Genomic DNA, 57,671 nt, shown 5'->3' with positions numbered 1-57,671 from the left:
CCTGCAGGTCTACGTGTCCGCGCTACGCAAGATCGTGGGCGATCGGATCAGCTTCCAGGGGTGGGGCTACCGGATGCGCGCCGACCGCGAGGAGCTCGACCTGCTGCGCTTCCTGGAACTGAGCAGGTCGGGCCGCTCCGCCGTCCGGAGCGGCGACCTCCCCGCCGCCGCCGCGCAACTGGGCGACGCCGTCCGCATGTGGCACGAACGGCCGCTTGTGGAGTTCCGCCATGTCCCGCTCGTGGCCGCCGAGGTGGGCCGCTTCACCGAACTCTTCCTGTCGGTCTACGAGGACTGGGTGGAGCTGGAGATCGAACTGGGCCGCCACGTCGAGGCCCTGGGCTCCCTCGACGTCGTCGCCGCGCGGTTTCCCGCCCGCGAGCGCGTCGCGGCGGCCAGGATGACGGCGCTGTCGCGGTGCGGGCGGGCCGCCGAGGCGCTGGCCCATTTCGAGGGCGTCCGGCGGCACCTCGCCGCCGAGATGGGCATCGATCCCAGTCCGCTGATCCGGCAGCTCTACCAGACCATCCTTCGCGGTGACGGGCCCTCCCGCACCCGGAACCCCGGCCCGGCCGGCCCCGCCGCCCGTCCCGTACGGGCCCTGGCGAACCGGCTCCCCCGCGACGTCGACGACTTCTCCGGCCGGGCGGCGGAGGTGCGGCGCGTTCTCGAGGAGCCCGCTCCCGTCACGGTGATCACGGGCGGGCTGGGGGCCGGCAAGACCGCCCTCGCCGTACACGTCGCGCACCTGCTGGCCCCCCGCTATCCGGACGGCGCCGTGGTGATCCCGCTGCGGCGCCACGGCGTCCCCCGGCCGGCCGCCGGCGTCCAGCGGGAGATCCTGGAGGGCGTGGGGCTGGAGGTCGCCGGCGTGCGCGAGGACGACGCGCTGGCGTCCGTCTGGCGGTCGTGGCTCGCCGACCGGAAGGTCCTGCTGGTCCTCGACGACGCGCCGGACGAGGCGAGCGTCCGCACGCTGCTTCCCGGCACCACGTCGAGCAGGGTCCTGGTGACGAGCCGGAGCAGGCTCAGCGGGCTGGAGTCGGTGGCCCGGATCGGGCTCGGGGACCTGTCCACGAGCGAGGGCGTCGAGTTCCTGAGCCGGATGATCGGCCGCGACCGGGTGGCCGGCGATCTGCCCGCCGTCCTGCGGATCTTCCGGAGGTACGGCCTGTCGCCGCTGGTCCTGCGCCTGCTGGGGGCCCGGCTCGCCGGGCTCTGGCACCTGCCGCTCGGTCCGCTGGCCGAGCGGCTGGACCGGACCGAGAACGTGCTGGACGAGTTCGCCGCGGGGGACGTGTCGCTGCGCCGGCGGTTCGAGGAGTCCTACGCGCACCCGTCGTGGCCGCACCGCGCCGCGTTCCTCGCCCTGGGCGCGCTCGGCGGCCCGGTCTTCGGGCACGACGAGCTCGTCGAGGCCCTGGACGGCACCGGTGAGCCGGGCGAACGGGTCGTCGAGTCCCTTCTGGAGGCGGGCGTCCTGTCGATCTCGCAGACCCCGGCCGACGCCGAGGTGACCGCCCACTCCCTGTCGTACGCGATGTCACCGCTCGCCCACCGGTTCGCGGCCGAACTGCACGCCGGACCGCGCGGAAACCGGGAACGCTGAGACCGCGTACGCGGCCGGTATGGCGGCGGCATGGCGTCGCCATACTGGCCCTGAACCCCGCGTCCCTACCCTTGGCGGCGTACCACACTGGCCGTCAGGCCAGGCACGACCAGGAGGTGGGCCGTTGCACAGCCACGACGTTCAGACCGGGCCGGCGCCGTTCGACCCGCTGACGGCCCTGCGCGAGGCGGGCCACCCGGTGGACCTGCTCAACGAGCGGCAGCGGCAGGTGTTCGCCGAGCTCAGCAGGCCGGAGGTCGAGCTGCTGAACTCGATCAAGACCCGCCTGGACGAGGCGGCGGGTGAGGTCGAGGGCCAGGAGCTCAAGCTCGTTTGACCACCGGGGCGGCACGCCCTGCGCGCCGGAACGTCGTGGTCGTCTTCATCGACCTGGTGGGCTCGACGGAGCTGGCCGAACGGCTCGACCCCGAGCTCCTCAGGGACGTCCTCGACCGGTACTACCAGGCGTGCACCTCCGGGATCAGCGAGCACGGCGGCGTCGTGGAGAAGTACATCGGGGACGCGATCATGGCGGTCTTCGGCATCCCCGCAAACCGTGAGGACGACGCGCTCCGGGCGGTCCGCGCCGCCCACGCGGCGCTGCAGAGGGTGCGGGAGCTGAGCGACGGCCTCGCTCCCACGCACGGCATCCAGCTCGACGTGCACTGCGGCGTCAGCGCCGGGCAGGCGGTGGTCATCGCCACTCCGGGAGCCGACCTGCGCGTCATCGGCGACACCGTCAACACGGCCGCCCGCCTGCAGTCCGCCGCGGACGTCGGCGAGATCCTCGTCGGGGACGAGGTCGCGCGCCTGGTCCGCGCCCAGGCGCGGCTGGAGCCCGTGCCGCCGCTCACGCTGAAGGGCAAGAGCAACCCCGTGCGGGCCTGGCGGGTGACCTCGCTGGAGCCGGACGCCGGGGACGGCGACGCCCAGATCCCGCTCATCGGCCGCGCCGCGGAGACCGCGCGGCTCCGGGCGGCGTACCGCGAGGCGGTGCGGGACCACCGGTGCCGGGTGGTGACCGTGCTCGGCGTGCCGGGCATCGGCAAGTCCCGGCTCGTGCGCGACTTCGTCCACGAACTGCCCGCCGGGGTCGTCGTGCTCGCCGGGAGGTGCCGCTCGTACGGCGCCGGGATCACCTACCGCCCCATCGCGGAGATGGTCGAGTCACTCGGCGACGACTGGCCGGACACGCTGGAGGAGGCGAGCGGCGCCGCCCTGCGCGGCCTGGTGACCGGGGACGCCGCACGCGCGCCGCGTACGGGAGAGGACGCGGGCGTCGAGGAGATCGCGCGGGCGGTGTGCGCGCTGTTCGAGGCGCTGGCCCGGCGTGAGCCGCTGGTGGTGGTCTGGGAGGACCTGCACTGGGCCGAGCCGACCCTCCTCGACCTGATCGACGACCTCACGACGTGGCTGGTCGACGTGCCGGTCCTGGTCGTACGGGTGGCCCGCCCCGAGTTGCTGGAGGCGCGGCCCTCGTGGGGGATCGACGTCGGCCGGGCCGTCGCGTTCGAGCTCGGGGCGCTGGACGCGGCGCGGATGGAGCGGCTGGTCGCCGAGCTCGCCGCGCTCCGGTCGCCGGATGACGAGGTGGTCGCCCACGCCCTGGCCGCGAGCCCGGCCCTGTGCCGGCGGGTCGCGGAGAGCTCCGACGGCAACCCGCTGTTCGCCGAACTGCTGCTGGAGACGCTGGCCGAGGAGGGAGAGGACGCCCCGCTGCCGCGCACCATCCAGGCGCTGCTCGGCGCGCGGCTCGACCTGCTCGACGACGGTGAGCGCGACGTGCTCGAACGGGCCGCGACGATCGGCCATGCCTTCACCCTCGACCAGCTCGGCGGCCTCTGCGCGGTCCGGCCGGAGGCCCGGCTCGACGTCGACGAGACGGTCGGGCTCCTGATCCGCAGACGCCTGGTCCGGCGCGGGGAGGCGGCGGGGTCGTTCCACTTCACCCAGACGCTGACCCGCGACACGGTCTACGCCATGACCCGCAAGGACCTGCGGGCCACCTGGCATCTCGCTCTCGCCGACCGGATCTCCGAGCAGATCACCGAGCAGATCTCCGGGCCTGCGGAGGTCTCCGTCTGGTCCTCGTCCGGGGAGGAGTCGTCGCACGGCGACCTGACCCAGCATCTGGAGACCGCCTGCCTGCTCAAACGCGAGGTGCGGCCGGACGACCCGCTGCTGCCGGCGCTGACCGAGCGGGCCGCCCGCGCCCTCGTCGGGGAGGGCACCCGGGCCCTGCACCGCAAGGACCTGCCCGCGGCCATCGCCCTGCTGGAGCGGGGGCGCGACCTGCTGCCGGCCGGGCACCCCGACCACCGGCCACTGGCCGTACGCATCTGCGACGCCGGGCTGGCCCGCGGCGAGTCCGACCGGCCGTACGCCGCGCTGGACGTGGCCGAGCGGATGCTGCCGGGCGACCCGCGCACCCGGCTCACGTGCGCCGTCCAGCGCGAGACGCTGGCGGTGCGCTTCGGCACCCGGCCCGCCTCGGCCGGGCCGTTCCGTGACCTGCTGTCCGCCGACCCCGGCGACGACCTCGGCTGGTGCCGGCTCCACCACCTGGAGGCGCTGCTGCGCATCGGCGAGGGCCGCTTCGGCGCGGCCGAGGCCGCGTTGCGCGACGCCCTGGCCCGGGCTCGCTCCCTCGGCGACAGGTACGAGGAGAACCGCCTGCTCAGCGGGTTGTGCGAGCTGGCGCAGTGGTCCCCCACGCCGCTGGCGGAGGGGTTGTCGCTGTGCGCCGGCCTGTCGGCCAGGTTCGGCGCCGACCGGGCGATGCTCCTGCCCGTCCTGGTCACCGAGGCGCGGCTGCTCGCGCTGGCCGGTGACGTCGCCGAGGCCTGGGCCGTTCTCCACGCCGCGGACCGGCACGCCCGGGACCTCCACCTGAACCTGGCGGCCGCCGCGGTCCTCCAGGTGCGCGGGCTGGTGGAGTCGCTCGTCGACCGGCACGCCGCGGCGGAGGAGCTGTTCCGCCGGGCGGCGGCCGACCTCCACCGGCTGGGCCAGTCCGAGCCGGCCAGGACGCTGGAGCTGTACGCGGCGCGCGAGCTGCTCCGGCAGGGGCGTCACGCCGAGGCGGCGGGAGAGCTGGCGCGGCTGCGCGCGACGGCCGCGCGGCCGCAGGCCCGCGGCGAGCTGATCCTTCTCGCGCTGAGCGCCCGGATCGCGTCCCTCGACGGCGACCACGGCGCGGCGGGCGCGCTCGCCGCCCGAGCGGAGGAACTGCTCGCCCGCACCGACGACCCCTGCCTGTGCGGGGACGTGCTGGCCGACCTGGCGCGGGTCCACCACGCGGCCGGGCGGACCGGCCCGGCGGCCGAGGCCGCGGCCCGCGCGCTGCGTGGGTACGCGGCCAAGGGAGCGGAGCTGCCCGCCCGGCGGGTACGCCGGTGGATCGAGGAGGAGAGGCTACTTTGACACAGCCCCCCTGGCGCCGGGAGCGGCGTGAGCAGTTCCCCGGCGTGCCGGCCTGGAGCCTCGCGACCTCGCGGCTGACGCCGGAGGAGTTCGGCGTCAGCCGCCTGGAGCAGGTCACCAGGGAATGGGCGTGGGGCGACGACGGGACGGGCCCCGCCGACGGGGCGGGGGTGCGCGTCTGCGTGCTCGACACCGGGGTGGACGCCTCCCACCCGCTGGTCGGCGGCCTGGAGCGTTCGCTGGTGGTCGCCGACGACGGCGGGGACCTGACGGTCGTCGACTGCGACCCGGCCGACCCGGTGGGGCACGGGACCGCGTGCGCCGGCCTGATCCGCTCGATCGCCCCGGCAGTCTCGCTGACCTCGGTGCGGGTGCTGACCGACGGCCGATCCGGCAGCGGCGCCGCCCTCCTGGCCGGTCTGCGCTGGGCCGTGGAGGAGGGGTTCGACCTCGTCAACCTCAGCCTGTCCACCACCAGGAGCCAGTTCCTGCCCGAGCTGCACGAGCTGGCCGACCGCGCGTACTTCCGGCGCTGCCTGCTCGTGGCCGCTGCGCACAACATGCCGGTGCTCAGCTTCCCCTGGACGTTCTCCTCGGTCATCTCCGTGGCCAGCCACGACGAACCCGACCCGATGACCTACTACTACAACCCCGCGCCGCCGGCCGAGTTCTACGCCCGGGGCGTGCGGGTCCGGGTGGCCTGGCGCGGCGGCAGGCAGATCCGCAGCACCGGGAACAGCTTCGCCGCGCCGCACATCACCGGAATCTGCGCGCTCGCCCTGAGCCGGCACCGGTGGATGACCCCCTTCCAGCTGAAGTCCGTGCTCTATCTGGCCGCCAGCAACGTCGTCGTATCCAAGGGAGACGCGCATGTCCGTGCATGAACGCCGCTCCGGCAGCGAGATCACCGAGCGCAGGCTGCTGCAGTCGACCGTCGAGGTCGCCCGGCACGTGTTCGCCTCCGCCGCGGCGTCGGTCTTCCTGGTCGACCAGGAGACCGGCGAGCTGGTCTTCGAGGCCGTGTCGGGCGAGGGGGAGAAGCACCTGATCGGCACGCGCTTCCCGCCCGGCACGGGCATCGCGGGCTGGGTCGCGGCGAGCGGCCAGCCGATGATCGCCGACGAGGTGACCGCCGTACCGCAGTTCGCCCACGACGCCGCCGAGTCCACGGGGTACGTCCCGCACAGCATCATGGCGGCGCCGGTCATCCGGGAGGAGACATGCATCGGTGTGCTGGAGGTGCTCGACAGGTCCTCCGACTGGCGGGGCGAGCTCGCCGACGTGGACCTCCTCGCGATGCTCGCCGCCCAGGCGGCGTACGGCCTGGAGCTTCTGCTGCGGCTGCGGCGGTCGGAGGCGGCGGGCCCGGCCACGGCCGGCGGGGACGACGTCCACCTCCTGCTGCAGCGGATCTCCGCCCGGGTGCCCCGAGGCGCCGGGCCCGCCGACCCCACCGCGCTGAAGCTCCTCGCCGTCGCCGAGGAACTGCTGCACTAGCGCTGCTCCCCTGGCGGGACTTGGCGGAGTCTGGTGGCGTCGGGGGGATTGCCGACCTGGTCAACAGCGGTATGAGCCGGGCGAAAGCCGTGACTGCCAGGGGGGACGCCACTCATGGAGATGCCCGTTGTGAACCGTTGCGAGGCCACCTCGTGCGCGTACAACCGTGACCGCAGGTGCCACGCGACCGCCATCACGGTCGGCGACCTGTCCCACGCGCACTGCGACACCTTCTTCACCACCGGGGGGCCGGGCGGCGACCAGCAGACCATGGGACGCGTGGGCGCGTGCAAGATGTTCGACTGCCGGCACAACGTGGCTCTGGAGTGCCAGGCGCCCGGCATCGACATCGGCCCCGTGCAGGACGAGGCCGACTGCATGACGTACGCGCCCGCCTGAGCGGGCGGTGCTCAGAGCGGGCGGTGTTCAGAGCGGGCGGTGTTCAGGCGGGCGGGGCGAACCGGGCGATCGGGTTGACCAGGTCACCGGCCGTCTGGAGGGCGGCCGACGGGTCGGCCAGGTCCACCATCTGCCGGTTGTCGCGCAGTTGCAGGCGGTTGATGCACGAGAGCGCGAACGTCTCCGCGAACAGGTCGTAGCGCCGAAACCGCTCGGCGAGGTGGGGCGCCGACCGCCGGTAGTCCGCCGCGCATTCGGCGACCGTCCGCCAGAACGCCTCCTCGCCGAGCACCCCGCCCGTGGCCAGGATCGCGTTGAGGAAGCGCAGGAAGCAGTCGAACACGTCCGTGAAGATCGACAGGAGGCGCATCTCCTCGGGCACCTCGGCGCGGATCCGCCGCACGCCGGGTGGCAGGTCCGTGTCCGGGTCCATCACCACGATCTCCTCGGCGATGTCCTTGAAGATCACCCGCTCCACCGCGCCGCCGTCGAGCACCAGGATCACGTTCTCGCCGTGCGGCATGAACGCCAGGCCGTACGCGTAGAAGGCGTGCAGCAGCGGGGTGAGGTAGGCGTCGAGGTAGCGCCGGAGCCACACCTCGGGCGGCAGGCCCGACTGCTCGATCAGCGCCGCCACGAACGACCGGCCCGCCTCGTCGGCGTGCAGGAGGGAGGCCATGGTGGCCAGGCGCCTGCCCGGTTCGAGGCCCGCGACCGGGCTCTCCCGCCACAGCGCCGCGAGCATCTTCCGGTACGGCGAGTGGGGGCGGGTGGCCGACTCGTACAGGCGGTCGCGGTAGCCGGCGGCGGCCCGCTCGCGAATGATCGTCAGTCGGGTCGCGCGGAAGACGTCGTCGTCCCGCAGCAGGCCGGCGAGCCAGTCGTTGATCGCCGGAGTGGCCTCCATGTAGGCCGCGGACAGGCCGCGCATGAAGCCCATGTTGAGCACCGACAGCGCGGTCTTCACGTAGTGCTTCGACGGCTCACCGGCGTTGAAGAACGTCCGCACCGACTGCTGGGGGAGGTAGTCGTCGTCGCCGGGGCCCAGGCAGACCAGGCGCCGCGTGGCGACCGCCGCGGCGAAGGTGACCGACAGCTTGTTCCACCACTGCCAGGGATGCACCGGAAGGAGCAGGTAGTCGGTCATGTCCAGGCCGAGGCCGGCGAGCGTGCCCGCGAAGCGGGCGAGGGTCTCCTCGCCGAGTTCGTCACGCGTGAGCCGGTCGTAGTCGATGTCGCCGGAACAGGAGAAGACGCAGTGGTCGCGGTGGGCGGCCAGCCAGATCAGGCGTACGGGGGCGGCGGCCTCGGGGGCGTACCGGTGGTGGTCGCCGACGCCGTAGCCGATCCGGCCGCTGTTGGCCACGAAGCACGGATGTCCCTCGGTCATTCCGGCCTCGATCTGCTGGAAGCCGGCCTTCGCCAGTTCGTTCGCGCCGGCCGCGCGCCTGGTCAGCTTGTACGCGAGGCTCGCCAGCGTGGAGGAGATCTCCTCCAGGTAGACGGGGAGGATCTCGTCGCTCAGCCCGAGGGAGCCGCGCATCTCCACGACGAGATCCAGTGCGTCGAGGGGCAGTGCCTCGGATAGTTGGGCCTCGCCCGTCGTGCGGTGCCGGGTGATCTCACCGATGTGCCAGTGGTCGAGCGACAGCACCGTGGCGGTGAAGCGGTATTCCACCGCGCCGTCGTCGGACCGCACGGCGTACCGGCCGTCGCCGAGCGGGCGCGGGACGAGCAGCCGCTCGTGGGCGAACTCGGCGAGCGCCTTGCGCACCAGCCGCCGGTTGGCCCTCTCCCAGGTCTCCGGCGTGAGATGGGCGACCGCCGCGACGGGATCGCCGGCCGGATCTCCGACGGCGGCGTGGAACCGCTCGCGGGTGCACACGCTCAGCAGGGCCTCCTTCTCCGGTTTGGCGATCACGCCGACGACCTCGAAACCGGCGGCCGCGTTCAGCGCGTGTACGGCGGTGTTGCGCACGTCGGGCTCGACGACCACCCGCCGCACCGACGGGTCGGCGAACAGCGTCTCCAGCACGGTCGTGATCACGGCCCGGGAGAAGCCGTGCACCGGGGCGCCGGTGGGCGCGCAGAGGAAGTGCATGCCCACGTCGCCGTCCCGCGCGTCGTACAGGCCCGCGAGCTCGACCCGGGCGGGGTCGTACCGCTCGGCCAGGAAGGCCGGACGCCCGTTCACCAGCCCGAGGTAGGCGTCGCGGTGCGGGTGGGCCACGATCCGGCGGTACTCCTCGGCGACCCCGGCGACGTCGGCGTCCCCCATCATCCAGAACACCGCCTTGGGGTGGGTCACCCAGGCGTGCACGATCTCCGCGTCGGCGTCGGGGTCGAGCCGGCGCACGGCCAGTTCGCCGACCCCGTCGTGGACGCGGCGGAAGACGATCCCGCTCACGCGACCACCCCCTCGGGGGCCCCGAACTCCTGGAAGGCGATCGCCTTCTCGATGGGGTAGTGCTCGCGGCCGAGGATCTGGGCGATGATCCACGAGTTGCGGTACGGGCCCATGCCCAGGTCGGGCGAGGTGACGCTGTGGGCGTGGGTCGCGCCGTTCTGCACGAAGATCCCCCGGCCGGTGACGTCGACGCTGTAGTTCCTGGCCACGTCGAACCGGCCGCGCCGGTCCCACCGGATGCGGTGCCGTACGGGATCGAGGAAGGCGGGCGGCTCGTAGCGGTAGCCGGTGGCCAGCACGAGCCCCTGGGTGACGAGCGTGAAGTCGCGCTCCTGCTCCAGGTGGCGCAGGCCGAGCGTGTACTCACCCCGGGCCGCGTCGTGGGCCGCCTCGCGCAGTTCGGTGCAGGTCAGCAGCCGCGCCGGGACCGGGCCGCCGGCGGACTTGGCGTACAGCAGGTCGTAGATCTCGTTGATCAGCGCCGCGTCGATGCCCTTGTGCAGGCCCTTCTGCTCGGCTTCGAGGCGGTAGCGGGTGTCCTCGGGCAGCGCGTGGAAGTAGTCCACGTAGTCCGGGGAGGTCATCTCCAGGGTCAGCTTGGTGTATTCCAGGGGGAAGAACCGCGGCGACCGGGTCACCCAGTTCAGCCGGTAGCCGTGGGTGTCGATGCCGGACAGCAGGTCGCGGTAGATCTCGGCGGCGCTCTGCCCGCTGCCGACGACCGTGATGCTCTCCTTGGCCAGCAGGTCCGCCTTGCGGGTGAGGTAGTCGCCGTTGTGGACGACGCCGCCGCCGAGGCCGCGGCAGGGCTCGGGCACGTACGGCGGGGTGCCGGTGCCGAGCACGAGGTGCGGGGCGCGGTGCTCGGTCCGCTCGCCCGTGTCCGTCAGCGCGTGGACGACGTAATGCCCGTCCGCCTCGTCGTACGTCACGGAGGTGACCCGGTGGCCGAAGCGGACGCTCCGCAGCCGCCCGGCGGCCCACCCGCAGTACGCGTCGTACTCCGCGCGGAGCTGGTAGAAGTTCTCCCGGATGTAGAAGGGGTAGAGCCTGCCGGTCTCCTTGAGGTAGTTGAGGAAGGAGTACGGCGAGGTCGGGTCGGCCAGCGTGACGAGGTCGGCGATGAACGGGGTCTGCAGCGTGACCGCGTCGAGCATCATCCCCGGATGCCAGGCGAAGCCGGGCCTCGCCTCCAGGAACAGCCCGTCGAGCCCGGCGACCGGCTCGGCCAGGCAGGCGAGACCCAGGTTGAACGGCCCCAGCCCGATCGCCACGAAGTCATGAGTGGACATGCGTCACCTCCCGGTGACCGGCGAGCGGGGCGAGGTCGTCCACGTGACGCTGGGCGTGACCGGCGAGGAGATCGAGGACGTACGCGACATCGTCCCGCGTGGTCTCCGGGTTGAGCAGGGTGAGCTTGAGGTGGTGGCGGCCGTCGACGGTCGTGCCCGCGACGACGGCCTCGCCCGAGGCGGCCAGCGCCTCCCGGGCGTACAGGTTGGCGTCGTCGGCCAGTTCGCGGCCCGGGCCCTCCGGCGGCAGGTAGCGGAAGACCAGCGTGCTCAGCGCCGACCGCGTGACGACCTCGAAGCGCGGGTCGGCGGCGAGCATCGCGTGCGCCTCGGCCGCGAGGTCCACCACCTGGTCGAACAGCTCGCCGACCGCGTCCGCGCCCATCACGCGCAGGGTCAGCCAGAGCTTCAGCGCGTCGAAGCGGCGGGTGGTCTGCAGGCTCTTGTCCACCTGGTTGGGGATCCCCCGCTCGGCCATCCGCAGCGGGTTGAGGTAGTCGGCGTGGTGGGCCGCGTGCCGCAGCGCCGCGCCGTCCCGCACCAGCAGGGCGCTGGAGCTGACCGGCTGGAAGAAGGACTTGTGGAAGTCGACCGTGACCGAGTCGGCCCGCTCGATCCCGTCGAGCAGGTGCCGCCGCCTTCGGGAGACCAGCAGCCCGCAGCCGTACGCCGCGTCCACGTGCAGCCACACCCCGGCCGCCGCGCACAGCCGGGCGATCTCCGGCAGCGGGTCGATCGAGCCGAAGTCGGTGGTGCCCGCGGTGGCGGCGACGGCCATGACCGTCAGCCCGGCGCGGCGGCAGCGGTCGAGCTCGCGGGCGAGCCCGCCGGGCCGCATCCGCCGCTCCGCGTCGGTCTCCACGGCGACGACCGCCTCCGGCCCGAGGCCGAGCAGGGTCGCCGCCTTGCGCACGCTGAAGTGGCCCGCCTCGGACGTGATCACGCGCAGCCGGGACAGCGGCGTCCCGGCGGCGCGGGCCTCCTCGCGGGCGAGGAACAGCGCCTGGAGGTTCGACTGGGTGCCGCCGCTGGTGAAGACGCCGTCGGCGGCGGGACCGAAGCCGATCCGGCCGGCCGTCCAGTCGACCAGGCGGCGCTCGATGAGCGTGCCGCCCGCGCTCTGGTCCCAGGTGTCGAGCGAGGAGTTGACGGCCGACAGGACCACCTCGCCCAGCAGCGCGGGGATCACCACCGGGCAGTTGAGATGGGCCAGGTAGCGGGGGTGGTGGAAGTAGACGGCGTCGCGCAGGTAGACCCGTTCGAGCTCGTCGAGCGCGGCGGCGTGGTCGTGCAACGGCCGTTCGAGGTCGATCGCGGCGATGTCCGGCGCGAGCCGCGCCGGGCCGACGCCGCTGAACGGCCGGTCGGTCCGCCCGACCCGGTCGGCCACGCGGGCGCTTCCGGCGGCCACGGCATGCCGGTATCCCTCCACGGTGTGGTCGTTGAAGAGGTACGACCGCGCGTCTGCGGCGCGGGACTGGGTCATGGTCATCCTTGGATAGTTAGGCTAGGCAAACCTAAGTTGAAAGAGCGCGGACGGAGGCCCGGGTGATTTCCCGCGGGTGCGGGTCAGCCGAGCTTCTTGGCGTTCCGGATCGCCGTCGCCAGGTTCTCCAGGATCGGCGCGGCGCCCGCGTACGAGAAGCGGGGCACCGGGTCCCAGGCGGCGACCTGGCCCGCCTTGACCGCCGGCAGCTTGGGCCAGGCGGGCTTGGCCTCGAGGTCCTTGGGCTGCAGCGCGGTGGGCCGGTTGTCGAGCAGGATCAGGTCGGCGTCGTACTTGCCGGCGTTCTCCCAGCTGAGGTTCTCGTAGTAACCGCCGTCGCCGGGCTTGTCGGGCCGGACGACCTCGACCCCCAGTTCGGCGAAGTACATCAGGTCGGTGTTGACCTCGGGATTGGAGACGTACAGCACGTCGGGGCTGCCGGAGGCGGCCATCACCCTGATCCCGGGGTTCTCGGCGACCGCCTTGCGCACGCTGCCGGCGGCGGCCTCGAACCTCGCCCTGGCCTGGGCGATCTCGGGGGCCTTCAGGTCGGCGCCGAGGCTCTCGGCGAGGGCGGCGTAGCGCTCGATCGTCTCGGTCATCGGCACCCGGGCGGCGCTGACGGCGACCGTGGGGGCGAGCTTGACGATCTTGTCCTTGCTCTCGTCCGGCACGTACCAGAGCGCGCCGGGGTCGTACATGTGGGTGACGAGCAGGTCGGGGCGCAGCGCGGCGTACTTCTCGATGTTGAACTCGCCCCAGACGTTGCCGAGGATCGTCACCTTGTCCACGTCCAGGTCGCCCGCCTGTGGCTCGGGCGAGCCGTCGGCGCGCTTGGTCTCGCCGAACACGCCGACGAGTCTGTCCTGCAACCCGTAGTCGGCGAGGGCCGCCGCCGTGCCGGTGAACGCCACGACCCGCGCCGGGACCCCCGCCGCCGTGGCCGTCTCCTTCCTGTCGTCGGTGAAGGACCACGCCCCGGTGCTCTGACCGGCAGCAGCACTCCGACCTGCACTGGAGGGGGTGGAGCCACCCGATCCGCAGGCGGCCAGCGCCAGCGTGAGAGCGGCGGCTCCGCCCGCGGCGAAGAGCCCGCGACGGGACATGGTGGTGTTCAGCTTTCGCACGGTTTGTCTTTCTCTTGCATGGTCATGCCCTGGGGTGGATACCTGGTGGGCGGATCGATTGTTAGGTTACCCTTACCTAAGTTCTTGTCCAGAGGGGCGATCGGAATTCGTCCCCCGCCCCGATGGAGCCGACCGTGGTCGTCACCGAGTCATCGCAGCTCAGCGGGCCCGCACGGGCACCGCGGAAACATCCGGAGAAGACCCGGCCGATGGCGGCGCTGCTCGGACCGGTGGTCGGGCCGGTGGTCGGGCCCGCGCTCGCGCTGCTCGCCGTCCTCGTGCTGAGCCTCGGGCTCGGCGCCCGGCCGATGTCCCCCGCCGAGGTCTGGCAGGGGCTCGTGGACACCGGGTCCGGCGCGTACACGGTGGTGCACGAGATGCGGCTGCCCCGCACCCTGCTCGGTCTGCTCGCGGGCGCGGCGCTGGGAGTGGCGGGCGGGGTCATGCAGGCGCTGACCCGCAACCCGCTCGCCGACCCCGGCCTGCTGGGGATCAACGCCGGGGCCTCCGCGGCGGTGGCGACCGCCGCCGGGCTGCTGGGGGTGGCGACGTTCCAGGGCTACGTCTGGTTCGCGCTGGCCGGAGCCGCGGCCGTCTCCGTGCTCGTGTACGGCGTGGGCGGCGGGCGCGCGGCCACCCCGGCGCGGCTGGCGCTCGCCGGAGCCGCGATCAACGCCGCGCTCTACTCGTACGTGAACGGGACGATGCTGCTCGACGCCGCCTCGCTGGAGACGATGCGCTTCTGGACGGTCGGCTCGCTGGCGAGCGCGCAGAGCGGGACGGTGGCCATGGTCGCGCCGTTCGTCGCGGCAGGGTTGCTGCTGGCCCTGGCGCTGGCCCGGCCGCTCAACGCGCTCGCCCTCGGCGACGACTCCGCCCGGTCGCTCGGCGCGCGTCCCGCCCTGATCCGTACGGCCGCCATCGTGGCCGTGACGCTGCTGTGCGGGGCCGCGACGGCGGCCTGCGGGCCGATCGTCTTCGTCGGGCTGATGGTGCCGCACCTCGTCAAGGCGCTGACCGGCCCCGACCTGCGGCGGCTGCTGCCCTGCTGCGCGGTGCTCGCGCCCGCGCTGCTGCTCGGCGCGGACGTGCTCGGGCGGATCGTGGCCCGGCCCGGCGAGTTGCAGGCGGGCATCGTCACGGCGGTGCTCGGCGGCCCGCTGTTCCTCTACTACGTGCGAAGGAAGGTGCGGGCGTGAACCCCGAATCCGCGTGCCTGCGTTCGGCGGGCTCGCGTGTGGCGGGCCTGCGTTCGGCTGGCCTGCGTGTGGCGGGTTCGCGTTCGGCGCGGGAGAGGTGCGGCCGGTGAGCGCGGTCCGCGCCGCCGCCGGGCGGCCCGTGGTGGCCGGGATCGTCGCCGTGCGCCCCCGGGCCGTGGCCGTGGGGATCGGCTGCCTGCTGCTGGCCCTCGCCTTCGGCGTGCTCGCGGTCGGCGGCGGCGACTACCCGATGAGCCCGGCCGACGTGCTGCGCACCCTCACGGGCGGCGGCGGCCCGGCGGAGGACTTCGTCGTACGCGAACTCCGGCTGCCCCGGGTGGTGACCGCGCTGGTCGTGGGCGCGGCCCTCGCACTGGCCGGCGCGATCTTCCAGTCGCTCGTACGCAATCCGCTGGGCAGCCCCGACCTGCTCGGCTTCACCCAGGGCGCCGCGACGGGCGCGCTCCTGGTGGTGGTCGCGGGCGGCGGCAGCGCGGCCCTCGCGGGCGGCGCGGTGCTCGGCGGCGTCGTCACCGGAGTGGCGATCTATCTCCTGGCCTGGCGCGGAGGCCTGCACGGCCACCGCCTCGTGCTGGTGGGCATCGGCGCGACCGCGGTCCTCACGGGAGTCAACGGCTATCTGCTGACCCGCGGACGGCTGATGGAGGCGGCCCGCGCCATGCTGTGGCTCACCGGCAGCCTGGACGGCCGGGGCTGGGAGGACGCCCTCCCGCTGCTCGCGGCGACGGCGGTGCTGGTCCCGGTGGTGCTGCTCGGCTGCGCGCGACCCCTGGCGATCACCGAGATGGGCGACGACCTCGCCCGCGGCCTCGGTGTGCGGGTGCAGGGGCTGCGGCTGGTCCTGACGGCGGCGGCCGTGCTGCTCGCCTCCCTCGCGGCGGCCGCCGCCGGGCCGGTGTCGTTCGTGGCGCTCACCGCGCCGCATCTGGCCCGGCGGATGACCCGGACCCCCGGGCCCAACCTGCTCACCGCGGCCTGCGTGGGCGCCGCGCTGCTGACCGGCGCCGACCTCGCGGCGCAACGGCTCTTCGGGGACCACCAGTTGCCGGTGGGAGTGGTGACGGGAGTGCTCGGCGGCGGCTACCTCGTCTGGCTGCTCGCCGCCCAGCGGAAGGCGGGCCGGATATGACCAGGCCAGATTCGACCAGGACGAACGCGTACGGAGACCTCGTGCGGGGCGACGGGCCCCGGTTGCGCGGCGACGCGCTGACCCTCGCGTACGACGGGCGGGTCGTCGCCGAAGGGCTGGACGTCTCCATCCCGGACCGGTCCTTCACGGTCGTCGTCGGGCCCAACGCCTGCGGCAAGTCCACCCTGCTGCGGGCGCTGGCGCGCACGCTCAGGCCGTCCGCCGGGGCGGTGCTGCTCGACGGACGGGACGTCACCTCGCTGCCGGCCCGGAAGGTCGCGCGCACCCTCGGCCTGCTGCCGCAGTCGTCGGCCGCGCCGGACGGGATCACGGTCGCCGAGCTGGTCGGCCGCGGCCGATATCCCCACCAGCGGCTGCTGCGCCAATGGTCGGCGGACGACGAGCGGGTCGTGGGGGAGTCGATGGCGGCCACCGGGGTAGCCGCCCTCGCCGGGCGGCTGGTCGACGAGTTGTCCGGCGGCCAGCGCCAGCGGGTGTGGATCGCGATGGCGCTGGCGCAGGAGACGCCGCTGCTGCTGCTGGACGAGCCGACGACCTACCTCGACATCGCCCACCAGATCGAGATTCTCGACCTGTGCGCCCGGCTGCACGAGGAGCGGGGGCGCACGCTCGTGGCCGTGCTGCACGATCTCAACCACGCCGCGCGCTACGCCACCCACCTGATCGCGATGCGCGCCGGGCGTGTGGTGGCCTCCGGAGCGCCCGCCGAGGTGATGACCGCCGGCCTGGTGGAGGAGGTCTTCGGCCTCCCCTGCCGGGTGATCGACGACCCGGAGACCGGCACGCCGCTGGTCGTCCCCGCCGCCCGGCGCCGTACGGGGGAGAAGGTGTCATGAGCACCCGGGTCTACCGAGATCGGTGGGGCATCCCCCACCTGCGTGCGGGCGACGCCCGCGAACTGGCCTACGCCCAGGGGTTCGTCACGGCCGTGGACCGGGCCTGGCAGATCGAGGTCGAGCGGCTCCGCGCGGCCGGCGCCTCGGCCGCCGTCCTCGGCGCGGACGCCGTCCCGTGGGACCGCTTCGTACGGCAGGTCCGGCTGGACGACACGGCCCGGCGCTGCCTGTCGGCGCTCGACGCGGACACCGCGGCCTGGGTGGGCGCGTACGTGGACGGCGTCAATGCGGGCCTGCCCGAGGGAGCCCGCCGCGCTCCGGAATTCCAGGCGGCAGGACCCGGGGCGGCCGACGGGAGCGGCGGGGGCGGCGGTGTGGCGGCGCTCGAGCCGGGCCGGTGGGAGGCGTGGACGCCGCTGGCGGTCTGGCTGTCGCACCACGTCCTGTTCGCGCACGTCCCGGCGAAACTGTGGCGTGAGGCGGTCACCGCCCGGCTCGGCCCGGACGCCGTCGCGTTGTTCGCCACCGACGGGCCGGGCACCTCCGGGAGCAACGGCTGGCTGGTCCCCGGCGACCGCTCCCGCACGGGAGCACCGATCATCGCCGGAGACCCGCACAGGTTCATCGAGGACCCCGGCTTCTACCAGCAGGTCCGGCTGGCCTGTCCGGAGTTCGACGTGGCCGGGCTGGCCGTGCCGGGAGTGCCGGGTGTCGCCCACTTCGGGCATGCCGGGCCGGTCGCCTGGGCGATCACCAACGCCATGGCCGACTACCAGGACCTCTTCCGCGAACGCCTCCGGCGCCGGGACGGCCGCGTCGAGGCGCTCGGCCCGGCGGGCTGGCGGCCCGCCGCCGCCCACACCGAGTTCATCGAGGTCGCCGGAGGCGAACCGGTGGAGGTGGAGGTGATCGAGACCGAACGCGGCCCGGTCGTCATGGGCGAGCCACCCCGGCCGTACGAGCCCGCTCGGCACGAGACGACGGCACACCCTCCCCACGGCCGGGACGCCGGGCAGGAAGGCGGGCGCGAGGGCGAGCGTGAAGACGCCCGGAACGCTGGGCTGGACCCCGGGCGGGGCGGCCCGGACGCCGAGTGGGAGGGGGTGAGCCTGCGGTATCCGCCGCGGGTGTTCCACGACCTGGGATTCGCGGCGATTCCCGCCCTGCTTCGGGCCAGGACCGTGGCCGACGTCGACCGGGCGTTCGACCGGTGGGTGGAGCCCGTCAACGTCGTGCTCGCCGCGGACACCGGCGGCGGCCTGCTGCACCGCGTCGCCGGTCTGGTGCCCGTACGCCATCCGGGCAACTCGCTGCGGGTCGTGCCCGCCTGGGAGCCCGGCCACGAGTGGAGCGGCGGGCCCGCGCCGATGCCCCGCCGGAAGATCACGGGAATCACGGTGATGGCCAACGAACGAGGGCTCTCGGCTCCGCTCGGCGTCGAGTTCGCCCCGCCCTACCGGGCCGACCGGATCAGGACCCTCCTGGAGGCCGCCCCCGTCTGGTCCGCCGGGGACATGGCGGCGGTCCACACCGACACGCTCCTGCCCGGCGCGCGGCCGCTGCTGGGGCTGCTGGCGCGGCTGACCGGGCTCACCCCCGGCGCCGTACGCCTCCGGGACCGGCTGACCGGCTGGGACCGGCGCATGGACGCGGACAGCGCCGACGCCGCGGCGTACGCGGCCGTGCGCGCGGAGGTGGTGCGGCGCCTGGCGGCCCACCCCGCGCTCGCGCCACTTGCCGATCTGTCACACCCGCTCCAGCCCGACCAGGCGCACAGCCCGAATCCGCTCGCGCCTGTGGAGACTCGTCCCGGGCAGGCCGGCGCCGCGAAGGCCCGTCCCGTGCCGGGCAGTGCCGGGCAGGAGAGACCTGCGGAGGCCCGTCCCGCGCAGGCCGGTGCCGGTGATCGGGAGGAGCCCGGGGGAGGTGTCGCGTGTCCGGAGGTGTTCCGGCCGTGGCTGACGGCGGCTCCCCGGATCGCGCACGCCCTGGAGACCCTGCTGACGACCGACCGGCTCCCCGGCCTCTGCGGCGACGATCTGGCCGAGGTGGCGCGGGCCGCGCTGGAGGACGTCGCGTCCGGTGGAGAGACCGGCGTCCGGTGGGGTGACCTGCACCGGCTCGTCCCCTGGCGGGCGCTGCCCTCCCCAGGGGACACTCCGCCGAGCTCCTCGGACTCCGCGCAGGCGGAGCCGGGACTGTCCGGTGACCACGGCTGTGTGCTGTGTACGTCCAGCGTCCCGGGTGTCACCCATCACTGCGCCCGCGGCCCGGCCGCCCGCTACGTCTGGGATCTCGCGCGGCGCGACGCGAGTCTCTGGGTCGTCCCGTTCGGCGCGAGCGGCGTGCCGGGCGACCCCCACCACCGTGACCAGCAGCCGCTGTGGGTGCGCGGCGAACTCGTGCCCCTGGTCACCGACTGGGCCCTGCTGACGGAGGAACGACATGATCTCTGAGACGGCGTCCGCCCGGCGTACTGCCGTGTACGAGCAGGTGGTGGCCGGGTTTGGCGCCGTCCGCGTCGTCCCGGTGGACCCGGCGGCCGACGCCGCGTTGATCCACTCGTGGGTCACCCAGGAGCGGGCCCGGTTCTGGGGCATGCTCGACGCGAGCCCCGAGCGGGTCCTGGAGATCTACGACTACCTGGACGGGCTGACCACCCACCACGCCTACCTGGTCCACCGCGACGACCGGCCGGTGGCGCTCTTCCAGACCTATGAGCCGGACGCCGACCACGTCGGGGAGTGCTACGACGTCCGGCCGGGCGACTTCGGCGTCCACCTGCTGGTCGGCCCGGCGGCGGCCGGGGAGGGCGAGCGCGGCTTCACCGGCGCGCTGCTTTCCGCGCTCCTGGCGTACGCGTTCTCCGATCCCGCCCACACCCGGATCGTCGCCGAGCCGGACGCCCGCAACGAGAAGGTGATCGGCCGCATGCTGCGGACCGGTTTCACGCTCGGGCCCGAGATCGACCTGCCGGACAAGCGCGCCCGGCTGCTCTTCCTGACCCGAGACGACCGCTGAGAACCGAGACGACCGCTGAGAACCAAGGAGTACGCAGTGCTGCTCGACGCCCTCTCCCGGCATCTGGAAGGCCTCGCGGCCGAGCGCGGCGGCGTGCTGGGGGTGCTGCCCGGGCTGGTCGCCGACGACTCCCCCGGCTGGATCCCCGCCGCCGACCTGCTGCGGGAGCCGTACGAAGGACTGCTCGCGCTGGTGGACGAGACGGCGGCGCGCTGGAACGCACCGCGTCACGTGGCGGCGGCGCTGCTGTGGAAGACCTACGGCTACTGGCACACGATGCCGATGGTCCTCGGCTGGGCCCTCCATCGGCGGGTGCCGCTGATGCACCTGGAGGACACGCTGGTCAGGCCGTCCGCGGCGGGGGTCACGGTTGCGGCGTCCCGGCTGACCGTGGCCGTGCTCCCCGACGACCCGGCCGCCGGAACCACCACCCAGGCGACCGCCGCGACGAGTGCCACGGCGACCACCACGACCATCGGCGGAACCACCGCCGGAACCGTGATCACAACCGTCGCGGAACAGTTCGACGTGGTCGTCGTACCGGATTTGGCGGCGGCCATCAGGGCGGCGATCCTCGACGGGCAGCGTCCGTTCGTCCGGGCGCTGAGCGCGGTGGCGCGGGTGGGCGAGCGCACCCTGTGGGGATCGACCGCGGAGGCGGTCGCCCACCCCCTGCTCACGCTCGGGCCGTACGCCGAGGCGGCCCGGCTGCTGGAGGAGATCGGACCGCCGGTGGCCGGGCTGCTCGCGCCCGACGGCGACGGCTACCGCCGCCGCACCTGCTGCCTGTGGATCACGCTGCCGGACGCTGAACCCTGCTCCTCCTGCTGCATTCCGGCCGCGCGAATATCCTGATTCCGGATCGAAAAATAAATATTCGGCGATCGTGTCCATCCGAAGGGGTCCCATCCGTAGAGGTGGTGTGCGGCGACGCCCGCACGCGACTCCACAGGGAAGGAAGGCTCGGCATGAAATACATGCTCCTGATCAACAGCAGTCCCGAAGGCCCGTCCGCGGAGGTCGAGGGCGCCTCGTTCGACGACTGGATCGCCTACGACAAGACGGTGCGGGAGTCGGGCATTCACGTGTCGGGGCACTCGCTCGCCGACCTGACCACCGCGACGACCGTCCGGGTCGCCCCGGACGGGCAGCGGACCATCACCACCGACGGGCCGTTCGCCGAGACCCGTGAGGTGCTCGGCGGCTACTACGTGCTCGACGTGCCCGACCTCGACGCCGCCCTCGACTGGGCCGCCCGCTGCCCCGGGTCGCGCGGCGGCGGGTCGGTCGTGGTGCGGCCGGTGGCCGAGTTCTGACATCCGGCGATCCGACGGTCCGGGATCCGGCGATGACGGACGGCCGGGCGGCGACGGCGGTGGAGGCCGTGTTCCGGGAGGAACGCGGCCGGCTGCTGGCCGCGCTGGTGCGCCGCTTCGGCGACCTCGATCTCGCCGAGGAGGTCACCGCCGAGGCGATCGAGGCGGCCCTGGTGCACTGGCCGGTGGACGGCGTGCCGCCGAACCCGGGGGCGTGGCTCGCGACCACCGCGCGCCGCAAGGCGGTCGACCGCCTGCGGCGCGACACGGCCTACGCCGCCCGGCTGGCCATCCTGCAGGTGGAGGCGGAGCGGGCCGCGCCGCCCGCTCCGGAGATCGGCGACGGTGACGATCTGCCCGACGAACGGCTCCTGCTGTTCTTCACCTGCGGCCACCCGGCCCTGCCCGCCGAGGACCGCGTCGCGCTGAGCCTGCGGTGCCTCGCCGGGCTGACCACCCCCGAGGTGGCCCGGGCCTTCCTCGTCCCGGTGGCCACGATGGCGAAGCGGATCGTCCGGGCGAAGAAGAAGATCCGCGAGGCCCGGATCCCGTTCCGCGTGCCGGGGCCGGGCGAACGGCCGGAGCGGCTGGCGGGGGTGCTCCAGGTCGTCTACTCGATCTTCACCGAGGGGTACGTCGCGAGTTCGGGGTCCGACCTGCAGCGTCCCGACCTCGCCGAGGAGGCCATCCGCCTGGCGCGCATCCTGCGCCGGCTGCTGCCGGCCGAACGGGAGGTCTGCGGCCTGCTGGCGCTGATGCTGCTGGTCCACGCCCGCCGCGACGCCCGGACCGGGCCCGGCGGCGGGCTGGTGCTCCTCGCCGATCAGGACCGCGGCCGCTGGGACCGTACGATGATCGAGGAAGGGCTGGCCCTGGTGCCCGTGGCGCTGACCGGCGGCCCGGTGGGCCCGTACGGCGTGCAGGCCGCGATCGCCGCCCTGCACGACGAGGCGGCGGACGTCACCACGACCGACTGGCCGCAGATCGTGGCCCTCTACGACGTCCTCTTCTCCCTGACCCCGTCGCCGATCGTGGCACTGAACCGCGCGGTCGCGGTCGCCATGCGCGACGGGCCGCAGGCCGGGCTGGCGCTCCTGGAGCAGCTCGCGGACGAGCCCCAGCTGCGGGATCATCACCCCTTCCACGTGGCGTGCGCCGACCTGCTGTCCCGGCTGGGCCGGGACGCCGAGGCCGCCGCGGCGTACCGGCGGGCCCTCGACCTCGCCGGCACCGAACCCGAACGCGCTCACCTGCGCCGGAAGCTGGCCCCGGAGTGAGCACGCCCTGATCAGCCCGCGGTCTTCGCCTCGGCGGCGCGACGCGTCTTGACATGCAGCTATTTGGCTGCCTAAGTTGAAGACCGTGGAAAGGCAGCCGAAAGGCTGCATATCGACCGGTGACGAGAGCGGGCGGGCATGGACGAGGTGTTCAAGGCGCTGGCCGATCCGAGCCGGCGCGCGCTGCTCGACTCGCTCAACGCCCGCAACGGGCAGACGCTGCGCGAGCTGTGCGCCGGGCTCGACATGGCCCGGCAGTCCGTCAGCAAGCACCTCGCGGTGCTGGAGGAGGCCGGGCTCGTCGCCACCGTGCGGCGGGGCCGGGAGAAGCTGCACTACCTCAACGCCGCCCCCGTGCACGAGATCGCCCACCGGTGGATCAGCCGCTACGACCGGGCCAGGGTCCAAGCCCTGGCCGACCTGAAACTCGCCCTTGAGGAGACCCCGATGGACGCGCCGACCTTCGTCTACACCACCTACATACGCACCACTCCGCAGAAGCTCTGGCAGGCGCTGACCGAGCCCGCCTTCACCCGCCGCTACTGGGCCACGGAGTTCACCACGGACTGGTCCGTCGGCTCGCCGATGACCTGGGACAACCACGGCGTGCTGATCAGCGACCCGGAGCAGGTCGTGCTGGAGGCCGAGCCCTACAGCCGGCTCTCCTACACCTGGCACGCCGTCACGCCGGAGCTCGCCAAGCGCTTCGGCTGGGACGATGAGACGCTCGCCCGGCTGTCCGGCGAGGCCCGCTCGAAGGTCACCTTCGCGATCGAGGAGGCCGCCGCGCAGGTCGTGAAGCTCACCGTCGTACACGACGGCTTCGAGCCCGGATCGGCCCTGGCCGAGATGGTCAGCCACGGCTGGCCGAACGTGGTGGCGAGCCTGAAGTCGCTGCTGGAGACCGGCGAACCGCTGGCGGCCGACGCGTGACCTCCCCGATCAGGCCCGGCCCTCCGATCAGGCCGGGCCCCTGATCAGGCCCGGCTTCCCGATCAGGCCCGGACGGTGTCGTCCAGGGTGATGACGACCTTGACGTCCTCGGGTTCCGCGGTGAAGGCGTCGGCGAACGACTCCAGCGGCACCCGGCGGGTGATCAGCCGGTTCAGCCAGGCGTGGTCGGCCCCCGCGAGGACGTCGGCCGCGGCCGCGTAGTGCCGGAGGTTGGCGTTCACCGACCCGATGAGGACGTCGTTCTCCAGCACGATGTCGCGGTTGAGGCTCCCGGCGTCGATCGTGAGCCGGCGCCCGGCCGAGGAGACCCCGGTGAGACAGACGATGCCGTACGGCGCGGTGTTGAAGGCCACCCCGAAGATCACCGATCCGGCGCCGGTGGCCTCGATGACGACGTCGGGCCGGATCTTGGCCGCGACCTCGCCCGCGTCGCCCGCGTGGTAGACGGCGCCGAGGTCGCGCACGAGTTCCGGTTTGGGTCCGTCGGTGACCCGGTCGAGGACGTGCACCTCCAGACCGCGCCGCACCCCGAGCAGCGCGGCCAGCAGGCCGATCGGCCCGGCGCCGGTGACCAGCGCCGTCTTCGGCTCGAACCAGGCCCGGGCGCCGACCTTCTCGACCTCGTCCCAGGCCTTGACGACGACGCTGGTGGGTTCGAGCAGCATGCCGACGTCCGCCAGCGCGGGGTCCAGCTTCACCGCGTAGCAGGGCTCCACCACCCAGGCCTGGCTCGCGTACCCGTCCAGGTCCTTGATGCCGCGCTCGGTGTAGCGGCCGTTGCGGCACATGTCGAACTGCCCGTGCGCGCACGCGCCGCACGGCACCGGGTCGGGCCGCCGGACCACGCCGACCACCAGGTCGCCCGGGGCGAAGCCGCTGCCCTCGGGCGCCCGGCGCACCCTGCCCAGCGACTCGTGGCCGATGACCAGCCGCTCGCGGCCGGGCGGAGCCGAGCCGTAGTCACCGGCGGCGATCTCCTTGTCCGTGCCGCACACTCCGACGGCGAGGCCGTCGACGAGCAGGTCGCCGTCTCCCGGCTCCGGGTCGGGGACGTCAGCCACCGCGAGGGAGTCCTTCCGCAGCGGGACGACCGTGAGAGCGCGCATCAACGCCCACCTCCAGCGTGCTCGGCCGGGTCCGTCCCGGACAGGTGACGGGCCGCGTTGACCAGTCCGACGTGGCTGAACGCCTGCGGGGTGTTGCCGAGCTGCCGCCGGGCGACCGGGTCGTACTCCTCGCTGAGCAGGCCGAGGTCGTTGCGCAGCTCCAGCAGCCGTTCGAACAGCTCGTACGCCTCGCGCCGGCGCCCGATGCCGTACAGGGCGTCGGCGAGCCAGAACGTGCAGGTGACGAACGCGCCCTCCGCGCCGGGCAGGCCGTCGACGCCGCCGTCGGCCCCGGTGCGGTAACGCAGCAGGAAGCCGTCGGAGCACAGCTCACGTTGAACCGCTTCCACGGTACCCCGCACGCGCGGGTCGTCCCAGGGCAGGAACCCCGCCCGGGGGATCAGCAGCAGGGCGGCGTCGAGGCCCGTCGACCCGTAGAACTGGGTGAAGGTATTCCGGCCCGGGTCATAGCCGCGGTCGCACACCTCGGCGTGGATCTTGTCCCGGGTGGCCCGCCACCGGTCAACCGGCCCCTCCAGGCCGAACCGCTCGACGGCCCGCACGGCCCGGTCCATGCCCGCCCAGGCCATGACCTTGGAGTGCACGAAGTGGCGGCGGTCGCCGCGCACCTCCCACAGCCCGTTGTCCGGGTCGTCCCAGTGGCCCTCCAGGAAGTCCAGCAGCGCGCGTTGCAGGTCCCAGGCCTCTTCCTCGGACTCGATGCCGGCCAGGCGGGTCAGGTGCAGCCCGTCGAGGACCTCGCCCCACACGTCGAGCTGGAACTGCCCGGACGCCGCGTTGCCCACCCGCACCGGAGCCGACCCCTCGTAGCCGGCCAGCCAGTCGACCGTGTATTCGGGCAGCCGGCGGGTGCCGTCGATGCCATACATGATCTGCAGGTCGGCCGGATCTCCGGCGGCGGCGCGCAGCAGCCACTCGCGCCACGCCTTGGCCTCCGCGACGAAGCCGGTGCCGAGGAGGGCCTGCAGCGTGAACGTCGCGTCACGCAGCCAGCAGAACCGGTAGTCCCAGTTGCGCGGGCCGCCGAGCTGTTCCGGCAGCGAGGTGGTCACCGCGGCGACGATGCCGCCGGTCGGCTTGTAGGTCAGCGCCTTCAGGACGACCAGCGAGCGGCGCACCGCGTCCTCCCACCGGCCCCTGTAGCGGAAACCGCGCAGCCACGACGTCCAGAAGGCCTCGGTGTCGGCGATGGCCCGCTCGGCGTCCACCGCCTTGGGCGTGCGCTCGTGCGAGCGCCGGTAGGTCAGCACGAACGGCACCCGCTGCCCGGCGGCGACGGTGAAGTCGGCGTAGGTGGTCATGTCCTCACCGCGCAGCGGCACCGGAGTGCTCAGCCAGGCGGCGTCCGGCCCGGCGACCGCGACCAGTTCGCCGTCCCGGCTCCGCACCCAGGGCACGACGTGGCCGTAGTCGAACCGCAGCCGGAGCGCCATCCGCATCGGCACCCGTCCGCTCAGGCCCTCGACCACGCGGACGACGTCGGCGGCCTCGCCGCGCGGCGGCATCGCGTCGATCACCCGTACGGAGCCCTCGGGGGTGTCCCACTCCGTTTCGAGCACGAGGGAGTCGCCCCGGTAGCGGCGGCGCGTGCACAGCCCGCCGGCGGCGGGGGCCACCCGCCAGAAGCCCGCCCGCTCGTCGCCGAGCAGGGCGGCGAAGCACGCCGGGGCGTCGAACCGGGGCAGGCACAGCCAGTCGACCGACCCGTCCCGGCCCACCAGCGCCGCCGTCTGCAGATCGCCGAGCAGCCCGTAGTCCTCGATCCGCAACGCCACCGCGCGCCCCCACAGCCGTCCACCACTCCTGCACCGCGCGCCTACCCTGGCAAAGGGAACGTATGCCCAGTGCAAAAAAGCGGAAGCGGCCCCGGACGGGCAGGAGCCCCCGTTTCCCGCTCCTGCCCGTCCTGCCTGTGGACCCGCCGGGCCGTCAGGCGCCCTTGGGCTCCAGGCGGAGGGCGGTGACTCCGCAGTCGAACGGTGTCGCGGAGACGAGGCGGAACCGCTTCTTGCCGCCGCCGGGGAACACCGGCAGGCCCGCGCCGATCGCGCTCGGGTTGACGAACAGGTAGAGCTCGTCGATCAGGTCCGCGGCGATCAGGCTCGTCACCAGCGTGCTGCCGCCGTACGTGACGAGGTCGCCGCCCGGCTCGGCCTTGAGCTTGCCGATGGTCTCCGCGAGATCGCCGCCGGCCACGACGGCGTTGTCCCAGGGCGACTCGGTGAGACCGTTGGAGATCACGGTCTTGGGCGTGTTGTTCATGAAGTCGATCGCCTCCTGCGACTCCCCCTCGGGGCCGGCCGCCCAGGTGGGGATGAACCCCTCGGCGAGCCGGCGGCCGAGGACGATGTGGTCGACGTTCTCCATGAGCCCGGTGACGTAGGCGGTGAAGTCGTCGGTCCAGGGGAAGGTCAGCCAGTCCATCTCGCCCTGCGGGCCGCCCATGTAGCCGTCGACGGTGGTCTGGACCTGGAGCTTGAGCTTGCGCATGATGAGTTCCTTCTTCGTGTGTGAAAGGTCAGGCGACGTAAGGGGTCCTGGCGCGGGCCGCGCTGAGCGCGGCGGCCCACCAGGCGAGCTGGTCGAGCATCGTCGTGACACCGGTGTCGCAGGCCGCGCCCTCCTTGGGCCAGCTTCCGTCCGCGGCGAACAGGTCCCAGTAGCACGGAAGGCTGATGGTGCCCTGGAGGGTCACCGCGTGCAGTTCGGCGAAGATCTGCCGCAACTGCGCGACGGCGTGCAGGCCGCCGGACTCACGGCCATAGGAGATGAACGCGACCGGCTTGGCGTGCCACTCCCGGTAGTACCAGTCGATCGCGGTCTTGAGCGGCGCGGGGAAGCTCTGGTTGTACTCCGGGGTGACGATGGCGAAGGCGTCGGCGGCGGCGAGGCGCGCGCCCAGCTCCGCCACCTGCGGTGGGACCCGGTCGTCGTGGTCGCCGAGGGTCGCCGGGACGCGGGTCTCCGCGAGATCGATCAGGTCGATCTCGAAGTCGCCGCGCCGGCGCGCCCGGGTGGTGAACCACCGCGCCACCGTCGGGCCGAACCTGCCGCTCCGGGTGCTGCCGATGATGACCGCCAGCACTGGTCTCGTGGTGTCCGGCATCCTCGGCCTCCTTCCTGCTTCGCCGTCCGGCTGATGTCCCCGACTCTCGCAGTGGGCGTTTACGGTTCGTTTACGGTGTCCTCTCGCCCCCGGCGTTAGGGTGCGCACCATGCGGTTTGGGGTCCTGGGTCCGCTCGCGGTGTGGACGGCGGGGGGCGAGCCGGTCACGGTGCCCGGTGCGAAGGTGCGCGCCCTGCTCGCCGTGCTGCTGCTCAACGACGGGCGGCCGGTCTCCGCCGACCGGCTGATCGACGACCTGTGGGGGGACGACCCGCCGCGGCGCAATCCCCTCGGCGCGCTGTCGGCCAAGGTCTCCCAGCTGCGCAGGGCGCTGGAGGACGCGCAACCGGGGGCACGTGAGCTCGTCGTCTCCCGCCCGCCGGCCTACCGGCTGCTCCTGGACGACGAGGCGGTGGACGTCCGGCGCTTCCACACGCTCACCACGCGGGCGCGGCAGGCCGGCGACCCGAGGGCCGGTGCGGCTCTGTTCGCCGAGGCGCTGGCCCTGTGGCGGGGCCCGGCGTTCGCCGACTTCGCCGACGAGCCGTTCGCCCGGCCGGTGATCGCCAGGCTGGCCGAGCAGCGGCTGACCACGCTGGAGGACGCGGCCGAGGCCCGGCTGGCGCTCGGCGAGCACGCGGTGCTGGCCGCCGAGCTCGGCGACCTGGTCGCCGCCCATCCGCTGCGCGAACGGCTGCGGGCGGCGTACATGCGGGCGCTGTACGGCGCCGGACGCCAGAGCGAGGCGCTGGAGAGCTACGAGGAACTGCGCCGCCTGCTCGGCGACGAGCTGGGACTGGACCCCGGCCCCGAACTCGCCGCGCTGCAGCGGGCGATCCTCACCCAGGACCTGCAGGCGCCGCCCGCACCCGACCGGCGGCGCCGCTCGAACCTGCCCGCCCCGCACACCGAGCTGATCGGGCGGGAGAGCGCGGTCGCCGAGATCGGCGCGCTGCTGCGGGAGAAGCGGCTGGTGACGCTGACCGGTCCGGGCGGCGTGGGGAAGACCCGGCTCGCGACCGAGGTCGCCGACGGCCGGCGTGACCTGCCCGACGGTGTGTGGCTCGTCGAACTGGCCGGCGTGCGGGCCGGCGTGCGGGCCGGCTCGGGGAACGGCGGGCGAAACGGGGTGCGGGCCGGTGCGGTGGCCGACGCGGTCACCGCGTCGCTCGACATCAGGGCAGGCGACATCAGAGAGGGCGACATCAGGGAGGGCGACCACGCCGACCTGTCCGCGGCGCTGCGGTCGCGGAATCTCCTGCTCGTCCTGGACAACTGCGAACACGTGATCGACGAGGTGGCGGCCCTGGCGGAGCGCCTGCTGCGGACCTCCCCCGGCCTGCGGATCCTCGCCACCAGCCGGGAACCTCTCGCCCTGGCGGGGGAGGTCGTCTGGGACGTGCCACCGCTCGACGTGCCGGGACGCGACGCCGAGCCCGGCGCGCTGGCGACGTCCAGCGCCGTGCGGCTGTTCGTCGCCCGCGCGGCCGCCGCCGTCCGGGGCTTCACGCTCGACGACGGCAACGCCGCGACCGTCGGCCTGCTGTGCCGCCGCCTGGACGGCATTCCGCTCGCGCTGGAACTGGCCGCGACGCGGGTCCGCGCGCTGGGCGTGCAGGGGGTGGTGGACCGGCTGGACGACCGGTTCCGCCTGCTGGCCACCGGCCACCGCGGCGCCCCGCCCCGGCAGCGGACGCTCACGGCGATGATCGACTGGAGCTGGGAGCTGCTGACCGTTCCCGAGCGGACGGTGCTGCGCAGACTGGCCGCACACGCCGACGGATGCACGGTGGAGGCCGCCGAGTCGGTGTGCGGCGGGGACGACCTCGACGTGCTCACCCTGCTCGTACGGCTGGTCGACCGCTCGCTGGTCGTGATGCTGCCGGCGCCGGAGGGGCCGCGTTACCGGTTGCTGGAGTCGGTGGCCGCCTACTGCGCCGACCGCCTGGCGGAGGCCGGGGAACGGGAGCGGATCCGGCGGCGGCACCGGGACCACTACCTCGCCCTCGCGGAGCGGGCGGCGCCCCTTCTCCGCGGCCCGGAGCAGCGCCGCACGCTGCGGCTCCTCGACGCCGAGACCGCCAACCTGCGCGCCGCGCTGGACCACTGCCTGGCCGATGGGGACGCCGCCGCCGCGCTGCGGCTGACCGGCGCCCTCGCCTGGCACTGGTTCCTGCGCGGCCGGTTGACCGAGGCCCGGCGCTCCCTCCGGGCCGCCCTGTCGCTCGCCGAAAACGGCGCGGGGCACGGCGGGGGGCACGGCGCGGCGGACGGCGGGGCGGACATCGCGTGTCTCGCCGACGAGGCCCGGATCTGGCTGGCCGGATTCGCGGCCCTCCAAGGCGACGCCGGCGACACGGCGGTCGCGGAGCGTCTGGAGGCCGACCGGGGCAGGGCCGTGTGGTTCCTCGGCCACGCCTCGCTCGGTTATCTGGACCTCGCCGACAGCGAGAGGCTGCTGGCCCGCGCCCTCGACGCCGCCGTGGCCGAGGGCGACCGGTGGGCCGAGGCCGCCGCTCTGATGACCCGTGCCCATCTCGCCCACGTACGCGGCGACCTGGCGGCGCTGGAACGCGACGCGACCCGCGGCGCCCGGATGTTCGCCGAGATCGGCGACCGCTGGGGCCGGATGGGCGCCACGGGCTGGCTCGCCGCCCTGGCCGAGGCCACGGGCGACCACGCGCACGCCACCCGCCTGCACCGGGAGGCCCTCGGCATGGCCGAGGAGCTCGGACTGTGGCCGGAGGTCGTGACCAGGCTGTGCTGGCTCGGCTGGATCCACACCCAGCAGGGCGACCACGCGGCGGCTGTCGACGACGGCACGAGGGCGCTACGCCTGGCCGGCGAGCAGGGATACCGGACCGGTGAGATCTTCGCCGGGACGGTGCTCGCCTTCGCCTCCCGCCGCGGCGGCGACCTCGACACGGCCGAGACGCACCTGCGGCGGCTGCTGGAGGCCGCGCCGTACCCCGCGCCGCACGAGGACGACCCGCCGTCCGTACACGTCCCGATGCTCCTGGTGGAGCTGGGTTTCGTGGCGGAACTGCGCGCCGACGCCGACACCGCGCTACGCCTGCACCGGGAGGCGTTCGACCTCGCGGCGCGGCTGGACGCGCCGCGCGACCAGGTGGGCGCGCTGGAGGGGCTGGCCGGGGCGCTCGCCCTGGCCGGCGACCACGCGGGGGCGGCCGAGGCGCTCGGCGCCGCCGAAGCGGCCCGCGACGCGAACCGGCTGCCCCCCGCTCCGGCCGAACGGGCCGACCTCGACCGCGTCATCACCGCCTGCCGTGCCACCCTCGGCGAGGAGTCGTTCGCCGCCGCCCGCGCCCGCGGCGCCCTCCTCGGCCCCGCGTCGGCCCCCTGGCCGCGCGCGCCCGGCACGCCCGGGACCACCCCGATGGCAGGGCGCGGCGATCTTCGTGGCAGCGACGTCAATAATCCCGCCATAGGCGTATAGAAAGCGTCAACGGGCGCGGAAACCGCACATTTTTCGTGATTCGCTGACTGAGGATCGCCCACCTGAGGGCGGCATGATGCGAATCGAGGAGTGAGGATGACCGACGTCATCTTCGTCGCCCTGACGGTCGCGAGCTTCGTGATCCTGGGCCTTGTCGTGAGCGCGGTGGAGCGGTTGTGAGCGCCGTCAACGCCGCCGGTCTGGCCGTGGTCTCCATCCTGTTGATCTTCATGGTCGTGGCCCTGCTGTTCCCGGAACGGTTCTGATGACCCCTCTGATGACTCCTCTGGTGAGCCCTCCGATGAGCCCTCCGATGAGCCCTGCCATCAGCGCGGTCCTGGTCACCGGGACCGTCTTCCTCGCCCTGGCGCTCTGCTACCGGCCGCTCGGCGACCACATGTTCCGGGTCTACACGGGCGCCCGGCACTGGCGGGTCGAGCGGCTGATCTACCGCCTGGTGGGGGTGGACGCCGACGCCGAGCAGCGGTGGCCGACGTACGCCCGTGCCCTGCTCGCGTTCTCGGTCGTCTCCGTGCTCGCCCTCTACACGCTGCAACGACTGCAGGACCACCTGTTCCTCAGCCTCGGGATGCCCGCCGTACCCCCGGACCTGGCGTGGAACACCGCGGTCAGTTTCGTCACCAACACCAACTGGCAGGCGTACTCGGGCGAGTCGGCCATGGGCCACGTCGCGCAGACCGCCGGCCTGGCCGTGCAGAACTTCGCGTCCGCGGCGGCCGGCCTTTCCGTGGCGGTCGCGCTGGTGCGCGGGTTCGCCCGCCCGAGGAGCGACACGCTCGGCAACTTCTGGGTCGACCTGGTGCGCGGCACGATCCGGATCCTGCTGCCGATCGCGGTCGTCGCCGCGATCCTGCTGGTGGCCGGAGGAGCGCTGCAGAACTTCGGCGGTCACCACGGCTGGACCACCCTCGCGGGCGGCGGGCAGACCTTCACCCCGGCCGGAGCGGCCGGCCAGGAGGCGATCAAGAACCTGGGCACCAACGGCGGCGGCGTATTCAACGCCAACTCCGCCCATCCCTGGGAGAACCCCACCGCCTGGACGAACCTGCTGGAGATCTTCCTGCTCCTGGTGATCGCGACGTCCCTGCCCCGGACCTTCGGGCGGATGGTCGGCGACAACCGGCAGGGCTACGTCATCGTCTCGGTGATGGCGGTGCTCGCGCTGATCAGCATCGGCGTGACCCAGACGGCCGAACTGCACGCGGCCGGCACCGTGCCGCAGGCGACGGCGGGCACGGCGCCGCAGTGGATCGGCCAGGCGGCGGAGGGCCGCGAGACCCGCTTCGGCGTCCCGGACTCCGCGCTGTTCGCCAGCGCGGCGACGCTGACCTCCACCGGCTCGGTCGACTCCGCCCACGACTCCTACACGGCGTTCGGCGGCGGGATGTTGATCTTCAACATGCTGCTCGGAGAGGTCGCGCCCGGCGGCGTCGGCTCCGGTCTCTACGGCATCCTCGTCCTCGCGGTGATCACCGTCTTCGTCGCCGGTCTGATGGTGGGCCGCACCCCCGAATACCTCGGTAAGAAGATCGGTTCCCGGGAGATCAAGCTGGCCTCGCTGTACTTCCTGACGACGCCGGTCCTGGTGCTGCTGGGCACAGCGGTCGCGATGGGCACGGGAACGGGCCGCGCGGGCATAGGGAACGGGGGCGCCCACGGCCTGTCGGAGGTCCTCTACGCCTTCGCCTCCGCGGGCAACAACAACGGCTCGGCCTTCTCCGGGCTGTCGGCGAACACGCCCTTCTACGACACGGCCCTCGGCCTGTGCATGCTGTTCGGCCGGTTCCTGCCGATGACGCTGGTCCTGGCGCTGGCGGGCTCCCTGGCCCGGCAGGCTCCGGTCCCCGTCTCGGCGGGCACGCTGCCGACCCACCGCCCGCAGTTCGCCGGCCTGCTCGCCGGGGTGACGATCGTCCTCGTCGCCCTCACCTTCCTGCCCGCGCTCGCGCTCGGGCCACTCGCTGAAGGACTCTCCCGATGAGCCGCAGGGCTGTCCCGACGCGCCTTCCGATGACACGCGGCGGCTCGCCGGGGCCTGTCGGCGGTGGAATGGTCCACCTCCGGCAGGCGGCCCGCGCGCTGCCCGGGGCGGTGCGGAAGCTGAACCCCGCCACCATGTGGCGCAACCCGGTCATGTTCATCGTCGAGATCGGCGCGCTCTTCACCACCGTCCTCGCGGCCGCGACCCCGTCCTTCTTCGCCTGGGCGATCACCGGATGGCTGTGGCTGACCGTCCTGTTCGCCAACCTGGCCGAGGCGGTGGCGGAGGGCCGCGGCAAGGCGCAGGCGGCGGCGCTGCGCGCGGCGAGACGCGACACGGTCGCCCGCCGCCTCGTCGACTCGGCCGACCACACCAAGTGGGAGGAGGTCGGCGCGCCCGACCTGCGCCAGGGCGACCACGTGATCGTCGAGGCCGGCGAGACCATCCCCGGCGACGGCGACGTGGCCGAGGGCATCGCCTCGGTGGACGAGTCGGCCATCACCGGAGAGTCGGCGCCGGTCATCCGCGAGTCCGGCGGCGACCGCTCCGCCGTCACCGGCGGCACCCGGGTCCTGTCGGACCGGATCGTCGTACGGATCACCCAGCGGCCGGGCGAGAGCTTCCTCGACCGGATGATCGCCCTGGTCGAGGGGGCCGACCGCAGGAAGACGCCCAACGAGATCGCCCTCAACATCCTGCTGGCCGCACTGACGATCATCTTCCTGGTGGCCACCGCGACCATGCAGCCGCTGGCCGTCTTCTCGCGATCGGTCAACCCCGGCGTGGCCGACTCGATCGCCCTCACCTCCGACGGAGTCACCGGCGTCGTGCTGGCGGCGCTGGTCGTCTGCCTCATCCCCACCACGATCGGCGCGCTGCTGTCGGCGATCGGCATCGCCGGGATGGACCGCCTGGTCCAGCGCAACGTGCTCGCCATGTCGGGCCGGGCGGTCGAGGCCGCGGGCGACGTGTCCACGCTCCTGCTCGACAAGACCGGCACGATCACCCTGGGCAACCGGCAGGCGGCGGCGTTCCTGCCCGTGCCGGGTGTGCCCGTGCTGGAGCTGGCCAGGGCGGCGCAGCTGTCGAGTCTCACCGACGCGACCCCCGAGGGCCGTTCCATCGTGGTCTACGCCAAGAACGTGTACGGGCTGCGCGAGCGGGAGCCGGGCGAGCTCGCCCACGCCGGGTGGGTCCCCTTCACGGCCCAGACCCGCATGTCCGGGGTGGACATGGACGGCCGGCGGATCCGCAAGGGCGCCGCCACCGCGGTCATGAAGTGGGTGCGCGACAACGGCGGCCATCCGACCGTCGAGGCGGGTCAGCTGGTCGACGGCATCTCCGCCTCCGGCGGCACCCCGCTGGTGGTGGGCGAGGTGACCGGCGGCGCGGCCCGGGTGCTCGGGGTCATCCACCTCAAGGACGTGGTCAAGGAGGGGATGCGCGAGCGGTTCGACGCGATGCGCCGGATGGGCATCAGGACCATCATGATCACTGGGGACAATCCTCTGACCGCCAGGGCCATCGCGGAGGAGGCCGGGGTCGACGACTTCCTCGCCGAGGCCACCCCCGAGGACAAGCTCGCCCTCATCAGGCGCGAGCAGGAGGGCGGCAGGCTGGTCGCGATGACCGGAGACGGCACCAACGACGCGCCCGCGCTGGCCCAGTCGGACGTCGGCGTCGCCATGAACACCGGCACCAGCGCCGCCAAGGAGGCCGGCAACATGGTCGACCTCGACTCCAACCCGACCAAGCTGATCGAGATCGTGGAGATCGGCAAGCAGTTGCTGATCACCCGCGGCGCGCTGACCACGTTCTCGATCGCCAACGACGTCGCGAAGTACTTCGCGATCATCCCGGCGATGTTCGCCGCGGTCTATCCGGGCCTGGACACGCTCAACGTCATGCGCCTGGCCAGCCCGCAGTCGGCGATCCTGTCGGCCGTCGTCTTCAACGCGCTGGTGATCGTCGCGCTGATCCCGCTGGCCCTCAAGGGCGTGCGCTACCGGCCGAGCAGTGCCTCCACCCTGCTGCGGCGCAACCTGTACGTGTACGGCCTGGGCGGGATCGTGGTCCCCTTCGCCGGTATCAAGCTGATCGACCTCGTCGTCCGCCTCCTTCCGGGGATGTCCTGAATGAAACACCTGCCCAGTTCGTTCCGCCGGCACCTGGCCGCCGTCCGCGCGGTGCTGGTGCTCACCGTGGTGACGGGGGTCGTCTACCCGCTGGCCGTCACCGGGGTGGCGCAGGCCCTGTTCCGGCACCAGGCGAACGGCAGCCTGATCGAGCGCAACGGCAGGGTCGTCGGCAGTTCGGTCATCGGCCAGTCGTTCACCGATTCCTCCGGCGCCCCGATCCCCCGTTACTTCCAGAGCCGGCCGGCCGCGCCCGGGCACGCGTACGACACCATGGCCACCGGGGCGAGCAACCTCGGGCCGGAGGACGTCGTCGACACCATTCCCGCGCCGGGCCGGAACGGCCGGCGGTCCCTGCTCACCCAGGTCTGCGCGCGCTCCCTGGCGGTGGGCCGGCTGGAGGGCGTCAGCGGCGCCCGCCCGTTCTGCACCCCCGGCGGCGTCGGCGCCGTGCTCAGGGTCTTCCCCGCGGCCGGCACCGCGACCAGGGCCGTCTCGGTCAACCAGGCCTGCCCGGCCACTCCGTTCGTCCCCCTCTACCAGGGCGTACGGGTCGAGTGCGCCCGGCCGGGCGAGGACTACTCCGCGGGCCGCACCGTGCCCGTCCGGGGCGCCGTCACCCGGATCGCGGTCCCTCCCGACGCGGTCACCGCCGGGGCGTCGGGCCTCGACCCGCACATCTCCGTGGCGTACGCCGTGCTGCAGGCGCCCCGCGTCGCGAGGGCCCGCGGCATCGATGTGGAGAGGGTGCTGGATCTCGTCCGGCGGCACACCGTGCATCCGTGGCTCGGCTACGTGGGCCGCCCGGTCGTGAACGTGCTCGAACTCAACCTCGCCCTGGACGGGGAGTAGGAGGCCGCGGTGGCACGCGGACGGCTGCGGATCTACCTGGGCGCGGCGCCGGGAGTCGGCAAGACGTACGCCATGCTCGACGAGGGCCGCCGCGGCCTGGAGCGCGGCCGGGACGTCGTCGTCGGGCTCGTCGAGACGCACGACCGTCCCAGGACCGCCGCGCTGCTGGCCGGGATGGAGGTGATCCCCCGCAGGCAGGTGATCTACCGGGGGGCCGCCTTCGGCGAGCTGGACGTGAAGGCCGTCATCGCCCGCCACCCGAAGATCGCGCTGATCGACGAGCTGGCGCACACCAACGTGCCCGGCTCCGGGCACCCCAAGCGGTGGCAGGACATCGAGGAGATCCTCGACGCCGGCATCGACGTGATCTCCACCGTGAACATCCAGCACCTGGAGTCGGTCAACGACGTCGTGTTCCAGATCACCGGCATTCCGCAGCGCGAGACCGTGCCGGACGAGGTGGTGCGGCGGGCCGACCAGGTCGAGCTGGTCGACATGTCGCCCGAGGCGCTGCGCCGCCGCATGGCGCACGGGAACGTCTACCGGCCGGAGAAGATCGACGCGGCTCTGTCCAACTACTTCCGGGTGGGCAACCTCACCGCCCTGCGGGAGCTGGCGCTGCTGTGGGTCGCCGACAAGGTCGACGAGCAGCTCGACCGCTACCGCGCCGAGCACGGCATCGCGGGCACCTGGGAGGCGCGCGAGCGGGTGGTGGTGGCCCTCAGCGGCGGGCCCGAGGGAGACACCCTGCTCAGGCGTGCGGCCCGCATCGCCGACCGGACCAAGGGCGCCGACTTACTGGCCGTACACGTGACCACCGGCGAGGGGCTGACCGGCGCGCACCCGGTGCACCTGGCCCGCCAGCGGGCGCTGGTGGAGAGCATGGGCGGCAGCTATCACCAGGTCGCCGGCGCCGACATCGCGCACGCGCTGCTCGACTTCGCCCGCGGGGTCAACGCCACCCAGCTGGTGCTCGGCGCGTCCCGGCGGGGCCGGCTGGCCCGGCTCTTCTCCCCGGGCGTCTCGGTGATCACCACCGCCGACTCCGGCTCGATCGACGTGCACATGGTCACGCACGAGGAGATGAGCAGGGGACGGCGCCGGGCGCCGCGGCGGGAGGCCGCCCTCACGCCGGGGCGGCGGCTGGCCGGCTGGGCGCTCGCCGTCCTTGGGATGGGCGCACTGACCGCCGTGCTGCTGCCGTTCCGCGACGAGCTGCGGCTGCCCAGCGAGATGCTGCTGTATCTGCTCATGGTCATCGCGGTCGCCCTCGCCGGGGGCCTGTGGCCGGCCCTCGCCGCCGCCGTCGGCGGGTTCCTGCTGCTCAACTGGTTCTTCACCGCGCCCATGCGCACCTGGACGGTCTCCGACCCGGAGAACGTCTTCTCGCTGGTCGTCTTCGTGCTCGTCGCCGCCACGGTCAGCGCCGTGGTGGATCTGGCGGCCCGCCGTACCCGGCAGGCCGCGCGGGCGGGCGCGGACGCCGCACTGCTGTCCACCCTGGCCGGGCACGTGCTCCGGGGCGACGCCGCGCTGCCGTCCCTGCTGGCCCGGCTGCGGGAGACCTTCGGCCTCACCTCGGTCACGTTGCTCGAACGCGCCGGCACACCCGTCCCGGACGACCGGAGCGACCCGCGGGCGTGGCGGATCGCGGCCACCGCGGGCGGCACGCCCTGCACCTGCCCGGCCGCGGCCGACACCGACGTCGTGATCGACGAGGAACTGACGCTCGCGGTGCGCGGACGACTGCTGGACGCCGCCGACCGCCGGGTGCTGGAGGCGTTCGCCGCGGAGGCCGCCGTCGCGCTGCGCCAGCGGCGGCTGCGGGAGGAGGCCGACCAGGCCCGGCCGCTGGCCGAGGCCGACCGGATGCGTACGGCGCTGCTCGCTGCCGTCGGCCACGATCTGCGCACGCCGCTGGCGTCGGCCAGGGCCGCGGTCGAGAGCCTGCGCACCACCGGCGTCGACTGGTCGCCCCAGGACCGGGAGGAACTTCTCGCCACCGCCGACGAATCGCTGATCAAGCTGAACCGGCTGGTGGACAACCTGCTCGACATGAGCCGCCTGCAGGCCGGGGTGCTCGGCCTGGCGCGTCAGCCGGTCGCCCTGGAGGAGGTGGTGCCCCGGGCGGTCGACGACCTCGGGCCGCCCGGCGACCGCGTCGACGCGGACGTCTCCGTCGAGCTCCCCGAGGTCGTCGCCGACGCCGCCCTGCTCGAACGGGTCCTGGTCAACCTGCTGTCGAACGCGGTCCGCCACAGCCCGCCCGAGGAGCGGGTGCTCGTCACCGCCAGCGCGTACGGCGACCACGTGGAGGTCCGGATCGCCGACCGCGGCCCCGGCATCCCACGGGAGGCGCACGACCGGGTCTTCCTGCCGTTCCAGCGGCTGGGCGACCGGGACAGCCACACCGGCGTCGGGCTGGGCCTCGCCCTGTCGCGCGGGCTGGCCGAGGCCATGGGTGGCACGCTGGTCCCGGAGGAGACGCCCGGGGGAGGTCTCACCATGATCCTCACCCTGCCCGTCTCCACGCCGGTTCCGGCCGTACGTCCCGAGGAGCTCCCGTGATCCGCGTCCTGGTGGTCGACGACGAACCGCAGATCCTCCGGGCGCTGCGGATCAACCTGGTCGCCCGCCACTACGAGGTGGCGACGGCCGCCGACGGCGGCACCGCCCTGCGCCAGGCCGCCGAGTTCACTCCCGATCTGGTGCTGCTCGATCTCGGCCTGCCCGACCTCGACGGCGTGGAGGTCATCCACGGCCTGCGCGGCTGGAGTGCCGTGCCGATCGTGGTGCTGTCCGGCAGGGCCGGAAACCAAGACAAGGTCGACGCGCTGGACGCCGGCGCCGACGACTACGTCACCAAGCCCTTCCACATCGAGGAGTTGCTGGCCCGCATCCGCGCCGTCACCCGCCGGACCTCCGTGTCCGAGGCCGAGGCAGCGCGGGTCCAGGTCGGCGACCACGTCGTCGACCTGGCCGCCAAAACGGTCTCGGGAGACGTGCGCCTCACCCCGACGGAGTGGCGCATCCTGCAGATCATGCTGCGCAACCCCGGCAAGCTGATCAGTCAGCGGCAACTGCTGACCGAGGTGTGGGGGAGCACCCACGTCAGGGAGACCCACTATCTGCGGCAGTACCTGGCGCAGTTGCGCAAGAAGCTCGAACGCGACCCCGCCCGCCCGGTCCTCTTCATCACCGAGCCCGGCATGGGCTACCGCTTCACCCCCTGACCCCCAGAGACTCCCCGGGCCGCCCAGCCGGGGAAGAACCCCGGCGCGTCAGCACAGATGAAGGCAGGCGCTGAGCGTACGGTCGACGCCGACACGCCCGACGAGCTCACCGAGAAGGTCGGCGCGCAGGAGGTCTGGGCGAGGCGGTCCTGTGAGACGCCCCGCTCGGCCGCGCGGCCGGCACCGCGATGGAGCCAGGCCTCGCGCCTGGAGGCGCGGCGCGTGGGACCTGGACCAGCACGCCGCCGCCCGGCATCTCACCTTCCGGTGGCCGGGCTGCCGGGAAAGAACTGCGGCCCCTCGCCCCAAAACGAATGCCACAGGGCCGCCAGCAGCCAGAAGGCGCCCGCGCCGATCGCGACACCCAGCACGACGATGAGAACGAGCAGTTTCACGAACGCGTGGGGGGAGCGGCGGGGGACGGCCATGCGCTGATCTTCGGTCGCGCCGGGGGAACGGTCAAGGGCGGGCCGGCGTCACTGACCGTACGAGAATCGGAGCCGCGCGTTGATCAGGACGTTGAGCCGATGACGCAGACGGCCGACGACAGCCGGTTCGGGGAACGCTTTCCCACACGACGTGGGCGGGAGGCGGTTGTCTCCGCTCCCGCGAACCCAGCTCGATCACGCCGTGGGGGCTTCGGCGGCGGGGGAGCCGGCCTCGGTGAGGGTGCCGTCGTGGAGTTCGAGGACCCGGTCGGCGATGGTCATGAGGAGGGGGTCGTGGGTGGCGACCAGGGCGGTGACCCCCTCGCCGCGCACGACGGCATGGAGCAGCTCCATGATCTGCCGCCCGGTCTGGGAGTCGAGCTGCCCGGTCGGCTCGTCGGCGATCAGCAGCCGGGGCCGGTTGGCGAGGGCGCGGGCCACGGCCACCCGTTGCCGCTGGCCGCCGGACAGTTCGTACGGCCGCTGGTTCATGTGCTGGTCGAGCCCGACCATCGACAGCAGCACGCGGGTGCGTTCCTCCCGTTCGGCGGCGGGCGTGCGGAGCAGGCGCATCGGCACGCCGACGTTCTCCGCCGCCGACAGGACCGGGATCAGCCCGAACGACTGGAAGACGAACCCGATGACGTCACGGCGCAGTTCCAGCAGCTCGGCCTCGGGCAACTCGCTGACGACGCGCCCCGCCACGGTCACCCGCCCGGTGTCGGGGCGGTCGAGCCCGCCGACCTGGTTCAGCAGGGTGGTCTTGCCGGATCCGGAGCGGCCGCGGACGGCGATCAGCTCGCCGGGGTAGGCCGCGAACGACACCTCGCGCAGGGCCACCACCTCCTTGGGCCCTGTCCGGTACGCCTTGCCGACCCGCTCCACGACGACGAGCGGCTCTCCCGACCGGTCGAGGGCGCCGGGTGCGTCTCGATCGCTCACTTCGCCTCCTCCGGCTTCTCCGGCTTCTCCGGCCGGGGTCTGTCCGGCCAGACTCCGATGTGGTCGCGCTCGAGTTCGAGCCGCACCCGGCGCTCCATGTCGAGGGCGTTGATGAAGTCACGGGGCAGCTGGAGGCGGCCCACGCGGTCGAGCACGGCGTACTCCTCGGCGATCACGTCGCCGCCCTCGGACGTTCGGCGGAGCGTCTCGCTGCTGGTGCGCCCGTCCCGGATGCCGACGGTCCGGTCCACCTGCTCCGACACCGTCGCGTCGTGCGTGACGATCACGGTGGTGACGCCGAGCTCGCGGTTGGCGCGGCGCAGCGCGGCGAACACCTGCTCGGAGTTCTCGCTGTCCAGCTCGCCGGTGGGTTCGTCGGCCAGGACGACCTGCGGGGAGTTGGCGAGGGCCACGGCGATGGCCACCCGCTGCTGCTCGCCGCCGGACATCTCACCCGGCCGGCTACCGGCGCGGTGCGCGACGCCGAGCAGGTCGAGCAGCTCACCCGCCCGGACCGCGCGGGCCGTACGGGACCCCTTGCCGGCCAGGCGCATCGGCAGCCGGACGTTCTCGGCGGCGGTCAGATAGGGCAGCAGGTTGCGGGCCGTCTGCTGCCAGACGAACCCGACGACCTCGCGGCGGTAGCGCAGCCGGTCCTTGGCGGTCATGGCGAGCAGGTCGGTTCCGGCGACCCGCGCGACTCCCGCGGTGGGCACGTCGAGCCCGGACAGCACGTTCAGCAGGGTCGACTTGCCCGACCCCGAGGCGCCGACGACGGCGATCAGCTCGCCCCGGTCGACGAGCAGGTCGAGCCCCTGCAGCGCGACCACCTCGACGCCCTCGGTCTTGTAGATGCGCACGAGGTTGTCGCACAGGACGTGCGCGTGCTCCCCGAACGCCGGCCGTGCCCGCCCGGCCCGCGCCTCCAGCTGGGAGAGCGTCGGAGTGTTCGACTCCACCTCACTCACCTCATCACCTCACTTGCCGCACTTCGCCCCATTCCCGCACGTCGCCTCATTCGCCCGACCGCAGGACGGAGCCGGGTGACCGCCGCCGACCGGTCAGGGTGTGGAGGAACGCGCCCGCCACGGCGACGGCGGCGAGGCCGGCGGCCAGCAGCATCGGCGTGGTCAGGTCGAGCTCGTACGCCCGTACGGCGAGGTCGCCCGCGTAGACGCCGAGATCGACGCCGGGCCCGAGGGCGGAGGGCAGGGCGAGGCCGAGCGCGAGACCCGCGCACGCGGTGAGCACGATCATTGGGACGACCTCCAGCACGGTGAGGCCCGCCGCCCGGCGGTCCGACAGGCCGAGAGCGCGCAGGTACGACAGGGCGCGCGCCCGGTCGGCGGCCCCGGCGACCAGTGCGATCACAACGGTGAGCAGCGCGTATCCGGCCAGGGCGATGGTCACGATGCGGAAACCGTCCTTGATCGTCTCTGCGAGCGGGGTCGCGGCGATCTTCCGGCGCGACTCCTCGACGGTGACCACCCGGACGTCCGGCAGGTCGCCCTCGGCGGCCCGCAGCCGATCGCCGTCGAGGCCGTCGCCGCTGCTCCCCGATCCCCGGACGAGCAGCGTCCCGGCGTACGGGCGGGCGCCCGCCCGGGCGGAGGCGTCGTACGGCACCACGACCAGGTTGCTCGTGGCGGTGGTCAGGCCGGGGAGCCCGCCCGTGACGACACCCCGATTGGTGACCCGCATGCGGACGTGCCAGCCGATCTCGAAGGTGCTCAGATGCGCCAGGTCGGGCGAGACCAGGGCGGGGACGCTCTGCCCGGAAGTGGCCTGGGCTGGAGTGCTCTGTGCTGGTGTGCTCTGTGCTGGCTCGGTCGGGGCGGGTGCGGTCGGGGCGGGTGCGGTCGGGGCGGATGCGGTCGGGGCGGCGGCCGTGTCCGGCGGCGGGCTCGGCACGTCCAGCGGGGAACCGGCGACGAGGCGGCGGTAGGCGTCGAGGTCCACCGCGACGACGGTCACGTTCCGCCCGCCGAGATCGAGCTGGGCCAGTCCCTGGTCGACCGGCACTACCGCTCGTACGCCCGGCGCCCGCCGGATCTTCTCGATCGTCTCGGCGGTCAGCCCGGACTCGCGCTCCACCCTCGCGCCGGCCCCGGTCGCCTGCCACGCGGCGAGGCGCTGGGCGCCCTCCAGCGTGCCGCCGGCCACCGCCCCGTACACCGAGACGGCGAGCGCGGGCAGCAGGATCAGCACGGGCAGCGCGCCGGCCCGCCCGGCGCGCGCCGCCAGGGCGAGCCCCACGAACGGCACGGCGCCCCGGGCCCGCGCCACGAGCCGCACGAACAGGCGCAGCGGGTACGGATAGCAGCGCAGTGTGACAAGCGCGGCGGCCACCGTGAGCATGACCGGGACGAGCGTCAGGAACGGGTCGGCCCCCCGCGCCTCGACGCCGGTGGTGAGGCCACGGCCGCGCAGCAGGTACGCGCCCGCCAGCGCCAACGCGACGACCAGCAGCTCCAGCACCGTCCGCCGCGGCGAACGACGGCGGCCCGCCACATCGTCACGCCGGACCGGCAGCGGGGTGCGATGGGCGAGCGCGACGCGGGCCGCCGCGAAGCCCACCGTGGCGGCGGCGAGGAGCAGCGGTCCGGTGTACACGATCGGCGTGGTGGGCCCGGACATCGCGGGCAGCAGGAGGGAAAGCCCATACCCGGCCAGGACGGCCGGGACGACGGCCAGCGCGGCCGTTCCGGTGCCCGCCGCGACGACCTGCCCGAGCGAGGCGCCCCGCGCCCGGGCGAGGGCCAGCGCGTCGCGCATGCGCTCGGTCAGGAGCTGGACGGCCAGCGCGATCACGCCTCCGGCCACCGCCACCAGCCCGCCGAGGATGAGGAACATCAGCGCCTGCGCGGTCGCGAGCCGCGCCAGGAAGCCGGCCAGCACCCGTCCGAGCGAGGTGTCCAGGACCTCCGCGAAGCTCCCGCCTCCGGACCTGGCGGCCTCGACGCCGAGGACGCGCCGGTAGTCGGCCACCCCCTCGACCACGGATGCCGCGTCGCGTGCGGTGACGGCCGAGGGGTCCACGGCGATGCCCCAGATGTAGACGAGGTCGCGTCCCTCGCCGGTCAGTTCGGTGAGCGAGGCCTCTCCGGTCAGAGCGGTGACGGACAGCTCCTCGCTGTCGCCCCCCGCGACGGGCCGTGTCGTGACCTCGACCATGTCGCGGTTGCGCCGCCAGAACCGGTCGTCCGCACCGATCGGCTCGAACAGGCCGGTGACGCGAGCGAGCACGGGATGGCTGTGGCCCAGCACGAGAGTGGCGCCGAGGGGGATGTCCATCTTCTCCGCGGCGGCCCGGGGCAGGGCGATGTCGAATCGGCTGACGTCCGGCAGCTCCGGATGGCCCGGCACGTCCGGCACGGTGGCCGGCGGCCCCGGCGGCGACCCTCGCACGTAGCGGACGCGGCGCTCGGCGCCGGACACCCAGCCCAGGTTGACGTACTCGGCCGGCCGCCGCTTCTCCGGCCCCAGGAAGGCGGCCACGGGCGTGCCGAAGGTCTTGGCCGCGAACCGGCCGTCGTCGCCCCGGGGGGCGTCGAGGAGCGGCGTGAGGGACGGCGGCACCAGCGCCCGCCACCGGCGGTCCTGCGTCCGGAACCCCTCCGCACCGGTGATGTGCTCCCCGAGGACCGCCGGGCTCATCGCGACGGTCAGGTCGGCCGCCTCGGCGGGGTCCTCGGCGAGCAGGGCGTGCGCGGCCCGGTCGTAGGCGGCCTCGAACCGCCGGGGCAGCCCGGCGACCAGCAACGACGCGCTCAGCGCCAGCAGCGCGAGCACGGCCGCGGCGCCCCGGTGGACCCTGAGCAGAAGCAGCGGGTTCATCGGTCCTCCCCGGCGCGCAGCGCGCCGCCGAGACCCCGGCGGCGCAGCGAGTGAGCCAGGCCCGCGACGATCGCGAACAGCAGTACGGCGACGACCACCGGCAGCGCGACCGTCGCCGCCCACGGGACCTGGAGCACCACCTCGGGGGTGACCGACGCCGCCTGGCCGGTCAGCACCAGATTCGGGACGACCAGTGCCGCGACCCCCAGCGCCAGCACGGTCCCGGCGGCGAGGGACAACGCGATCAGGAACGCCTGCTCCACCGCCAGCAGGGCGAAGACCTGCCGTCCGCTCACGCCGAGAGCGCGCAGGACCGCGAACTCCGAGGCGCGCTCCCGCGCCGCCACGGCCGCGTTGACCAGGAAGCCGAGCACCGCGAAGACCAGTGCGGCGGCGAAGCCCAGCACCAGCGCGCCCTGCAGGCCGCTCGCCAGCGGGTCGTCCCGCAGCCGCAGTGTCAGCGCGCCGAGATCGACGACGGTCTGCTCCCACTCCGGATGGCGGGCCAGCGCCGCCGCGGCCCCGGCCGTGTCGCCGCCCGCGGTGGACATCCACCACTCGCCCGGAACGCGCGGCTCCCGCGCCCCGGCGAGGTCGGCGGCGAGCAGCGTGGGCAGGTCGGCGAGGACGACCGGCACCCCGGCGGGCGTGCCGGGCATCGCCTCGACGACGCCGGCGACGGCCACCCGGAGCCGCTGCCCGTCCAGGGTCAGCAGGCCGGTACGGCCCTCCGCGAGCCTCTCCCTGGCCGCGATGTCCGCGGTGACCACCACCGGCAGCGGACCGCCCACCCCGCCGTCCACGGGGGCGCCGGTCGAACCGCCCTCGGCGGTCAGACTGACGTACTCGGGATCGGTGTCCTCGCCGGCGCTCCGGCCCGCGGGCGCGGGCACGGTGAGGGTGAGGATCCCCGCGCCGGTCGTGACGCCGGGAAGGCGGTCGTCGCCGCGCACGCCGTCTCCCCACCGGGGCGCCCACCGCAGGCCCTCGGGCAGGGCGACCGAGGCGCCGGTGTCGGTGGTGATCGCGTCGACCGTGAGGCTCACCCCGCCCTCGGGGACGGGGGCCGGCACCCGCACGACGAAGCCGCGGACGTCGAGCGGGTAGCTCAGCCTGCCCGACCGCCCGGCGAGCGCGGCCAGGTCGACGGTGACCGGGTGCGCCTCGCCGTCGGCCACGAGCGGGCCGACGGGCACCTGCTGCCGCACTCCGAGGGCGTCCGCGATCACCATCCGGAGGTCCGGCCCCGAAGAGCCTGGGGAGCCCGAGCCCGAGGAGCCCGGTCGCCGCGGGCTCGCGGGCGGCGCGCCCAGGCCGGCCCGTACGGAAAGGGTCAGCTTCTCCGGCGTGCCGGGCAGCGGGACGGCCGAGACCGCCGGCCGTCCCGCGGCCAGGCGGGCGGCCAGCGTGCCCACCGGGCGGCTGCCCAGGTCGGGCCGGAGCATCAGCATCGGCCCGAGCTTGGCGGCGTCCGCCGCCAGCAGAGTGCCGCTGCCGCCCGAGAAGGCCATGGTGCCCCGGTAGACCGGCGTGATCGCCGTCACGCCGGGCAGCCCCGCGTAGACCGGCCCCCTGCCGAGCCGCCCCAGCTCACCCGACACCGGCGCGGCCGACACCCGCAGATCCGCGCCCGCCTGATGCCTGGCCTGGTCCACCTGCGAGCCGCGCCAGGTCGCCGCCGTCGTCATCGACACCACGCCGATCGCCACCGCCATGGTGAGCAGCAGGGCGGGACCGGAGTATCGCTCCGGACGGCGGCTCACCTGCCACGCGCCCAGAGCCGGAGCCAGACCCGCCCTCCGCGAGGTGAACCGCCCGGCGATCCGCGAGACACGCGGCACCAGCCGCAGACCGAGCATGCCGCCGCACAGCAGCGCCAGGGCGGGCCCCGTCACGATCAGCGGGTCGATGCCGAGCCCGCCGCCGGAGGTCGCGGTCACCGGGGCGCCGTAACGCCGGAGCTGCCAGATCGCCAGCGCCGCCACCACCAGCAGCGCCACGTCACCACCCGCCCGTTGCAGCAGCCCCTGCCGGGCGCCCCGGCCGCGTTCCGCCTGCTCCTCCACATACGTGCGCCGGGCGCCGCGCAGGGCGGGAAGCGCGAGCAGCACCGCGCACGCCAGCGCCACCGCGGCCGCCACGCCGAACGTCGCGGCGCCGGGACGCGCCACGACGCGGACCCCGGAGGCCCGGATCCACGGGATCGCGTCGACCAGGCCGAGCAGCGGCGGCGCCAGGAACGGGGCCAGCGCCGCGCACGGCGCCGCCACCAGCAGGGCCTCCGCGCCCGCCGACAGCGCCAGACGCACCCCGCCCGCCCCCCGCGAGCGCAGCAGCGCGACCTCCATACGCCGGTGGTCGGCCAGCAGCCGCGCGGTCAGGACCAGCGCGTACGCCGCGAGCAGCAGCAACTGCAGGACCGGGACGAGCATCGTGGACCGCGCGACCAGCGCCGCCCGGTCGAGCCGGCTGAGCATCCCGGGCAGGTTGGTCACGGTCTCGCAGGCCGGGCAGTCGCGCTTCAGGTCCTCGCCCAGCCGGGCGACGGACGCGGAGAAGGGCCGCAGGCGCTGCGGGGTGAGCATGCCGAGATCGGGCACGGCCGTCCAGGTCACGGCGACGCTCGTGCGGGCGGTGAACCTCGCGAGGAAGGTCTCCCCGGGCACCATGAGAGGGCCGTAGGTGGTGTAGTCGCCGTGCCGGACCCCCCGGCGCAGCAGGTCGTCGCTGTCCCACCGCCCCAAAGAGGAGTCGTCCAGCCGGAAGACGCCGGTCAGCCGGGCCCGTACGGCCGTGTCGTCGAGCCGGCCCACCACGCGGAACTCGTCGCCCACGCCCAGATTCATCGCCTGCGCGGCGGCCTGGGACGCGGCGACCTCGACGACGCCGCCGGTGGCCGGCCGCGGCCAGACCCCCTGCATGAGCCGCGCGTGCCCTTCCAGCCCTTCGTCCACACCGAACCGGGTCAGCTCCGGATGCGTCAACCGCTCCTGGCCGGGGAGCGCGTAGGAGTCGGAGCGGGCGCTGAGGCGGACGTCGTACCGCACCGGACCCCCACCGGAGCCGGCCAGGGCCGCGAGGCGAGCGTGTACGGCGCGTTCGACGCCGGCGAAGGTGCCCTGCCGGACGGGCGCGGTGATCGTCGTCGCGACGCTGCTCGCCGGGGCGTTCTCCATCGCCCGCCGCACGCCGACCTCGGCGACCGAGGAGGTGTAGGTGGCCAGCGCGACCAGCGTCGTGGTCGCCAGCAGGATCGAACCGAAGGCGGCCAGGAGAAGCCACGGCTCACTGAGCGCACGCCGCACCGCCAGAGGTGCCCGCACCCCCATGAACCGCCTCCCACCAGGCTTCCGCATTGCCACCATCACGCTGCTTCGGATCTCTGAAGCAGCCTCTTCTTCTCCCGCAGGAGGTTGTGCGGCACGAGGCACAGCGATAAGCGGAGGATGCGCTTGACCGGCCCGTCTGTCACGCCTGTCTAGTCCACCAGAAGGCTGAGGCTTCTCAAAGCCCGGCTGTAGTGGCGCTCCAGCTCCAGATCGATCCGCTTAACAACGTGGGCGGGGCGTAAACAGCCGCACCGAGCTCTCTTGCCATCATGGTGTGCGCCGTCCACCTGTGACTCAGTGGACCGCTCTCCAACAGGGCCGCTCTCCACAGATCCAGCGCCCACAGGGCACTCTCGATCATGAGCCCGTTTCGCTTCCTGGAGAGCAGGCAGGCCTCTGCCAGCGCTGCCACCCGTTGCTGAGCGCTGAGAGAAAACCAGAGCGGAAGTCCGATCGACAGAACGGGTTCCCCGCGCAGACCAACGCGCTGATAGAGCACACCCATGTCCAGATCCCGGGCGACGATCCTCACCGGCGGCTCAAGCCCCACCGCCGAGGCCACCCGCGACACGACAGCCTCCAGCGCCGGCGCGGAAGTCACCGGTTCCGAGTCAGGCGGAATCCGGGGTAACCGCGGCCGAAGGCAGACCCCGATCGCGATGAACAGAGCGCCGACAAGCCAGGTCAGCAGATATCCAGTAGTGGAGGAAAGAACGAGCACACCGAGCGCGAGCATGAGAACGGGAATTCCGTGCACGGCCAACGCCAATGCGTAGGCACCTGTTCTTCGCACCCGCGGCACCGGTTCCTCCCCCAGAACCTCCCAGAACCGATGTGGCGGCACTGGCCCGAAAATTGAGCCTATGAGCGGGTGGTGCGACCGGCAACCCTTCAGGACGGGTAGGGGTGAGCGCGAATTCACGCATGGGTGACGACGGTCGTATTCGTACTCCCTGGCCGCCTGGGGGGCGGCCATGCGCTGATCTTCGGTCGCGCCGGGGGAACGGTCAAGGGCGGGCCGGGGTCACTGGCCGTAGGAGAATCGGAGGCGTGCGTTGATCAGAACGTTGAGCCGATGACGCAGATGGCCGACGACAGCCGGTTCGGGGAACTCCCCGGGCGTCGACAGCGTCCAGCGCAGCGAGCAGCCGTTCTCGGCGGGCCGGATGTCGAAGCGGATCTCGTCGCCGGGCCGTTCGGGCCAGAGCGACGACCAGACGACCAGCTCCGGTCTGACCGCGCGCAGCACGCGGGGTTCGACCTCGTCCGGACGCAGATCGAGCCATGGCCGTCCGCCCGGACGCCGCGGTTCGGTCAGGCTTTCCCACACGACGTGGGCGGGAGGCGGTTGTTTCCGCTCCCGCGAACCCAGCTCGATCATCCCGCCAGAGTACGTCCCTCCGGCGGGCACTTCTAGGGGGCGGCGACGGCGGGGCCGCGGCGTGGTGTCCGCCGGGTCCCGAGGAAAACCGCAGCCATGCCCTCGGATGATTGTTAACGCTAACAAAACGAACTCGTTGTCGCCCTCCGTTTCGAGAGACCCAACCGGTGGTGGTGGGGCGGAGCAAAGCCGAGGCGGGGGCACGGTGTCAAGTGGCGTTGTACGTCCGGACGCGAACGCGGGAGCGCGTGAACGCGGTCAAACTGCAGTATCAGGGGGCTCTGCGGGCCCAGCGGAAACGGCGACGGGGTGAAACGTTCATCCGATGACTCCGCTCCCGGATCACGCGCCGGCCGGGACGATGCCGGGATCACGAGGCGATTTGCATAGATCGGTGCTTTCGCGGCGTCACCCTACTCTTGACACATTTCGGTGATGTTTCCACACTGAGCCCCGAGGCGGTCTCCCGCTGTCCGGTGGTGGTGCGCGGGGCGGAGGGCCGCCGTTCGCGACGCCCGCATGGTGTGCGCTCCCCTGCCCGGGAGCACGGCGTCCAGCGCTCAATGCCCCGCGTTTCCCCTTTTCTGATTTCAGTCATGGAGGCTCAGGCATGGGCGCACACGCAGTTCCGCCGGGGACCCGGCGACCAGCCACGGACCCGCCCGCGTCCGGGCCCGGCTCGCGGAGCCGGTCGCTCCGGCGCGCGCTGGGCCGGGCGATGGCGGCGGCTGTGGCCGTCGCCGGGCTGTTCTCTGCGGCCGTCGCGACCCAGCCGGCCTCGGCCGCGGACAATCCCTACCAGCGCGGGCCGAACCCGACCGTGGCGAGCGTCGCGGCCAACAGAGGGACCTTCGCGACCGCGCAGACCAGCGTGCCGGCCGGCAACGGCTTCGGTGGCGGAGTGATCTACTATCCGACCGACACCAGCCAGGGCACGTTCGGCGGGGTCGCGATCGTGCCGGGCTACTCGGCCCTCTTCGCCAACGAAGAGGCCTGGATGGGCCCCTGGCTCGCCTCCTTCGGCTTCGTGGTGATCGGCATCGAGACCAACACCCGCACCGACAGCGCGGACGCCCGGGGGACCCAGCTGCTCGCCGCGCTCGACTACCTCACCCAGCGCAGCTCGGTGCGTGACCGCGTCGACCCGAACCGGTTGTCGGTCGTCGGCCACTCGGCGGGCGGCGCGGGGGTGCTCAGCGCGATCCTCCGGCGGCCCACCCTGAAGGCCGGGATCGGGCTCGCGCCCGGCTCGCCCGTCGGTGACTACGGCCTGTCCAACGACCGCGTGCCGACGATGTTCATCTCGGGGCAGAAGGACACGACGGTCACGCAGTCCTACCTCAACGGGCTCTACACCACGATCCCGGCCTCGACGCCGAGCGCGTGGGTGGAGATCACCGGGGTGGACCACCTGTTCGCGACGCGGGCCAACACGACCGAGATGCGGGTGCTGATCCCCTGGCTGAAGATCTGGGTGGACAACGACACCCGGTACACCCAGTTCCTGTGCCCGCTGGCGGACTCCGGCAACATCTCGATGTACCGCAACAAGTGCCCGTACGTGCCGCCGGGCGGGTCGTCGCCGTCGCCGAGCGCCTCCCCCTCGGCCAGCCCGTCGCGCTCGCCGTCGCCCTCGCCCTCCCCGTCGCAGTCGCCGTCGCAGTCGCCGTCGCCGTCCACCAGCCCGTCGCCCCCGCCGCCGGGCGCCTGCGTGGCCGCGTACCACACGGTGAACTCGTGGCCCGGCGGCTACCAGGGAGAGGTCACGGTGACGGCGGGCGGCTCGGCGGTCAACGGCTGGACGGTCAGGTGGACGCTCGGCAGCGGCCAGACGATCAGCCAGCTCTGGAACGGCACGCTGACCACGAGCGGCTCCGCGGTGACGGTGAAGAACGCCTCCTTCAACGGCTCGCTCCCGGCGGGCGGCTCGGCCACCTTCGGGTTCCTCGCCACCGGCACGCCGTCGACCCCCACCCTCACCTGCACCAGCCCGTGACCGCCCGCGGCACGGTGTGCCGCCCGATGTCCCGTTGACTCCGGAGAGGGGCGGCACACGACCCTCTCCGGGCTCCGGCAGGGCCTCTTATGGCGGTGGGAGGCTCTGCCGGAGAGAACTTCACCCCTACCGCCACCTCGCTCAGGGCCTTCGGGCCGCAGGTCATCCCCCCGGACACCCGCCACGTCTCGCCGGAGTGGAACTCCCGGTCGAAACGATTCCAGGTGTCCGTCCCCGCCGTGAACTTGGAGAAAGTGAATTGTCTGATTTCACCCGAAGGCAAGCGCTGCGCTTCGGCGCGGCCGGAGCCGGAGCCGCGCTGGCGCCGTTCCAGTGGACGGCGGCCGCCCGCGCCGCCGCCGCGGCCCCTCCCGAGGTGCGCGCCGCGAACGACCTGGCCCTGTGGTACGACGCGAGCGCCGGCACCGACTGGCTGCGCGCGCTGCCGATCGGCAACGGCCGGCTGGGCGCGATGGTGTTCGGCAACGTCGACACCGAGCGGCTGCAGCTCAACGAGGACACCATCTGGGCGGGCGGGCCGTACGACCAGAGCAACACGAGGGGCGCCGGGGCGCTCGCGCAGATCCGGCAGCTGATCTTCCAGAGCCAGTGGAGCCAGGCCCAGACCCTGATCGACCAGAACATGCTGGGCAACCCCTCGGCCCAGCTCGCGTACCAGACCGTCGGCAACCTGCGGCTCACCTTCGGCAGCAACAGCGGAGTCTCGGAGTACAGCCGTTTCCTGGACCTGACCACGGCCACCACGACCACCACGTACCTGCAGAACGGCGTGCGGTACCGGCGTGAGGTGCTCGCGAGCGCGCCGGACCAGGTGATCGCCATTCGCCTCACCGCCGACAGGGGCGGCTCGATCACGTTCTCCGCGACGTTCGACAGCCCCCAGCGGACCACGCGCTCCAGCCCGGACGGCACGACGGTGGCGCTCGACGGCGTCTCCGGCGACCAGCGGGGGCTGGCGGGCAAGGTCAAATTCCTGGCGCTGGCCCGGGCCGTCGCCGACGGCGGCACGGTCAGCAGCTCGGGCGGCACCCTCCAGGTGCGGGGCGCCAACAGCGTGACCGTGTACGTCTCCATCGGCTCCAGCTACGTGAACTACAAGGACACGAGCGGCGACTACCAGGGCATCGCGCGGCGCTACCTCGACGCCGTCAACGGCAGGACGTACGACGACGTGCGCTCCCGGCACGTGGCCGACTACCAGCGGCTGTTCGGGCGCACCACGCTCGACCTCGGCCGCACCTCGGCCGCCGACCAGCCGACCGACGTGCGGATCGCGCAGCACGCGAACACCAACGACCCGCAGTTCTCGGTGCTGCTGTTCCAGTACGGCCGCTACCTGCTGATCTCCTCCTCGCGGCCGGGCACCCAGCCGGCCAACCTGCAGGGCATCTGGAACGACTCGCTGAGCCCGGCGTGGGACTCGAAGTACACCCTCAACGCCAACCTGCCGATGAACTACTGGCCGACGAACACGACGAACCTGCCGGAGTGCTTCGAGCCGGTGTTCCGGATGATCAACGACCTCACGGTCAGCGGCGCCCGTACGGCCCGGGTGGAGTACAACGCGGGCGGCTGGGTGACCCACCACAACACCGACGGCTGGCGGGGTTCGTCGGTGGTCGACTTCGCCTCGGCGGGCATGTGGCAGACCGGCGGCGCGTGGCTGTCCACCATGATCTGGGACCACTACCTGTTCACCGGCGACGTCGACTTCCTCCGGCAGTACTACCCGGCGATGAAGGGCGCGGCGCAGTTCTTCCTGGAGACGCTCGTCCAGGAGCCGAGCCTGGGTTATCTGGTGACGAACCCGTCGAACTCCCCCGAGCTGAACCACCACTCCGGCGTCAGCGTGTGCGCCGGCCCGACGATGGACAACCAGATCCTGCGCGACCTGTTCAACGGCTGCGCCAAGGCCAGCGAGGTCCTCGGCACGGACGCGACCTTCCGGAGCCAGGTCCTGGCCGCCCGGGACCGGCTCCCTCCGATGAAGGTCGGCTCGCGCGGCAACATCCAGGAGTGGCTGTACGACTGGGTGGAGACCGAGCCGCAGCACCGGCACATCTCGCACCTGTACGGCCTGCACCCCAGCAACCAGATCACCAAGCGGGGCACCCCCACGCTCTACAACGCCGCCCGCCGGACCCTCGAACTGCGCGGCGACGACGGCACCGGCTGGTCCCTCGCCTGGAAGATCAACTACTGGGCGCGGATGGAGGAGGGCGACCGCGCGCGCAACCTGATCCGCCTCCTGGTCAGGACGGACCGGCTCGCGCCGAACATGTTCGACCTGCACCCGCCGTTCCAGATCGACGGCAACTTCGGCGCCACCTCGGGCATCGCCGAGATGCTGCTGCAGAGCCACAACGGCGAGCTGCACGTGCTGCCCGCGCTGCCGTCGGCGTGGTCGACCGGCAAGGTGCAGGGCCTGCGGGGACGCGGCGGCTACACCGTCGGCGCGACCTGGAGCTCCGGCGCGATCACCGAGATCCTCGTCAAGTTCGACCGCGCCGGCACCGTCAACGTGCGCAGCCGGATCTTCACCGGCACCTACCAGGTGGTCGACGCCGAGACCGGCAGCGCCGTCACCGTCACCAAGCCCGAGGCCGACGTCATCGCGCTGCCCGGCCAGGCCGGCCGCACCTATCGCCTGACCGGCTCCGGCAGCACCTCCACGCCGTCGCCGTCGCCGTCGGTGTCGCCGACGCCGGTGCCCTCGGCCTACGTGCGGATCGCCAACGCCACCACCGGCCTGGTGCTGGACAGCGGCGGCAACGTGGCGTCGGGCTCGAACCTCAAGCAGTGGAACTGGGACGGCAGCACCAACCTGCAGTGGCAGCTGGTCGACCTGGGCGGCGGTTGGTACCGCATCGTCAACCGCACCAACGGCATGGTCATCGACAGCTGGGGCAACTCCTCGAACGGCGCCAACGCCAGGCAGGCGGCCTGGAGCGGCAACAACAACCAGCAGTGGCGCCTGAACGACGTCGGCAACGGCCGCTACCAGATCGTCAACCGCGGCACCGGGACGTCCCTCGACGGCATGGGCTACACCAGCGCCGGCTCCGCCGTCGGCATGTGGGCGCCGAACAACAACACCAACAACCAGTGGACGATCAACGGCGTTTGACCCGGGCGATCCGGGCATGATGGAAGGGAGTGCCGGGGCGGCGGGGGTTCGCCATGAACAAACGGGACGCACAAGGGGCCGCACAAGGGGCCGCGCAACCGGACGCACAGCCGGACGCGCAACCGGACGCACAGCGGCTGACCCGACGGGACTTCCTCGCAGGATGCGCGGCGGTCCCGCTCGTGGGGGCGCACGGACCGGCGGGACCCGCCCGCCGGCCGGCGCCCGCCGGGCTGCCGCTGCTCGACGCCGCGTCCGTGCCCAAATACGTGGCCGCGCTGCCCGTTCCCGCCGTGATGCCCACCGTGATGCGGGCCGCGCCCACGGGTGACGGCTCGCCCGACCGCTACGTCATCGGCGTGCGCCGGTTCCGGCAGCAGATCCTGCCGCCCGGCGCACCGGCCACGGCCGTCTTCGGCTACGGCTCGGCCCCGCACCCGGGCACGTTCGCCGTTCCGGGACGCACGATCGAGGCCCGGGTGGACCACCCCGTCCAGGTGACCTGGGTGAACGAGCTGACGGACCGGTGGGGTGATCATCTCCCGCATCTGCTGCCCGTCGACCCGACGCTGCACTGGGCGAACCCGCCCGGCGGCCGGACGGGCCGCGACCGCAGGCCGGCGTTCGCCGCGACCCCCGGGCCGTACCGGGGGCCGGTCCCGGTGGTGACCCACCTGCACGGCGGGCACAGCCTGGACGACAGCGACGGATATCCCGAGGCGTGGTTCCTGGCCGCCGCCGAGATCCCGGACGGCTACGCCCGGGAGGGGTCCAGGTACGCCGATTTCGCCGCCGCCCACGCGGCTCGTACGGGCGTCGCCTGGCGGGCCGGGTCGGCCGTCTACCGGTACGGCAACGACCAGCACCCGGGCACCCTCTGGTACCACGACCACGTGCTCGGGATGACCCGGCTCAACGTCTACGCCGGCCTGGCCGGGTTCTATCTGCTCCGCGGCGGCCCGGACGACCTGCCGCCCGGCGTCCTTCCCGGCCCCGCGCCGGGGGCGGGCACCCGCTGCCACGAGATCCCGATCGTCGTCCAGGACAGGACGTTCGCGGCGGACGGCTCGCTCTTCTACCCGGACAGCCGCGCGGCCCGCGGGTACGGCGGCCCGTACGTCCCGCACACCGACGTCCCGCCCATCTGGGTGCCGGAGTTCTTCGGCGCCACCATGACGGTGAACGGCCGGACCTGGCCGCTGCTGGAGGTGGAGCGGCGCCGTTACCGGTTCCGCTTCCTCAACGGCTGCAACGCCAGGGTCCTCGACCTCGGCATCGCCGCCGCACCGGTGGCCCGGCCCGTCCGATCGGCGCTGCCGTTCTGGCAGATCGGCTCCGACGGCGCGTTCCTGCCCGCGCCGGTCGCGCTCGACCGGCTGCTGCTCGCCCCGGCCGAACGCGCCGACGTGGTGGTCGACTTCACCGGCGTCCCCCCGGGCACCCCGCTCTACCTGGTGAACGAGGGGCCCGACGGGCCGTACCAGGGGGACGCCGCGGCCGCGCCCGCCGATCCCGCCACCACCGGGCAGGTGCTGAAGTTCCTGGTGCGGCCGGCCTCCGGCCGCGACTCCAGCGTGCCGCCCGACCAGCTGGAGCTCCCCCGGACCGCCCGGCTCGGCCCGGCCGTACGGACGAGGCGGCTCGCCCTGCTGGAGCAGGGCTCGGCCGTCCGGGGAGCGGGTCCCGTCGCGACCCTGCTGGGCGACGCCGCCGGGCCGGGCTGGGCCGCGCGAAGGTGGCACGACCCGGTCACGGAGAACCCGGGCGTCGGCGACGTCGAGGTGTGGGAGTTCCACAACCTCACTCCGGACGCGCATCCCATCCACATCCACGAGATCCTGTTCGAGGTGCTGGACCGCACGCCGTTCCACGGCACGGCGCGGCCGGCCCGGCCCTGGGAGCGGGGACGCAAGGACACGGTCATCGCCCTGCCCCGGGAGGTGACCCAGGTCAAGGCCCACTTCGACCGGCCCGGGCTCTTCGTGTGGCACTGCCACATGCTGGAGCACGAGGACAACGAGATGATGCGGCCCTACCGCATCGGCGGCTGAGGCGAGCGGACGGGGCGCGACCGGGGCAAAGATTGGCGGGAGGGGCACCAGTTTCGGGGCCGCCGACCTGCACGATGCGACCATTGCCGGGGCATCACTCCATGCGGGTGGAGGTGAACGGATGGCTCGGTTGCGTGACTTCCTCGAGCGGTTCCGTCCGGCGGGCATACCCGGCGCCGCGGCGCCCGCCGGAGTGCCGGCCGACTACGCGGCCGACCCGGCGACCGAACTGGAGGCGGTCTTCTCCTTCCTGGAGGAGACGCGGGAGCGGTGTGCCCGGGAGCGGCGCGCCGCCCGTCAGTGCGCCGAGGAGACGCGGGACCACGCGCGGGCCCGGGCCGCCGACGTCCTGTCCGCGGCGCGGGTGGAGGCGGCGGCCGCGCGGGCGCGGGCCGCGTCGTCGGCCCTGCTGAGGGCGGAGGAGGAGGCCGCGACTCTCCTCCGGGACGCGGAGGCGGCGGCCGAGCGCGTCCGCGAACGCGCGGCGGAGCGGACGCCGGACCTGGTCGCCCTGGTCGTCGCGGAGGTCCGGGCTCTCGCGGGTGATCCGCCGTGACCGCCGCCTGGGTCTCCGGGTCCACCCGGGCGAGGGCGCTGCTGAGCCGGGGGCTCGGCCCGCGCCGGGCCCGCAGTCTCGCCGCCTGCGGCTCCTGCGCCGAGGCGGTGGCCGTGCTCGCGCGCTCCTCCTACGGGCACGACGTACGGCCCGGCCAGAGCCTGGCCGACGCCCAGTGGGCGGTGCTCGCCACGCTCCTGTGGCACGTGCGCGTCCTGGCCGGCTGGCTCCCGAGGGAGGGCGGCCAGATGATGCGCCTGATCGCCCGGTGGTTCGAGATCGCGAACGTGGACGAACTGATGTGCCGCCTGAGCGGCCGGCCCGCCGAGCCCGAGTTCGTCCTCGGGTCGCTCGCCACGACCTGGCCGCGGCTGCGGCGGTGCCGGTCGCTGACCGAGATCCGGACGACCCTGGCGGCGTCCCCGTGGGGTGATCCCGGTGGCGCGGCCCGCCGGGAGATCCAGCTCGGCATGCGCCTGTCCTGGGCGGAACGGCTCGCCGCGACCCTTCCGCCGGCCGCCCGGGACTGGGTCGCCGGCGCGACGGCCCTGCTGGTCGCCCGGGAACGGCACGCGGAGCGCCGTGAGCTTCCGGCCTGGGCGGGTGACCGCTCCCGCGCCCTGCTGGGGCCGGACGCGCTCGCGGCGGCGTCCGTCGCGGACATGACCCCGCGCCTGCCCTCCTCCGCGCGCTGGGCGCTGCTGGAAGTCGACGACCCGAGTGGGCTGTGGACCGCCGAACGGCGCTGGTGGAGACGGGTGGAGGACGACGGCCGCGCCCTGCTCGCGGGCTCCGCCTTCTCGGCCGGGCCCGTCCTGGGGGCCGTGGCCGTGCTCGCCGCGGACGCCCGCCGGGTCCGGGCCGCGCTGGAACTGGCCGCGCGGGGAGGCGGCGGCGATGTCCTCCTCTGAGTCCTCCTCTGAGTCCTCCTCTGACGCCGGCCACCCGCGCCCCGCCGCCTCGAACCCGGACGCCTCGAACCCGGACGCCTCGAACCCGGCCGACCCGCATCCCACCGCCTCGAACCCGGCCGGCCCGCGCCCCGCCGCCTCGAACCCGGCCTGGCGGGACGCTATG

At 73.5% G+C, this 57,671-nt stretch carries 43 protein-coding genes (2 of these 43 only partly in view); 28 read left to right on the top strand and 15 right to left on the bottom strand.

Going from position 1 to position 57,671, the window contains the following annotated elements; genetic code table 11:
• The 6 genes from OG344_RS09190 to OG344_RS09165 form a co-directional block, all read left to right on the top strand.
• A protein-coding gene (locus OG344_RS09190) for a BTAD domain-containing putative transcriptional regulator (protein WP_327048800.1) crosses the window boundary here: on the top strand, window positions 1-1,609 show its 3' portion. Its footprint begins 146 nt before the window's first position; 1,609 of the gene's 1,755 nt are visible here — the last part of the coding sequence; the start codon falls outside the window, past its left edge; its stop codon occupies window positions 1,607-1,609.
• 124 nt (window positions 1,610-1,733) lie between these two features.
• Window positions 1,734-1,946, top strand: a complete 213-nt coding sequence (locus OG344_RS09185; RefSeq protein WP_405087852.1) for an aroma-sacti cluster domain-containing protein — start codon at window positions 1,734-1,736, stop codon at window positions 1,944-1,946.
• Window positions 1,943-5,032 (top strand): AAA family ATPase, encoded by a 3,090-nt coding sequence (locus OG344_RS09180; protein WP_405087851.1) that lies wholly within the window; start codon window positions 1,943-1,945, stop codon window positions 5,030-5,032. The genes OG344_RS09185 and OG344_RS09180 overlap by 4 nt, the downstream gene beginning before the upstream one ends.
• Window positions 5,029-5,916, top strand: a complete 888-nt coding sequence (locus OG344_RS09175) for a S8 family serine peptidase (RefSeq protein WP_327048797.1) — start codon at window positions 5,029-5,031, stop codon at window positions 5,914-5,916. The genes OG344_RS09180 and OG344_RS09175 overlap by 4 nt, the downstream gene beginning before the upstream one ends.
• A complete protein-coding gene (locus OG344_RS09170) occupies window positions 5,903-6,529 on the top strand; it encodes a GAF domain-containing protein (RefSeq protein WP_327048796.1) in 627 nt (208 codons plus the stop codon). Before OG344_RS09175 ends, OG344_RS09170 begins: the two co-directional genes overlap by 14 nt.
• A 114-nt stretch (window positions 6,530-6,643) precedes the next feature.
• Complete coding sequence (locus OG344_RS09165) at window positions 6,644-6,928, top strand: DUF1540 domain-containing protein (protein ID WP_150933667.1); 285 nt, start codon at window positions 6,644-6,646, stop codon at window positions 6,926-6,928.
• 43 nt (window positions 6,929-6,971) lie between these two features.
• On the opposite strand, the gene OG344_RS09160 is transcribed toward OG344_RS09165, so the two are convergent.
• The 4 genes from OG344_RS09160 to OG344_RS09145 all read right to left on the bottom strand — a co-directional run bounded on the left by OG344_RS09160 (window position 6,972) and on the right by OG344_RS09145 (window position 13,240).
• Window positions 6,972-9,335 carry a GNAT family N-acetyltransferase gene (locus tag OG344_RS09160; protein WP_405087850.1) on the bottom strand — a complete coding sequence of 788 codons (2,364 nt, stop codon included), beginning with the start codon at window positions 9,333-9,335 and terminating at the stop codon, window positions 6,972-6,974.
• Window positions 9,332-10,627, bottom strand: a complete 1,296-nt coding sequence (locus OG344_RS09155; RefSeq protein ID WP_405087849.1) for a lysine N(6)-hydroxylase/L-ornithine N(5)-oxygenase family protein — start codon at window positions 10,625-10,627, stop codon at window positions 9,332-9,334. The genes OG344_RS09160 and OG344_RS09155 overlap by 4 nt, the downstream gene beginning before the upstream one ends.
• Window positions 10,614-12,119, bottom strand: a complete 1,506-nt coding sequence (locus OG344_RS09150; RefSeq protein ID WP_405087848.1) for a pyridoxal phosphate-dependent decarboxylase family protein — start codon at window positions 12,117-12,119, stop codon at window positions 10,614-10,616. The genes OG344_RS09155 and OG344_RS09150 overlap by 14 nt, the downstream gene beginning before the upstream one ends.
• Window positions 12,120-12,196: 77 nt before the next feature.
• Window positions 12,197-13,240 (bottom strand): ABC transporter substrate-binding protein, encoded by a 1,044-nt coding sequence (locus tag OG344_RS09145; protein WP_405087847.1) that lies wholly within the window; start codon window positions 13,238-13,240, stop codon window positions 12,197-12,199.
• Window positions 13,241-13,449: 209 nt separating this feature from the next.
• On the opposite strand from OG344_RS09145, the gene OG344_RS09140 reads away from it, so the two are divergent.
• The 9 genes from OG344_RS09140 to OG344_RS09100 all read left to right on the top strand — a co-directional run bounded on the left by OG344_RS09140 (window position 13,450) and on the right by OG344_RS09100 (window position 22,993).
• Window positions 13,450-14,439: a FecCD family ABC transporter permease gene (locus tag OG344_RS09140; RefSeq protein ID WP_405087846.1), complete on the top strand. Its 990-nt coding sequence runs from the start codon at window positions 13,450-13,452 to the stop codon at window positions 14,437-14,439.
• 106 nt (window positions 14,440-14,545) lie between these two features.
• Window positions 14,546-15,589 (top strand): FecCD family ABC transporter permease, encoded by a 1,044-nt coding sequence (locus OG344_RS09135; protein ID WP_405087845.1) that lies wholly within the window; start codon window positions 14,546-14,548, stop codon window positions 15,587-15,589.
• Entirely contained in the window at window positions 15,586-16,446 is an 861-nt protein-coding gene (locus tag OG344_RS09130; protein ID WP_405087844.1) for an ABC transporter ATP-binding protein, read from the top strand. Before OG344_RS09135 ends, OG344_RS09130 begins: the two co-directional genes overlap by 4 nt.
• Window positions 16,443-18,902 (top strand): penicillin acylase family protein, encoded by a 2,460-nt coding sequence (locus OG344_RS09125; RefSeq protein ID WP_405087843.1) that lies wholly within the window; start codon window positions 16,443-16,445, stop codon window positions 18,900-18,902. Before OG344_RS09130 ends, OG344_RS09125 begins: the two co-directional genes overlap by 4 nt.
• The gene (locus OG344_RS09120; RefSeq protein ID WP_405087842.1) at window positions 18,892-19,467 is read left to right on the top strand and encodes a GNAT family N-acetyltransferase; all 576 of its coding nucleotides are present in this window, start codon (window positions 18,892-18,894) and stop codon (window positions 19,465-19,467) included. The genes OG344_RS09125 and OG344_RS09120 overlap by 11 nt, the downstream gene beginning before the upstream one ends.
• Window positions 19,468-19,503: 36 nt before the next feature.
• A complete protein-coding gene (locus OG344_RS09115) occupies window positions 19,504-20,322 on the top strand; it encodes a hypothetical protein (protein WP_405087841.1) in 819 nt (272 codons plus the stop codon).
• A gap of 113 nt (window positions 20,323-20,435) precedes the next feature.
• A complete protein-coding gene (locus tag OG344_RS09110; RefSeq protein WP_405087840.1) occupies window positions 20,436-20,783 on the top strand; it encodes a YciI family protein in 348 nt (115 codons plus the stop codon).
• A gap of 32 nt (window positions 20,784-20,815) precedes the next feature.
• Window positions 20,816-22,060 (top strand): RNA polymerase sigma factor, encoded by a 1,245-nt coding sequence (locus OG344_RS09105; RefSeq protein ID WP_405087839.1) that lies wholly within the window; start codon window positions 20,816-20,818, stop codon window positions 22,058-22,060.
• A gap of 138 nt (window positions 22,061-22,198) precedes the next feature.
• The gene (locus OG344_RS09100) at window positions 22,199-22,993 is read left to right on the top strand and encodes an ArsR/SmtB family transcription factor (RefSeq protein ID WP_405087838.1); all 795 of its coding nucleotides are present in this window, start codon (window positions 22,199-22,201) and stop codon (window positions 22,991-22,993) included.
• Between the two features lie 62 nt (window positions 22,994-23,055).
• On the opposite strand, the gene OG344_RS09095 is transcribed toward OG344_RS09100, so the two are convergent.
• The 4 genes from OG344_RS09095 to OG344_RS09080 form a co-directional block, all read right to left on the bottom strand.
• Window positions 23,056-24,120 (bottom strand): glucose 1-dehydrogenase, encoded by a 1,065-nt coding sequence (locus tag OG344_RS09095; RefSeq protein WP_405087837.1) that lies wholly within the window; start codon window positions 24,118-24,120, stop codon window positions 23,056-23,058.
• Window positions 24,120-25,916, bottom strand: coding sequence for a glycoside hydrolase family 15 protein (locus OG344_RS09090; RefSeq protein ID WP_405087836.1), 1,797 nt, complete (start codon window positions 25,914-25,916; stop codon window positions 24,120-24,122). Before OG344_RS09090 ends, OG344_RS09095 begins: the two co-directional genes overlap by 1 nt.
• Before the next feature lie 154 nt (window positions 25,917-26,070).
• Window positions 26,071-26,631 carry a dihydrofolate reductase family protein gene (locus tag OG344_RS09085; RefSeq protein ID WP_405087835.1) on the bottom strand — a complete coding sequence of 187 codons (561 nt, stop codon included), beginning with the start codon at window positions 26,629-26,631 and terminating at the stop codon, window positions 26,071-26,073.
• A gap of 28 nt (window positions 26,632-26,659) precedes the next feature.
• The gene (locus OG344_RS09080) at window positions 26,660-27,247 is read right to left on the bottom strand and encodes an NADPH-dependent FMN reductase (RefSeq protein WP_405087834.1); all 588 of its coding nucleotides are present in this window, start codon (window positions 27,245-27,247) and stop codon (window positions 26,660-26,662) included.
• Between the two features lie 109 nt (window positions 27,248-27,356).
• On the opposite strand from OG344_RS09080, the gene OG344_RS09075 reads away from it, so the two are divergent.
• The 7 genes from OG344_RS09075 to OG344_RS09045 all read left to right on the top strand — a co-directional run bounded on the left by OG344_RS09075 (window position 27,357) and on the right by OG344_RS09045 (window position 38,926).
• On the top strand, window positions 27,357-30,704 hold the full coding sequence (locus tag OG344_RS09075) for a BTAD domain-containing putative transcriptional regulator (protein WP_405087833.1): 3,348 nt from the start codon (window positions 27,357-27,359) through the stop codon (window positions 30,702-30,704).
• A gap of 176 nt (window positions 30,705-30,880) precedes the next feature.
• A complete protein-coding gene (locus OG344_RS09070) occupies window positions 30,881-30,970 on the top strand; it encodes a potassium-transporting ATPase subunit F (RefSeq protein ID WP_405087832.1) in 90 nt (29 codons plus the stop codon).
• 47 nt (window positions 30,971-31,017) lie between these two features.
• Window positions 31,018-32,706: a potassium-transporting ATPase subunit KdpA gene (kdpA, locus tag OG344_RS09065; RefSeq protein ID WP_405087831.1), complete on the top strand. Its 1,689-nt coding sequence runs from the start codon at window positions 31,018-31,020 to the stop codon at window positions 32,704-32,706.
• Between the two features lie 68 nt (window positions 32,707-32,774).
• On the top strand, window positions 32,775-34,841 hold the full coding sequence (gene kdpB, locus OG344_RS09060; RefSeq protein ID WP_405087830.1) for a potassium-transporting ATPase subunit KdpB: 2,067 nt from the start codon (window positions 32,775-32,777) through the stop codon (window positions 34,839-34,841).
• Window positions 34,842-35,693, top strand: a complete 852-nt coding sequence (locus OG344_RS09055; protein WP_405087829.1) for a potassium-transporting ATPase subunit C — start codon at window positions 34,842-34,844, stop codon at window positions 35,691-35,693. It abuts the gene before it with no gap.
• 9 nt (window positions 35,694-35,702) lie between these two features.
• Window positions 35,703-38,261 carry a DUF4118 domain-containing protein gene (locus tag OG344_RS09050; RefSeq protein WP_405087828.1) on the top strand — a complete coding sequence of 853 codons (2,559 nt, stop codon included), beginning with the start codon at window positions 35,703-35,705 and terminating at the stop codon, window positions 38,259-38,261.
• Window positions 38,258-38,926, top strand: a complete 669-nt coding sequence (locus tag OG344_RS09045) for a response regulator (RefSeq protein ID WP_405087827.1) — start codon at window positions 38,258-38,260, stop codon at window positions 38,924-38,926. The genes OG344_RS09050 and OG344_RS09045 overlap by 4 nt, the downstream gene beginning before the upstream one ends.
• A 257-nt stretch (window positions 38,927-39,183) precedes the next feature.
• Here the strand turns inward: OG344_RS09045 and OG344_RS09040 are convergent, their stop codons facing one another.
• From OG344_RS09040 to OG344_RS09010, 7 genes are all read right to left on the bottom strand, one after another.
• Complete coding sequence (locus OG344_RS09040) at window positions 39,184-39,354, bottom strand: hypothetical protein (RefSeq protein WP_327048772.1); 171 nt, start codon at window positions 39,352-39,354, stop codon at window positions 39,184-39,186.
• A 195-nt stretch (window positions 39,355-39,549) separates the two neighbouring features.
• A complete protein-coding gene (locus OG344_RS09035; protein ID WP_405087826.1) occupies window positions 39,550-40,296 on the bottom strand; it encodes an ABC transporter ATP-binding protein in 747 nt (248 codons plus the stop codon).
• On the bottom strand, window positions 40,293-41,264 hold the full coding sequence (locus tag OG344_RS09030; protein ID WP_405087825.1) for an ABC transporter ATP-binding protein: 972 nt from the start codon (window positions 41,262-41,264) through the stop codon (window positions 40,293-40,295). Before OG344_RS09030 ends, OG344_RS09035 begins: the two co-directional genes overlap by 4 nt.
• A gap of 46 nt (window positions 41,265-41,310) precedes the next feature.
• Window positions 41,311-44,133 carry a hypothetical protein gene (locus OG344_RS09025; protein WP_405087824.1) on the bottom strand — a complete coding sequence of 941 codons (2,823 nt, stop codon included), beginning with the start codon at window positions 44,131-44,133 and terminating at the stop codon, window positions 41,311-41,313.
• Window positions 44,130-47,462, bottom strand: coding sequence for an FtsX-like permease family protein (locus tag OG344_RS09020; RefSeq protein WP_405087823.1), 3,333 nt, complete (start codon window positions 47,460-47,462; stop codon window positions 44,130-44,132). The genes OG344_RS09025 and OG344_RS09020 overlap by 4 nt, the downstream gene beginning before the upstream one ends.
• A gap of 175 nt (window positions 47,463-47,637) precedes the next feature.
• On the bottom strand, window positions 47,638-48,225 hold the full coding sequence (locus OG344_RS09015) for a hypothetical protein (protein ID WP_405087822.1): 588 nt from the start codon (window positions 48,223-48,225) through the stop codon (window positions 47,638-47,640).
• Between the two features lie 261 nt (window positions 48,226-48,486).
• Entirely contained in the window at window positions 48,487-48,843 is a 357-nt protein-coding gene (locus OG344_RS09010; RefSeq protein ID WP_405087821.1) for a hypothetical protein, read from the bottom strand.
• Between the two features lie 610 nt (window positions 48,844-49,453).
• On the opposite strand from OG344_RS09010, the gene OG344_RS09005 reads away from it, so the two are divergent.
• The 6 genes from OG344_RS09005 to OG344_RS08980 all read left to right on the top strand — a co-directional run.
• On the top strand, window positions 49,454-50,839 hold the full coding sequence (locus OG344_RS09005) for a cellulose binding domain-containing protein (protein WP_405087820.1): 1,386 nt from the start codon (window positions 49,454-49,456) through the stop codon (window positions 50,837-50,839).
• A 259-nt stretch (window positions 50,840-51,098) separates the two neighbouring features.
• Window positions 51,099-53,987, top strand: coding sequence for a glycosyl hydrolase family 95 catalytic domain-containing protein (locus OG344_RS09000; RefSeq protein ID WP_405087819.1), 2,889 nt, complete (start codon window positions 51,099-51,101; stop codon window positions 53,985-53,987).
• A 182-nt stretch (window positions 53,988-54,169) separates the two neighbouring features.
• Complete coding sequence (locus OG344_RS08995; RefSeq protein ID WP_405087818.1) at window positions 54,170-56,038, top strand: multicopper oxidase family protein; 1,869 nt, start codon at window positions 54,170-54,172, stop codon at window positions 56,036-56,038.
• Window positions 56,039-56,159: 121 nt separating this feature from the next.
• Window positions 56,160-56,594 carry a hypothetical protein gene (locus OG344_RS08990; protein WP_405087817.1) on the top strand — a complete coding sequence of 145 codons (435 nt, stop codon included), beginning with the start codon at window positions 56,160-56,162 and terminating at the stop codon, window positions 56,592-56,594.
• On the top strand, window positions 56,591-57,505 hold the full coding sequence (locus OG344_RS08985; RefSeq protein WP_405087816.1) for a hypothetical protein: 915 nt from the start codon (window positions 56,591-56,593) through the stop codon (window positions 57,503-57,505). Before OG344_RS08990 ends, OG344_RS08985 begins: the two co-directional genes overlap by 4 nt.
• Window positions 57,492-57,671: the start of a V-type ATPase 116kDa subunit family protein gene (locus OG344_RS08980; RefSeq protein ID WP_405087815.1), read on the top strand. The gene runs 1,305 nt beyond the window's last position; only the first 180 of its 1,485 coding nucleotides appear in the window; the start codon lies at window positions 57,492-57,494; its stop codon lies beyond the right edge, outside the window. The genes OG344_RS08985 and OG344_RS08980 overlap by 14 nt, the downstream gene beginning before the upstream one ends.

This window comes from Microbispora sp. NBC_01389 (genome assembly GCF_045040095.1).
Classification (GTDB): Bacteria; Actinomycetota; Actinomycetes; order Streptosporangiales; family Streptosporangiaceae; genus Microbispora.
The sequence above is the reverse complement of the archived record's forward strand: the minus strand, read 5'-3'. Positions and strand labels throughout refer to the sequence as shown.

What these genes read in the sequence shown, in the direction of transcription:
- OG344_RS09170 (WP_327048796.1), top strand. Translation starts at nt 5,903, where the DNA reads ATGTCCGTGCATGAACGCCGCTCCGGCAGCGAGATCACCGAGCGCAGG.
- OG344_RS09165 (WP_150933667.1), top strand. Translation starts at nt 6,644, where the DNA reads ATGGAGATGCCCGTTGTGAACCGTTGCGAGGCCACCTCGTGCGCGTAC.
- OG344_RS09155 (WP_405087849.1), bottom strand. Translation starts at nt 10,627, where the DNA reads ATGTCCACTCATGACTTCGTGGCGATCGGGCTGGGGCCGTTCAACCTG.
- OG344_RS09150 (WP_405087848.1), bottom strand. Translation starts at nt 12,119, where the DNA reads ATGACCATGACCCAGTCCCGCGCCGCAGACGCGCGGTCGTACCTCTTC.
- OG344_RS09140 (WP_405087846.1), top strand. Translation starts at nt 13,450, where the DNA reads ATGGCGGCGCTGCTCGGACCGGTGGTCGGGCCGGTGGTCGGGCCCGCG.
- OG344_RS09130 (WP_405087844.1), top strand. Translation starts at nt 15,586, where the DNA reads ATGACCAGGCCAGATTCGACCAGGACGAACGCGTACGGAGACCTCGTG.
- OG344_RS09125 (WP_405087843.1), top strand. Translation starts at nt 16,443, where the DNA reads ATGAGCACCCGGGTCTACCGAGATCGGTGGGGCATCCCCCACCTGCGT.
- OG344_RS09120 (WP_405087842.1), top strand. Translation starts at nt 18,892, where the DNA reads ATGATCTCTGAGACGGCGTCCGCCCGGCGTACTGCCGTGTACGAGCAG.
- OG344_RS09110 (WP_405087840.1), top strand. Translation starts at nt 20,436, where the DNA reads ATGAAATACATGCTCCTGATCAACAGCAGTCCCGAAGGCCCGTCCGCG.
- OG344_RS09105 (WP_405087839.1), top strand. Translation starts at nt 20,816, where the DNA reads ATGACGGACGGCCGGGCGGCGACGGCGGTGGAGGCCGTGTTCCGGGAG.
- OG344_RS09100 (WP_405087838.1), top strand. Translation starts at nt 22,199, where the DNA reads ATGGACGAGGTGTTCAAGGCGCTGGCCGATCCGAGCCGGCGCGCGCTG.
- OG344_RS09095 (WP_405087837.1), bottom strand. Translation starts at nt 24,120, where the DNA reads ATGCGCGCTCTCACGGTCGTCCCGCTGCGGAAGGACTCCCTCGCGGTG.
- OG344_RS09085 (WP_405087835.1), bottom strand. Translation starts at nt 26,631, where the DNA reads ATGCGCAAGCTCAAGCTCCAGGTCCAGACCACCGTCGACGGCTACATG.
- OG344_RS09080 (WP_405087834.1), bottom strand. Translation starts at nt 27,247, where the DNA reads ATGCCGGACACCACGAGACCAGTGCTGGCGGTCATCATCGGCAGCACC.
- OG344_RS09075 (WP_405087833.1), top strand. Translation starts at nt 27,357, where the DNA reads ATGCGGTTTGGGGTCCTGGGTCCGCTCGCGGTGTGGACGGCGGGGGGC.
- kdpA (WP_405087831.1), top strand. Translation starts at nt 31,018, where the DNA reads ATGAGCCCTGCCATCAGCGCGGTCCTGGTCACCGGGACCGTCTTCCTC.
- kdpB (WP_405087830.1), top strand. Translation starts at nt 32,775, where the DNA reads ATGGTCCACCTCCGGCAGGCGGCCCGCGCGCTGCCCGGGGCGGTGCGG.
- OG344_RS09055 (WP_405087829.1), top strand. Translation starts at nt 34,842, where the DNA reads ATGAAACACCTGCCCAGTTCGTTCCGCCGGCACCTGGCCGCCGTCCGC.
- OG344_RS09040 (WP_327048772.1), bottom strand. Translation starts at nt 39,354, where the DNA reads ATGGCCGTCCCCCGCCGCTCCCCCCACGCGTTCGTGAAACTGCTCGTT.
- OG344_RS09025 (WP_405087824.1), bottom strand. Translation starts at nt 44,133, where the DNA reads ATGAACCCGCTGCTTCTGCTCAGGGTCCACCGGGGCGCCGCGGCCGTG.
- OG344_RS09020 (WP_405087823.1), bottom strand. Translation starts at nt 47,462, where the DNA reads ATGGGGGTGCGGGCACCTCTGGCGGTGCGGCGTGCGCTCAGTGAGCCG.
- OG344_RS09010 (WP_405087821.1), bottom strand. Translation starts at nt 48,843, where the DNA reads ATGATCGAGCTGGGTTCGCGGGAGCGGAAACAACCGCCTCCCGCCCAC.
- OG344_RS09005 (WP_405087820.1), top strand. Translation starts at nt 49,454, where the DNA reads ATGGGCGCACACGCAGTTCCGCCGGGGACCCGGCGACCAGCCACGGAC.
- OG344_RS08990 (WP_405087817.1), top strand. Translation starts at nt 56,160, where the DNA reads ATGGCTCGGTTGCGTGACTTCCTCGAGCGGTTCCGTCCGGCGGGCATA.